At 41.7% G+C, this 57,671-nt stretch carries 46 protein-coding genes, 1 tRNA gene and 1 other RNA gene (1 of these 48 only partly in view); 32 read left to right on the top strand and 16 right to left on the bottom strand.

What is annotated here, in order from left to right:
* The 4 genes from KPY62_RS06535 to KPY62_RS06520 form a co-directional block, all read left to right on the top strand.
* A protein-coding gene (locus KPY62_RS06535) for an amino acid ABC transporter permease (RefSeq protein ID WP_216581296.1) crosses the window boundary here: on the top strand, positions 1-310 show its end. The gene continues 437 nt to the left of window position 1, outside the view; only the last 310 of its 747 coding nucleotides appear in the window; the start codon falls outside the window, past its left edge; it ends in the stop codon at positions 308-310.
* The gene (locus KPY62_RS06530) at positions 307-978 is read left to right on the top strand and encodes an ABC transporter permease subunit (protein WP_216581295.1); all 672 of its coding nucleotides are present in this window, start codon (positions 307-309) and stop codon (positions 976-978) included. The genes KPY62_RS06535 and KPY62_RS06530 overlap by 4 nt, the downstream gene beginning before the upstream one ends.
* Before the next feature lie 208 nt (positions 979-1,186).
* Positions 1,187-1,918, top strand: coding sequence for an amino acid ABC transporter ATP-binding protein (locus tag KPY62_RS06525; protein WP_216583192.1), 732 nt, complete (start codon positions 1,187-1,189; stop codon positions 1,916-1,918).
* A gap of 215 nt (positions 1,919-2,133) precedes the next feature.
* A complete protein-coding gene (locus KPY62_RS06520) occupies positions 2,134-3,345 on the top strand; it encodes an FAD-dependent oxidoreductase (protein WP_216581294.1) in 1,212 nt (403 codons plus the stop codon).
* A 113-nt stretch (positions 3,346-3,458) separates the two neighbouring features.
* Here KPY62_RS06520 and KPY62_RS06515 read toward each other — a convergent pair whose 3' ends face one another.
* Both KPY62_RS06515 and KPY62_RS06510 read right to left on the bottom strand, forming a co-directional pair.
* The gene (locus KPY62_RS06515) at positions 3,459-4,199 is read right to left on the bottom strand and encodes a pantothenate kinase (RefSeq protein WP_216581293.1); all 741 of its coding nucleotides are present in this window, start codon (positions 4,197-4,199) and stop codon (positions 3,459-3,461) included.
* 176 nt (positions 4,200-4,375) lie between these two features.
* The gene (locus tag KPY62_RS06510; RefSeq protein ID WP_216581292.1) at positions 4,376-5,380 is read right to left on the bottom strand and encodes a biotin--[acetyl-CoA-carboxylase] ligase; all 1,005 of its coding nucleotides are present in this window, start codon (positions 5,378-5,380) and stop codon (positions 4,376-4,378) included.
* Positions 5,381-5,575: 195 nt separating this feature from the next.
* Between KPY62_RS06510 and KPY62_RS06505 the strand changes: the two genes are divergently transcribed.
* From KPY62_RS06505 to KPY62_RS06480, 6 genes are all read left to right on the top strand, one after another.
* Positions 5,576-6,379 carry a sulfite exporter TauE/SafE family protein gene (locus tag KPY62_RS06505; RefSeq protein WP_201621955.1) on the top strand — a complete coding sequence of 268 codons (804 nt, stop codon included), beginning with the start codon at positions 5,576-5,578 and terminating at the stop codon, positions 6,377-6,379.
* A gap of 91 nt (positions 6,380-6,470) precedes the next feature.
* Positions 6,471-6,719 (top strand): hypothetical protein, encoded by a 249-nt coding sequence (locus KPY62_RS06500; protein ID WP_216581291.1) that lies wholly within the window; start codon positions 6,471-6,473, stop codon positions 6,717-6,719.
* A 227-nt stretch (positions 6,720-6,946) separates the two neighbouring features.
* Positions 6,947-10,825 carry an AAA family ATPase gene (locus KPY62_RS06495; RefSeq protein ID WP_216581290.1) on the top strand — a complete coding sequence of 1,293 codons (3,879 nt, stop codon included), beginning with the start codon at positions 6,947-6,949 and terminating at the stop codon, positions 10,823-10,825.
* 374 nt (positions 10,826-11,199) lie between these two features.
* Positions 11,200-12,228: a cell division protein ZipA C-terminal FtsZ-binding domain-containing protein gene (locus tag KPY62_RS06490; protein ID WP_216581289.1), complete on the top strand. Its 1,029-nt coding sequence runs from the start codon at positions 11,200-11,202 to the stop codon at positions 12,226-12,228.
* Positions 12,229-12,591: 363 nt separating this feature from the next.
* On the top strand, positions 12,592-14,583 hold the full coding sequence (gene ligA, locus KPY62_RS06485; protein ID WP_228730742.1) for an NAD-dependent DNA ligase LigA: 1,992 nt from the start codon (positions 12,592-12,594) through the stop codon (positions 14,581-14,583).
* Between the two features lie 7 nt (positions 14,584-14,590).
* Entirely contained in the window at positions 14,591-16,174 is a 1,584-nt protein-coding gene (locus tag KPY62_RS06480) for a DUF2971 domain-containing protein (protein WP_216581287.1), read from the top strand.
* A gap of 92 nt (positions 16,175-16,266) precedes the next feature.
* Here KPY62_RS06480 and KPY62_RS06475 read toward each other — a convergent pair whose 3' ends face one another.
* From KPY62_RS06475 to KPY62_RS06455, 5 genes are all read right to left on the bottom strand, one after another.
* Positions 16,267-16,533 (bottom strand): antibiotic biosynthesis monooxygenase family protein, encoded by a 267-nt coding sequence (locus KPY62_RS06475; protein ID WP_228730597.1) that lies wholly within the window; start codon positions 16,531-16,533, stop codon positions 16,267-16,269.
* 266 nt (positions 16,534-16,799) lie between these two features.
* A complete protein-coding gene (locus KPY62_RS06470; RefSeq protein WP_216581286.1) occupies positions 16,800-17,921 on the bottom strand; it encodes a Fic family protein in 1,122 nt (373 codons plus the stop codon).
* A 232-nt stretch (positions 17,922-18,153) separates the two neighbouring features.
* Positions 18,154-18,705: a hypothetical protein gene (locus KPY62_RS06465; RefSeq protein WP_216581285.1), complete on the bottom strand. Its 552-nt coding sequence runs from the start codon at positions 18,703-18,705 to the stop codon at positions 18,154-18,156.
* A 180-nt stretch (positions 18,706-18,885) separates the two neighbouring features.
* On the bottom strand, positions 18,886-19,296 hold the full coding sequence (locus KPY62_RS06460) for a hypothetical protein (protein ID WP_216581284.1): 411 nt from the start codon (positions 19,294-19,296) through the stop codon (positions 18,886-18,888).
* Between the two features lie 279 nt (positions 19,297-19,575).
* On the bottom strand, positions 19,576-22,035 hold the full coding sequence (locus KPY62_RS06455; RefSeq protein ID WP_216581283.1) for a YgiQ family radical SAM protein: 2,460 nt from the start codon (positions 22,033-22,035) through the stop codon (positions 19,576-19,578).
* 275 nt (positions 22,036-22,310) lie between these two features.
* On the opposite strand from KPY62_RS06455, the gene KPY62_RS06450 reads away from it, so the two are divergent.
* Positions 22,311-22,616: a hypothetical protein gene (locus tag KPY62_RS06450; protein ID WP_216581282.1), complete on the top strand. Its 306-nt coding sequence runs from the start codon at positions 22,311-22,313 to the stop codon at positions 22,614-22,616.
* Positions 22,617-22,662: 46 nt separating this feature from the next.
* Here the strand turns inward: KPY62_RS06450 and KPY62_RS06445 are convergent, their stop codons facing one another.
* Positions 22,663-23,130, bottom strand: a complete 468-nt coding sequence (locus KPY62_RS06445; protein ID WP_201621824.1) for an Lrp/AsnC family transcriptional regulator — start codon at positions 23,128-23,130, stop codon at positions 22,663-22,665.
* Positions 23,131-23,423: 293 nt separating this feature from the next.
* Between KPY62_RS06445 and KPY62_RS06440 the strand changes: the two genes are divergently transcribed.
* Positions 23,424-24,434, top strand: coding sequence for an EamA family transporter (locus KPY62_RS06440; protein WP_216581281.1), 1,011 nt, complete (start codon positions 23,424-23,426; stop codon positions 24,432-24,434).
* 161 nt (positions 24,435-24,595) lie between these two features.
* Here the strand turns inward: KPY62_RS06440 and smpB are convergent, their stop codons facing one another.
* Positions 24,596-25,072, bottom strand: a complete 477-nt coding sequence (gene smpB, locus KPY62_RS06435) for an SsrA-binding protein SmpB (protein ID WP_216581280.1) — start codon at positions 25,070-25,072, stop codon at positions 24,596-24,598.
* Positions 25,073-25,396: 324 nt separating this feature from the next.
* Between smpB and coaD the strand changes: the two genes are divergently transcribed.
* The 14 genes from coaD (at position 25,397) to pdxJ (ending at position 36,933) form a co-directional block, all read left to right on the top strand.
* Positions 25,397-25,906 carry a pantetheine-phosphate adenylyltransferase gene (coaD, locus tag KPY62_RS06430; RefSeq protein ID WP_216581279.1) on the top strand — a complete coding sequence of 170 codons (510 nt, stop codon included), beginning with the start codon at positions 25,397-25,399 and terminating at the stop codon, positions 25,904-25,906.
* 46 nt (positions 25,907-25,952) lie between these two features.
* Positions 25,953-26,201, top strand: a complete 249-nt coding sequence (locus KPY62_RS06425; RefSeq protein WP_201621828.1) for a YfhL family 4Fe-4S dicluster ferredoxin — start codon at positions 25,953-25,955, stop codon at positions 26,199-26,201.
* Between the two features lie 211 nt (positions 26,202-26,412).
* Positions 26,413-27,780 (top strand): adenosylmethionine--8-amino-7-oxononanoate transaminase, encoded by a 1,368-nt coding sequence (gene bioA / locus KPY62_RS06420; RefSeq protein WP_216581278.1) that lies wholly within the window; start codon positions 26,413-26,415, stop codon positions 27,778-27,780.
* Positions 27,777-28,499 (top strand): dethiobiotin synthase, encoded by a 723-nt coding sequence (gene bioD / locus KPY62_RS06415; RefSeq protein WP_216581277.1) that lies wholly within the window; start codon positions 27,777-27,779, stop codon positions 28,497-28,499. Before bioA ends, bioD begins: the two co-directional genes overlap by 4 nt.
* Positions 28,500-28,637: 138 nt before the next feature.
* An RNA gene (rnpB, locus tag KPY62_RS06410) (RNase P RNA component class A) lies at positions 28,638-29,002 on the top strand.
* 151 nt (positions 29,003-29,153) lie between these two features.
* Positions 29,154-29,230, top strand: a tRNA-Met gene (locus tag KPY62_RS06405).
* A gap of 485 nt (positions 29,231-29,715) precedes the next feature.
* Positions 29,716-31,512, top strand: a complete 1,797-nt coding sequence (gene lepA / locus KPY62_RS06400) for a translation elongation factor 4 (protein WP_216581276.1) — start codon at positions 29,716-29,718, stop codon at positions 31,510-31,512.
* A gap of 80 nt (positions 31,513-31,592) precedes the next feature.
* Positions 31,593-32,495, top strand: coding sequence for a signal peptidase I (lepB, locus tag KPY62_RS06395; RefSeq protein ID WP_216581275.1), 903 nt, complete (start codon positions 31,593-31,595; stop codon positions 32,493-32,495).
* A 98-nt stretch (positions 32,496-32,593) separates the two neighbouring features.
* Positions 32,594-32,719, top strand: coding sequence for a hypothetical protein (locus KPY62_RS13890; protein WP_267459607.1), 126 nt, complete (start codon positions 32,594-32,596; stop codon positions 32,717-32,719).
* 117 nt (positions 32,720-32,836) lie between these two features.
* The gene (locus KPY62_RS13735) at positions 32,837-32,980 is read left to right on the top strand and encodes a hypothetical protein (RefSeq protein WP_228730596.1); all 144 of its coding nucleotides are present in this window, start codon (positions 32,837-32,839) and stop codon (positions 32,978-32,980) included.
* A gap of 77 nt (positions 32,981-33,057) precedes the next feature.
* Positions 33,058-33,855 (top strand): ribonuclease III, encoded by a 798-nt coding sequence (gene rnc, locus KPY62_RS06385; protein ID WP_216581274.1) that lies wholly within the window; start codon positions 33,058-33,060, stop codon positions 33,853-33,855.
* Between the two features lie 293 nt (positions 33,856-34,148).
* Positions 34,149-35,198 carry a GTPase Era gene (gene era / locus KPY62_RS06380; protein ID WP_416384059.1) on the top strand — a complete coding sequence of 350 codons (1,050 nt, stop codon included), beginning with the start codon at positions 34,149-34,151 and terminating at the stop codon, positions 35,196-35,198.
* A 76-nt stretch (positions 35,199-35,274) separates the two neighbouring features.
* Positions 35,275-36,087 (top strand): DNA repair protein RecO, encoded by an 813-nt coding sequence (gene recO / locus KPY62_RS06375; protein ID WP_216581273.1) that lies wholly within the window; start codon positions 35,275-35,277, stop codon positions 36,085-36,087.
* An 84-nt stretch (positions 36,088-36,171) separates the two neighbouring features.
* Positions 36,172-36,933 (top strand): pyridoxine 5'-phosphate synthase, encoded by a 762-nt coding sequence (pdxJ, locus tag KPY62_RS06370; protein WP_216581272.1) that lies wholly within the window; start codon positions 36,172-36,174, stop codon positions 36,931-36,933.
* Positions 36,934-37,003: 70 nt separating this feature from the next.
* On the opposite strand, the gene KPY62_RS06365 is transcribed toward pdxJ, so the two are convergent.
* Positions 37,004-37,672 (bottom strand): prepilin-type N-terminal cleavage/methylation domain-containing protein, encoded by a 669-nt coding sequence (locus KPY62_RS06365; protein ID WP_228730594.1) that lies wholly within the window; start codon positions 37,670-37,672, stop codon positions 37,004-37,006.
* A 663-nt stretch (positions 37,673-38,335) separates the two neighbouring features.
* Here KPY62_RS06365 and KPY62_RS06360 point away from each other — a divergent pair.
* The 3 genes from KPY62_RS06360 to mscL all read left to right on the top strand — a co-directional run bounded on the left by KPY62_RS06360 (position 38,336) and on the right by mscL (position 42,452).
* Positions 38,336-39,502 (top strand): OmpA family protein, encoded by a 1,167-nt coding sequence (locus KPY62_RS06360; RefSeq protein WP_216581271.1) that lies wholly within the window; start codon positions 38,336-38,338, stop codon positions 39,500-39,502.
* A 383-nt stretch (positions 39,503-39,885) separates the two neighbouring features.
* Complete coding sequence (gene typA, locus KPY62_RS06355; protein ID WP_216581270.1) at positions 39,886-41,733, top strand: translational GTPase TypA; 1,848 nt, start codon at positions 39,886-39,888, stop codon at positions 41,731-41,733.
* Between the two features lie 275 nt (positions 41,734-42,008).
* Positions 42,009-42,452 carry a large conductance mechanosensitive channel protein MscL gene (gene mscL, locus KPY62_RS06350; RefSeq protein ID WP_216581269.1) on the top strand — a complete coding sequence of 148 codons (444 nt, stop codon included), beginning with the start codon at positions 42,009-42,011 and terminating at the stop codon, positions 42,450-42,452.
* Between the two features lie 131 nt (positions 42,453-42,583).
* Here mscL and KPY62_RS06345 read toward each other — a convergent pair whose 3' ends face one another.
* The 6 genes from KPY62_RS06345 to cysM all read right to left on the bottom strand — a co-directional run bounded on the left by KPY62_RS06345 (position 42,584) and on the right by cysM (position 51,068).
* The gene (locus tag KPY62_RS06345; protein ID WP_216581268.1) at positions 42,584-43,027 is read right to left on the bottom strand and encodes a hypothetical protein; all 444 of its coding nucleotides are present in this window, start codon (positions 43,025-43,027) and stop codon (positions 42,584-42,586) included.
* Between the two features lie 178 nt (positions 43,028-43,205).
* Entirely contained in the window at positions 43,206-44,189 is a 984-nt protein-coding gene (gene mutM / locus KPY62_RS06340) for a bifunctional DNA-formamidopyrimidine glycosylase/DNA-(apurinic or apyrimidinic site) lyase (RefSeq protein WP_216581267.1), read from the bottom strand.
* Between the two features lie 62 nt (positions 44,190-44,251).
* Positions 44,252-46,807 (bottom strand): RelA/SpoT family protein, encoded by a 2,556-nt coding sequence (locus tag KPY62_RS06335; protein ID WP_216581266.1) that lies wholly within the window; start codon positions 46,805-46,807, stop codon positions 44,252-44,254.
* 624 nt (positions 46,808-47,431) lie between these two features.
* Positions 47,432-48,979 carry a 23S rRNA (uracil(1939)-C(5))-methyltransferase RlmD gene (rlmD, locus tag KPY62_RS06330; protein ID WP_216581265.1) on the bottom strand — a complete coding sequence of 516 codons (1,548 nt, stop codon included), beginning with the start codon at positions 48,977-48,979 and terminating at the stop codon, positions 47,432-47,434.
* Positions 48,980-49,172: 193 nt separating this feature from the next.
* Positions 49,173-49,997, bottom strand: coding sequence for a 3'-5' exonuclease (locus tag KPY62_RS06325; RefSeq protein WP_216581264.1), 825 nt, complete (start codon positions 49,995-49,997; stop codon positions 49,173-49,175).
* Between the two features lie 117 nt (positions 49,998-50,114).
* Positions 50,115-51,068 (bottom strand): cysteine synthase CysM, encoded by a 954-nt coding sequence (cysM, locus tag KPY62_RS06320; RefSeq protein ID WP_216581263.1) that lies wholly within the window; start codon positions 51,066-51,068, stop codon positions 50,115-50,117.
* Positions 51,069-51,352: 284 nt separating this feature from the next.
* Here cysM and KPY62_RS06315 point away from each other — a divergent pair, with 284 nt between their 5' ends.
* From KPY62_RS06315 to KPY62_RS06305, 3 genes are all read left to right on the top strand, one after another.
* The gene (locus KPY62_RS06315) at positions 51,353-54,832 is read left to right on the top strand and encodes an ATP-binding protein (RefSeq protein ID WP_216581262.1); all 3,480 of its coding nucleotides are present in this window, start codon (positions 51,353-51,355) and stop codon (positions 54,830-54,832) included.
* Positions 54,833-54,954: 122 nt separating this feature from the next.
* Positions 54,955-55,767 (top strand): crotonase/enoyl-CoA hydratase family protein, encoded by an 813-nt coding sequence (locus tag KPY62_RS06310; RefSeq protein ID WP_216581261.1) that lies wholly within the window; start codon positions 54,955-54,957, stop codon positions 55,765-55,767.
* A 176-nt stretch (positions 55,768-55,943) separates the two neighbouring features.
* Positions 55,944-57,203: a multidrug effflux MFS transporter gene (locus tag KPY62_RS06305; RefSeq protein WP_416384029.1), complete on the top strand. Its 1,260-nt coding sequence runs from the start codon at positions 55,944-55,946 to the stop codon at positions 57,201-57,203.
* The last annotated feature ends 468 nt before the right edge of the window (positions 57,204-57,671 follow it).

Genomic DNA, 57,671 nt, shown 5'->3' with positions numbered 1-57,671 from the left:
CGCCCTAGGTTTTACTATTCCGCAAGCTTATAAAGAAGTGTTACTACCGCAAGCTTTTCGCGTCATCCTTCCACCGCTAAGCTCTGAGCTTACCAACTGCTTTAAAAATGCTTCAGTGGCCTCACTAGTGGGGGTAATGGAGCTGATTAGCCAAACTAAAACCATCAGTGAATATACCCAAAACAGCCTCGAGATCTATACTTACGCTACTATTATCTACTTAGTATTTAACTTATCGCTAATTGCTATCATGGGCTTAATTGAGCGCAAACTGCGTGTACCTGGGCTTATCGCAGGAGGTCAAAAATGAGTATGATGACCGAACTTGCCACAGCTTATCCCGGTTTAATGGGCGGTATGATTACCACGATGAAAGTGCTGTTTCTAGCCATTATCGGCGGTATCAGTTTAGGGACATTATTAGCTCTAATGCGTTTGTCAGGCATTAAAGCGCTGGAGATTCCTGCTAAGTTATATGTTAACTATTTTCGATCGGTACCATTACTACTAGTTCTATTATGGTTCTATTTTGCAGTACCAATGATTTATTTTTGGATAGCGGGTAAGTATTTACAACTAGACGCCGCCTTCGCTTCTTGTGTCGTCGCCTTTATGATGTTTGAGGCCGCTTACTTCTCTGAAGTAGTACGTGCCGGTATTCAGTCTATTGGTAGTGGACAAGTTAATGCGGCCAAAGCCTTAGGTATGACTTATAGTCAAACTATGCGCTTAGTCATTCTGCCGCAAGCCTTTCGTAAGATGCTACCATTAATTTTGCAGCAATGTATTATTCTATTCCAAGATACGACTTTAGTATTCGCTATTGGTCTAACAGACTTCTTCCGAGCAGCTTATGTACGCGGTGAGTTAATGGGCTTATTAACTCCTTATATTTTGGGAGCAGGGGCCATCTACTTTATTATCAGTTTGGGAGCTTCTATTGGCGTCCAGCAAGTACAAAAACGTTTGAGGTTTTAGGAATAGATTTCAAATATAGGCTTTAAAGATAAGTTTTAGTAATGGACTGTAAGTTTTTAAGCCTAAATATCAATGTTAATGAGCGCTTATTAAGCTCAAGACCATTATCTATGAATGTATAAGTTGGGAGACAGTAATGAATGATGCTAAGACCTTCATAAATGAATTTGGCGGGCTAGTCACCGATAGTGGTCATGCTAGTAGCGAGATGGTCATTGAGATGGACAGTGTTAGCAAATGGTATGGTGATTTCCAAGTGCTAACGGACTGCACTGCTCACGTTCATAAAGGCGATGTAGTAGTAGTCTGTGGCCCGTCAGGCAGTGGTAAATCAACGCTTATTAAGACAGTCAATGGCTTAGAGCCTTTTCAAAAAGGCGAGATTATAGTCAACGATATCTCAGTCGGCGCTTCTAAAACCAACTTGCCTAAGCTACGTAGTCGAGTGGGTATGGTGTTCCAGCATTTTGAATTGTTTCCGCATTTAACTATTATTGATAACCTGACTGTAGCGCAAGTCAAAGTGCTAGGCCGTAAAGAAGCGGAAGCCAAAAAGAAAGCCATGGCTTATTTAGATCGAGTAGGCTTGACAGTGCAAGCCGCAAAATACCCAGCGGAACTGTCCGGTGGCCAGCAGCAACGAGTAGCGATTGCTCGAGCTTTAGCGATGGATCCTATCGCTATGTTATTCGATGAGCCAACCTCAGCGCTAGATCCGGAAATGATTCAAGAAGTGCTCGATGTGATGGTGGAGTTGACTCGTGAGGGTATGACGATGATGTGTGTTACTCACGAAATGGGCTTTGCTAGCCAAGTCGCTAACCGTATCATCTTTATGGATGAAGGACACATCGTTGAGAATTGCAGTAAAGATGAGTTCTTTGAAGGCGCAAAAAGTGAGCGTGCGCAAATGTTCTTATCTAAAATTCTCAACCATTAATTAAGTAACGACTAAGCCTAATAGTCCGCTCATTGTTTATAACAAGCGTCTTTAATCAAGGCGCTTTTTTATGGACGCTGGTTTTTTTCGTAGGCTCTGCGTTTACTGCTACAATAGCTAGCATCTTTTATAACCTATATTCAGAACTCACATTCAGAAATCACATTCAAAGCTAACACTCGTAACGTACAATATATAATTTATTCGGAGCTAATATGAGCGTAGAAAATTCTAATAAACCGGCAGGTATTGTCATTATTGGTGCTGGTCTAGCTGGCTGGCATGTGATCGATGCAATCCGTAGTAAGGATAAACAGATTCCTATTACCCTTATCACTAGTGACAATGGCGATCGCTATCATAAGCCAATGCTGACTATGGCTATTAGTCAAAAAAAGAGTGCAGCTGACTTAGTACGAGCAACAGGAGCTGATGCGGCAACAGCAGCAGAGGTCACTTTAATGGCCAATACTGATGTCAGCGACATTGACGCAGTGAGCCAACAATTACAGCTAGTATCTACTAATCGCTCAGATCCAGCCAATACAGCGTATGCTACTATCAGCTATGACAAGTTAGTATTAGCTATGGGTGCGCATCCGATTTTCCCGAAAAGCTTACCGCAAGATTTGGTATGGCACGTCAATCATATTGAGCGCTTTGGGCAGCTGCAACAAAAGCTAGCAACGGGCAGTCAGCATGTCGCAATCGTTGGTGCGGGTATGGTCGGTACTGAAATTGCTGAGGACTTGCTAAAAGCGGGTCATAAGATAACTTTGATTGACTTGAATGATGCGCCATTAGCACAGATGCTGCCAGCAAAAGCGACAGCACGTATTGCTAAAGCCGTTGAATCACAAGGTATTCAATTCTTAGGGGGTTATCTAGTGACGAGTGTAACTCGCCACAATCAGCAGCTTGAAATTAGCTATAAGCCGTTAGCCTCAGAGGGTGATATTGAATCACCGCAATCGTCTACGCTTATCGTCGATCATGTGATCGCTAGTACTGGTTTAGTGGTAGACGATACTTTACCTGCTGCTGCTGGTATTGAATTCAACCCACGTACTGGTATCGTGGTTGATGCGCCGACCCTGCGTACTAATCAGGCTAATATTTATGCGATTGGTGACTGTATGTCTATCGATGGGGTGCCTTGTCGTTATGTCGCTCCGCTACGCGCGCAAGCGACGACTATCGCTGATGATATCTTGGGGATCAGTCATGATGGTTATGATCATAAACCACCGATGATCCGCCTAAAAAACAAAGCTATTTCAGTGATGGTGACAGGTGTACCTCGTAGCGATGGCAATTGGCAGATAAAAACCGAGACCGATGATGAGCTAGTGATGGAACTGCTTAATGATAATAATGAGGTCAGCGCAGTGGCGACTATCAAAGCGCCTATTCCTGTTAAGGTATAGTTGTCAATAGGCTAACTATAAAGTGATTAGCCAATCCTATTTTATTAGCCAACCCTATCTTTTATAAAATTTTATAAAATTTTATAAAAGATAGGGTTGGCTTTTTTAATAGCTTAGTTGCTGTTGCTTAGTGGCTTACTGTTGTCAAAGTATCTAGCCAAACCGTTTAATAATAAATCATCACGCATACGTACCGAACGGCTGAGGTGTTGGGCGATCATCCGAGCATCACCGCCAGTCATAATTAGCTCAAAGTTCGGATGACGACGACTGATTTCATTGATAGCGCCAACGATGGATAATAGAATACCGCGATGTACGGCATCTTGAGTATTTACACCTTGAGTAATGCTATCAAAAGTACCGTTAGAGATAGTAATCTGCTTAGTCCCTGAAAACAGTGACTCACGTTGCAAGTAGATACTAGGGAAGATATAGCCGCCTAAGTGCTCTGCATGGTCAATCAAATCAATAGTTACTGCAGTACCGCACCCTATCACACATTGGCGTTTCTTTTTATCTACTGCGCCCAACATCTGTAACCAACGGTCGCAACCCAGTTGATGAGGATCATAGACACTGTGCATTAGTGGGTGCGCAGCATCGACATTGACAAAGGCAAAGGGGATGTTTAATCGACCCAAAGTTTCTGATACTTTGCCATTTAACTCGTCACCTAATACCGATGAGATACCGATAAAGTCAGGAGCATAATGCGCAAAACGGTCGGTCAGACCCATAAGCAATTCGGCTGGTGCTTGCAAGTGTTGCTTGGCATCATGTGAGACGATTTGTCCGATATCATCGGTCAGCCAATATTTAAGTCGGGTATTGCCTAGGTCAAGCCAGAGCATAAGTATCCTTTTATACGCTAAATCAATTTATGAGCAACTGCAGTAAAGCAATTTATAAGCATCGGCGAACAAGCAACTACTAAGCGCTTGCAGAGCTAGATTAACTTTGTATTTATATCAATAATCATGCCACTTTCGACACTTTTAGCAAATTAAATCTGATGGTCATATAGCGTTTAATACTTGTCAATAACGTCAATACGACCAGTAAAAAGCGCGGCAAGCTTACCGTTATCTTGACGCAATTGCAAACACCCTTGGGCATCAATGCCACAAGCAGTGCCGGTTATGATCTGAGATTCGCCATTATGGTTTTGAGTGACTTGTAAGCGTAGCCCTGCCAATGCATCCAGCGTATTAAATTGTCGCATAAAATTATTGGCAGCAGTGACTTCTGTCGATGATTTTTCAATCATCAATGAGTGAAAACAGCTGATCGATGCTATTAGAGCATTACTGACTTGTTGATAAAGGCTTGATAACTTAGGTAGAGGAGCTGCGTCTGTTGCCTCAAGCTGCTGATAAATATCTTGCAAGCTTAAGGCCTGATAGCTCATACCTTCACAAGTTTGGGCAGTCAGCTTTGGCGTGGCTTGTACGTTCAGACCAACACCCATGACTACTCCAACTAGTTTGCTTGCGCACCATACTGGTTCGATTAAAATACCTGCTAGCTTATTAAAATAGATAATCTGCTGGTCAGCATTTTCGCTTCTACCAGAGCTAATATGGTCATTCAGATCTGTTTGCTGGTTTATTTGATAGCCTGTATGTCCCCCTGCTAGTTTATCTGACAAAGGCGAGGTCTTATAAAAGCCTAAATCATTAGCCCATTTTACCCCAATAGGGTTCAGTCCTTGGGCATTTAGTTGCTCATTTAGCTCATCGATAACGGGCATTTTTGCTAACTCAACACCGATGATCAAGGACAATAAGCCACTGATGGGCATAGTCACCGGATGATACAGCGACAGATAAACATTACCTAGTGGCGACTGCCAAGAGCGACCACGTTGCCCACGCCCAGCACTCTGGGTTTCAGCAGTGAGTAAGTGCAGCTCATCGGCAGCGAGACTAGTGTTCTTGATAGCGTCTATTAGTTCGCTATTGGTTGAAACACTACTGATAACATGGCGATGATTGAAGCTTAATAGGCTATTAGGACTATTGGTTAATGACATAAGTTTAGTCGATGTGGTTATTAAAATCTTTGTTATACTTAGGCGTGTTATCCGTTAATTCCTCAGCTTACAAATAAGGTAAGTGATGAGAAATCCTAGCTGATGATTGCTAGTGTTGATACTAATAGGCATATTGCCACTAACATGCTAACTATTATGATATAAAAATAAGCTCGATAAAAGGTCAATTTGATGATGTTATACGTATGGTTTGTCATTGCAGGTGCGTTCGCAGGAGTTTGCGCTGGATTGTTTGGGGTGGGTGGCGGCATGATTATTGTACCAGCTTTAGTATGGATTTTTACGGCTTACCATTTTCCTGCTGAAGTCGTTACTCATTTGGCGATTGGTACTTCATTAGCGACTATTGTCATTACCTCAATCAGCTCTATGACGGCTCATAATAAACGTGGCGGCGTGCGCTGGGATATTTGGCGCAAGATGGGACTAGGTTTGGTAATTGGTAGCTTAATAGGAGCAGCAGTGGCAGAGTCGATTGATGGGCAAGCCTTAAAAGCCATCATTGGTGGTGGGGCCTTATTAGTAGCTATAAAAATGCTGTTCTTCTCTAATAAAGAACAATTGGGCAAACCTTTACCTTCGACTGGAGTGCAATTCGGTGCTGGTACGGGTATTGGCTTAGCCTCTTCTATTTTTGGTATTGGTGGTGGTAGTTTGACGGTGCCGTTCTTAAACTGGGCAGGGCTGACCATGAAGCAGTCCGTAGGCACAGCTGCTGCTTGCGGTTTGCCGATCGCAATTGCTGGAGCATTAGGCTTTGCTTGGTTCGGTCAGAACGTAGAAAACTTACCAGAGGGTACTATCGGCTTCGTGCATATCAGCGGCTTCTTATGTATTTCAGTCATCAGTTTTATTATGGCCAAAGTAGGCGCAAAACTGGCTTATAAACTACCAGCGTTAATGCTAAAACGTGCTTTTGGTGTGTTGTTAGTGTTTGCAGGTGGCCAGTTATTGTTGAGTGGTCTTGGGATGATTTAGACTGGGATACTGTAAGCATGTTATAAGCATGCTATAAGCTGAAATCTGAGTAGCAACGTGCTATTAAGTAATTCTTACAAGGATAAAAAGTATGCATAGAAATGACAAAAGATTTGTTATAGCATTAATTTTAACGACTTTTATTGCAGCTGCTCTCTATTTCTTCTTAGGCCTTGTCGCCCAAAGCTATGCAAAAAATATATCGGCAACTGATTTAAGCGAAATATCAAAATCCCCGTTTATAGTTATCGACTTATTAAAAGGTGGTGTTTGGCTGCTTTATGCTGTTGCCATACTGGTACTTATATTGAAATGGTGGGCTAAGCGAGTAAAGAGTTAATAAAGACTCTCTTACAAAGTAAAAATTTTATTACAGCTTTGATGGCGTCGGGTTTTATATTGCTTGATGTTCTGTTGAGCCAAGGGATTAGTTTGTAGAAATTGAAGTCTGCACACAAAAGATTAATCTGCCTATATCAGATTATACTTAACACCCTAAAACTCTAAAACCTCCCGAGAATTTAAGGTAGAATAGCCGCCTGTTTTTGCTAAGTTTACTGGCTCTTCATGCGTTTAAAATCTCTAAAACTAGCAGGGTTTAAATCCTTTGCTAACTCAACTACTTTTACTTTCCCCCGCGGCATCACTGCCATTGTCGGGCCAAACGGCTGTGGCAAATCGAATGTCATTGATGCTATTCGTTGGGTATTAGGGGAGACGTCTGCTAAGCAGCTACGTGGCGGTGCAATGAGCGATGTTATCTTTGCCGGTACGCAAGATAAAGCTGCCAAAAGCATGGCTAGTGTTGAGCTTACCTTTGAGCATACCCAAGATGAGCACACTGGTATTCGCCATGAGTTTAACTTGTATCATGAGCTGTCTGTACGTCGGCAAGTGAACTTAGAAGGTCGTTCAGATTACTTTATAAACGGTACCCGTTGCCGTCGCCGTGATGTGGTCGATGTGTTTTTGGGCACCGGTCTTGGCGCTCGTAGTTATGCGGTGATCGAACAAGGTATGATTGGCCGGATTGTAGAGTCCAGCCCACTACAATTGCGTGAATTCATTGAAGAGGCAGCAGGGGTCTCGCGCTATCAAGTACGACGTGCAGAAACTCAAAAAAAGCTTTCAATGACTCAAGACAATCTAGCCCGCCTGTATGATATGCAAAGCGAATTAGTACGCCAACAAAAATCGCTAGCAAAACAAGCAACTAGTGCTCAGCGTTATGAAGAGCTTGCCATAGCCCTAGCTGATGTAAAGCAGCAACTGGCTATCCAACAGTTATACCAAGCCAAACACACTCAGCAGCAGCATAAGCTAGCTCATGAAAATAGTGCTGCTAGCGTAGCGACACTTCAAGCTGATTATGAGCGTATCAAAGCCAAGCAAGATAAGCTTAGCACTTGTATTAATCAAGAACAATGGCTCAAAGATGAGGCGCAAAGCGCCCATTATCAGCAGCAGTTGAGCTATCAGCAAGCCGAGCAGCAGCTTAATAACGCTCAAGCACAACTACAGCAAATAGAGCAGCAGCTACTTAGTTTAGATAGCCAGCGCCAGCAAGCAATCGCTGAGAGTGAAACGTTACAGAGCCAACGGGATCAGCAGCAAGAAGCGTTAGCAGAGCTACGTCCGCAGCTGAGTAAGCTGACGGCTAAACGTGAGCGCTATAATCGTGATGAGCAGCCCTTAAAATGTGCTTTGTATGAGGCGCAAGATCAACAGTCACGGCTACAAGAGAGTGAGCGCAAGCTTGAGCAACAGCAAGCACTGAATGCTCAGTCTCAGCAGCGCCAGCAGCTAAGCCAAGATAAATGGAGCCGCCGTCAGCAAAATTGGCAGCTATTGTGGCAGCAGTTACAGCAGCCTGATACTGATAAAGGGTCAATGCTATCAATAGCCACGCTTAAAGAGCAGCTGCAACAAAACGCGCGGCAACAAGATAGCGTGGCAGAGCGTCTGTCGGAGCTACAACCACAAGCTCGAACCTTACAGCAGCAGTTAGCGGCACAGCAGGTAGAACTAATCAAGCAAGAAAAATCTCAAGCATCATTGGCTGGCGAGTACGATACCCTGCATCAGATATTGCATCCTAAACCAGTCAAAAATCAGCAAAATTTGCTTAGCCAAAGTAGTGATGCAAAAGATAAAGCAGCAAGTGCACTGCACCAGCCCTCGAAGCTAGCTATAGCTACTTTACGTGAGCAAATTGAGCTAACTGCTGAAGGTCAGCAATACGCACAGCTACTCGATAGCTTGTTGGCGATGTGGCTAGATAGCCATGTGCTAGTGACCGCTCAAGCAGATCAGTCGCACCTAACAGCGCCTAATGACAGTACAGCATCCAAAGCCAATTTAGGACAAACGCTTGAGCCTTACTTAGCAGAACTACTTAGCTATCAGCAGCACAATAGCCGCCAGCAGCTAAGTCATAGCTTGTGGCTGCCTACTAAGCAAACCCCTAAGCAAACGAATAAGCAGCAAAGCATATTTGATGAGCTAGCAACCGATCTCAGCGCCAAGATTTTACCTTTAGCCCAGTTGATAGCGCAGCCAGCTTTGGCGCTATGGCAGCAGTGTTATCTGTATCTCGCTGATGAAAATGTTAACAGCGATAAAGCGAGTGCAGAGCTGGCGACTATTACTAAAGTATTACCGCCAACAGCACTAGTATTAACTACAGACGGTTGGATAATTAGTAGGTTAGGTAGTGTCAACCTCACTAAGGTTACAGCAGCACAACACCCTAATGGCAGTGACCAAAACAATGAGCACAGTAACAGCCAGTTTTTGAGTCAACGTTTGCAGCAGCGTCAACGCTTACAGCAATTAGAGACGCTACTCGATGAATCTGACAGTCAAATTCTAACCCAGCAGCAGACGATCAAGCGCACCCAAGCTAATTACGATGCTTTGACGGTCAGTTTAGAAGAAACCCAGGCACAGGCTCAGCGCTTAACGCAAGATAACTATCGCCAACAGCAACAGTTGACTACGCAGCAAGCTGCCAATGAGCGCCAACAGGCGGAGGAGCAGCGCTTACAAGCTGACCAAGCATTACTGTTAGCCGAGCAGCAAGAATTAGCTCAAGAGCAAAAGGTATTAGATAGCGAAAAGCAGCAAATTGAGCACAGCTTGGTGGCACTAAGACCTAAATTAGAGGCAGCCCGAGCTAATAGTCAGCACTTACAGAATGAGCGTAACGAGTTAAACCGTAATCGCCAATTGGACGACAACGCTTGGCAGTCATTGCAGCTGACCGTACAAAAAGGTGAGATGCGTCTTGAGCATAGTACTGATAGTTTAGCGCGCGTCAATGCCGTATATGAGCAAGCCGTACAAAGCGAGCTGACCTTGCAAAAGCGCTTGCAAACTCATAAGCAGCAACTACCTAACATACAAGCAAAACTGCAAGCGGCGCAAACCACCCGTGATGAGCAGCAAGCATTATTGGCAGAACGTGAGACGGCATTAACGGCACTGAAACAAGACTATAGCCAACAGCAAATCGAATTAGATAAGTCGCAAACTCAATTGCAGACTCAGCAAAGCAAATTAGCTAGCCAAGCAACTGAACTGGCGCTTAGCGAGGCCCATTTGCAAGATAGTATTCAGCAGACTCAGGATGCTTTAGATAGTTACTATCAAATTATTAATAAAAACAATCCACATAATTCGCCATCGACTGTCAGTGTCTCCAGTTTATTGACTGACTTTATTACCCACGAGCGCCGAGTTCGCCCAGATAAAATTACTGAATTACAAGCTGAGTCCACTAAGCTTACCCAGCAATTGAGTAGGATTGGCCCTGTTAATTTAGCAGCTATTGCTGAATTGGCACAAGTGAATGAGCGCTTAGCACCCTTGAACCAGCAGACCGAAGATATTGCCGCTAGCATGCAGACTTTGACGGAGGCAATTGCCTCTATTGATGAGACTACTAAGACCCTGTTTATGCAGACTCTCGATAGTGTTAATAGTGAATTGGCTAAGCTATTTGCCAAAGTATTCGGCGGTGGTCAAGCCAGTTTGACGTTGAATTTGGAAGATATGCCAGCGGATACGGCTAAGTCGGAACAATGGCGAGCGGGGCTGACTTTAATGGCGCAGCCTAAAGGCAAGCGCAACAGTCGCTTGGCGGTATTATCCGGTGGCGAAAAGACCTTAACGGCTCTGAGTTTAATTTTTGCTATATTTAAGCAGCATCCAGCACCGTTTTGTGTGCTTGATGAAGTCGATGCTCCGCTTGATGATGCTAATGTAGGTCGATTCACTAGTCTAATTCATGAGCTAGCGGATGACTTACAGTTTATATTTATTAGCCATAACAAGCTGACTATGCAAATCGCCGATGAGCTCAAAGGGGTCACTATGCCCAGCGCTGGAATCTCGACACTAGTAAGCGTTTCATTGGATGAAGCTGAGCACTATGTTGATCTTTAGTCTGGCTTAGCTCAATATTTAACACTAGTAAAAAACATTAATAGTTAGGTTTTGGCGCTTAATTTTTCAACCAAAGCTACCAGATGATGCTCTAACTTTAAGGGTTACAAGCTCTGGATAACTGAATGCTAGTTATTAAGTTAGTAACTGAGTTAGGAGCTAAGTTAGTAAGTAGGGTAGTATTAACCAGTTTTAAATTAGCGAAAATAAGTCTATTGCTTAGCAAGTAGTAAACTCTACTACCTAGAGTCAGCAAGCAGCGCAAGCTAAGGGCTGTACAAAGTGGTGACGGCATGGGATAGCCATGCTAAACTATTCCAATTTATACTTTGCAATTTATTTTCATTTGTTATTGTTATTAGGATGTGTCTCTCATGACCGCTATTCAGTTTGTATTAATTGCCATTGCTGCATTTATCGTCTTTGCAGGGCTGTTTATGGTCATTCGTAGCTTTAAGCGTCGTCAAAACGCTGAAACTGCTGTCGTCGAGTACGATAAAAATGGCATTCCGATCATTCCTCGTCATGAGCGTAATGTAATCGATCAGCCAGACCTAGAAGATACCTTCGCTGGTGAAACCATTATTGGCCCCAACCGTGACTATCTAAATGCTGTCATTGTAGATGAGCCTTCGTCACCTGTGCATTCTACGCCATATGACACTGTTAAAGACAATACTCATAACGAAGACAGTATTGATGCTGCTGACTATGCCCGCTGGCAGGCTGAACAGCAACTTGTTGATGATGCTGAGTTTGCACATTTCTCTAATGAGCTAAGTAATGAGGAGAGTGAGTATCAGTCAACTTACAGTGCGCAAGAGCCTGATGCCTTCTCTAGCTTAATGTCAGCGACGGATAGTTTAATGCCTACTATTGATACAGCAGAAGAGCCAAATTTCACTGATAATAGTCCTATTCTTGATCAGCATTTGCTGTCGCCAGTCGATCAAGCACAGAACGGTCCGCTTATTAATGCTAAAGATAATATTAATATTACTATCTTGCCGCACCAATATCGTGATCGCACGCCTTCGATAGTTCGTGGCCGTGACTTGTTAACCCTTATTGATAAGTATGGCTTACGTTTTGGAGCGATGAATATGTTCCATCGCTATGAGCAAAAAGACGGTACTGGTATGCTGTGGTTTAGTATGATGGGTATTACTGATGATGGTATTGCGCCTTTTGATCCGCACAGTGTCGCAACTAATACTTATAACGGCGTAGTAGTGTTCTTATCGCTACCGCATCCGCAAGCCTTGCGCAGCTTTGATAGTATGATGAGCATTGCCTATATGATGGCCAATGATCTAGATGCTATGATTCTTGATGAGAATAATCAGCAAATCACTACTGAATATAAGCAACAACTGCGTAATCAAGTACGTGATTATGTGTAACCGCTGCTTATCTCTAAAAGTAGGTCATTAAAAGTTAGTTATTAAAAGCCAGCTCAGTTAAATCTTGAAATAGTCAATAAAGGTCAAATAGCCTAACTTTTCATAGCAAGCTCTATGATAAAAGTTAGGTTATTTGCCCTTATCAATGCTTAATCAATGCTCACAAAAACAGCCAAACTTGTTATTATATCGGTATCTTGAACAGCGAAGACACCGACTATGACTGACTCTATCCGACCGACTTCTTCTCCAGCAATTCCTGCGCAAATCACTACTTCACAAAACAGCCAGAATACTGTTAATAGTGACCTTGCTACTCATCCTGCAAATCGTCCTGCAAATGATGATGTGATTATCGCTAAGATGCGCACACTTATTAAGGCGCTACAAACCCATAATAATGCTTACTACGTACTCGATAATCCTGTTTTAGAGGATAGCGAGTATGATCAGTTACGCCTGTCTTTAATTGAGCTTGAAGAAGAGTTTCCTGATTTAGTACAGCCGGATAGTCCCATAAATCAAGTGGGCGATATACCGCTATCAGCCTTTACCCAAGTGACTCATGATATCCCGATGTTATCGCTAGGTAATGTCTTTGAGTACGATGATTTGCGCGACTTTATGCGCCGAGTCAATGACCGTCTGAGTGACGCGCAACAAAATCCTGAATACGAGGTTGAGCTAAAGCTAGATGGGCTAGCGGTGTCGTTAAAGTATGCCTATGGACAGTTTATTCAAGCAGTCACGCGTGGTGATGGCCAAACTGGCGAGGACATTACTCAAAATACTAAAACTATTCGCAATCTGCCGTTATGGCTAGCTGACGCGGCTGATATTGAGCTATTAGAAGTGCGTGGTGAAGTACTGATGCCCAAAGCGGGATTTGAGCGTCTTAATCGTTTAGCAGAAGAGAACGACGAAAAAGTCTTTGCTAATCCTCGTAATGCTGCTGCTGGTAGCTTACGTCAGCTCGATCCTGCCATAGCAGCGAGTCGCCCCTTAGCTTTTTATGGATATTCAATCAATCAAGGCTTGCCTGCTAAGCTAGATACCCAATCAGCAGCGCTTGCTTGGCTAGGTGACATTGGCTTTAGCGTTAGCGCCGTGAGAGTGGTACAGAACCCCCGCGAGGCGCAAGAATATTATGAGTCCGTGATTGAAAAGCGCGCAAAATTACCATTCGAGATTGATGGTACGGTGATCAAAGTAAATAACTTAGCGCTACAACAGCAGCTGGGCTTTCTATCCCGAGAGCCACGTTGGGCAACTGCTTATAAGTTCCCAGCAGAAACGGTTATGACTCGCCTGCAGTCTATTGACTGGCAAGTTGGGCGTACCGGTCAAATTACGCCAGTCGGCAAGTTAGAGCCTGTCAAAGTAGGTGGCGTCACAGTAAGTAATGTCACTCTTCATAACTTTGGTGAGATTCAACGCTTAGATGTGCGAGCTGGTGATATGGTCAGCGTTCATCGTGCTGGTGACGTTATCCCTAAAGTTACTCGGGTTTGGCATGATCAGCGTCCAGCCGATAGCGAGCCAGTGGTGCTGCCGTCCACTTGTCCGGTATGCGACTCGCCAGTAGTCTTACCCGAAGATGAAGCATTAGCACGCTGTACAGGTGGTCTCTTCTGTCCGGCGCAACAGCAAGAAGCCTTGATTCATTTCGTCTCACGTCGGGCGATGGATATCGATGGTTTAGGCGAGCGTTGGTTGATCAGTTTCTTTGAGCATGCACTAGTCAAGACTGTCGCTGATATTTATCAGTTGCATCAGCATCAAGAGCAGATGATTACTTTTGAAAAAATGGGTGAAAAGTCAGTACAAAATATCATTGCCGCCATTGAGGCCAGCAAACATACGACGCTAGCTCGCTTTATCTATGCGCTCGGTATTCGTGGGGTAGGCGAAGGCACTGCCCAGAGCTTCGCCCAGCAATTTGGCGATCTCGATAGCTTGATGGCTGCTGATATCGAGACCCTTATCCAAACCCCTGATGTTGGTACTATAACTGCTGAGCTGGCGTATAAATTCTTCCGTGCCCCACACAATATCGAGGTCATTAATGCCTTGCTGGCAGCTGGTATATATTGGGATAAAGTGGAACACAAAGCATCTAGCGATTTACCACTTGATGGTCAGACGTGGGTAATCACTGGGGCACTGGCAAGCATGGCTCGTGATGAAGCAAAGGCGAAACTACAAGCCTTAGGCGCAAAAGTATCGGGCAGCATCTCTGCTAAAACCACTGCGCTACTAGCAGGTGAGAAAGCGGGTTCGAAGATGGCAAAGGCAGAGAAGTTAGGGGTAAAGGTGGTGGGTGAGGATGAGTTTTTGGGTTTGGTTGAGGAGTAAAGTGATTATGAATATTGATGATTTGAAAGATTTGGATGATGAGACTCGGAAAGAAATTGAGGAGTTGCAGAAGGTAACTCGTGAGAAGGATGGAGGAGAAGCTTTTACAGATGCGAGATTAAAAATATTTAATCTTTCCTATTACAGTAAGCAAAGACCTTTAGGGTATAAAGCCTTAGTTGACATTGAGAAAAGGGATAACAAAGTAAGTTATTATTTAGCTCAAATTAATCTAGGACTTAGTGAAAAGGATGATATTAACAAATCCTTTGATAGACTTGTAGAGCTATATAGAGATAAAGAGTTTGAACCTATAAGTATAATGATATCTGAAAGAGGTCTGCTCTCCGCAGAAGATATTATATTCAAATTTGGAAAGGATTCTATCTTAAAAGAAAACTATAAAAATGCCTTTAAATTTTTTGAAGCATTAGGCGTCTCTTACTCTTATGAAAATTATTGTTTAATAAAAATATCTATGATGCTTCTCAAAGAAGAAACTAGAGAAATTGCTCAATATTTTTTAAGTTCTTTAACGGAAGTGTTAAAAATACAGTCCAGTTTAATCGTAGAGTGCAATCACGAAAATCAGTACGAAAGAAAGCTTGCTCACTATACAAGTACTACGGTTGCAAACATTTTACTAAGCGACTCTAAAAAGGAGGAAAATTTATTTAGATTAAATACCATACAAAATGTCAACGATCCCAGTGAAGGTAGCTTGTTAATGAACTATCTCACGGGGAAAAAGGGTAGTAATATAGATGGTGTTAATTTAGATTTAGACTATCATGCTTTTCTAAGTTGCTTTACTTTTAATCACGATAGTCTTAACCAATTTAGACTATACGGTAAAGAAAATAACAAGGAAGCTTCAGGAGTTAGCTTAGTTTTTAATAAACATTTTTTTCTAAACAACACTATACAGAAAAAATACAATAAAGCAGTTAATGATCCAATAGAGATTATTTCTCAAAAAGAAGTTGATGATATTAGAAATGTAGACGTATCATCGAACACAATAGATATCAGTATACGTAAACAAAACGTCTTTAGATGTATGTATTTAGACGTTAGTAATGGTTATGTACATTTGGCTCAAAGAAACGAAGTTACATTCTATAACGAGTTTGAGAACAAAGAAGAGGCTCAAAATCACTGGCGAAAGTACACTGAGTATGTAAATAGTAAAAGAGACATAGTATTAAAAAGTCTAGAAAAATTAAAAGATAACTACGATTCGTTTAAAGTTGAGTATTTAAAATTAAAAGATAACTACACAGGATTTGTAAATGAATTATATATTTTAGAGAACGAAATTTTGTTACCTTTGAAGTACCTTGTTAAGCATTCAGCATTTCAAGAAGAACAAGAATGTCGTATAGTTTATATTACTGCACTTAAAGATACCAAAGTTCAAATGGAGTTTGGAAGATTTTTATACGTTGAGTACCAAGCTGAGGTAAAAGAGAATCTTAATAAAGTATATATAGCTCCTGCTGCTAACGAATATCAAATATACTTATCTTGGTTGCTTCGCAATACAGAAGTCAAAATAGAGCTATCAAACAATCCTTATCGGCAGACTTAAAACGTAGCATGGGTGATAACCCACGTTCTATAATATTTTCATATTCCGTGGGTTATCGCCCACGCTACATACTGCATCATCAACACTAAAAATTAAATCCCATAATCGCGCTCAACCTTTGCTACTAGAACTTTAAATTTAGCATACCAATTTTTATGACCTAAGTGCTGCGCTTCGAGATGTTTAGCGTTTTGCTTCCATTGCTTGATAGCTTCTTCGCTAGCCCAATATGACACAGTAATACCTATATCTTCTCGGGCTGATTCAATACCAAGAAACCCTTCTTGTTCGGATGCAAGCTCAGTCATTCTATCAGCTATAGCAGCGTAACCATCGAGCAGCGTAACCATCGTCGCCATTAGTGCGCGTAGAGCTAAAAATCACGGCGTAATTAGGAGGGCTTAGCGTCTTAGCGATCTCTGATATAAGTGTCTCTTAATGATTAGTACTATATAATCCACTAAGTCCCCTCATGCGGATTAATATTGATCTCCCTTTGACGCCATTTGGCTTAATCTCAATCGGTATCGTCAATCCTTTAGCAAAAGGCTCTGCAAACACATACTCGTATTCGCTAGCAGTGACCTAATCTAAGGAATCAACATCAGTTCTTAGATGACAATATTTAAACCCTCACCAACTCCATCAATGGCTCAAACGAGTAAAGTGCAGGTCGTCTACCAGAGGATTCTTCAATTTGACTGATAATGCCTTCATCCAATAAGAGTCTCGTAAACCTTGAAGCGGTTGCCGCAGGAATACCGCTCTGGTTAGTAAACTTATTGTTACGAAATACAGGGTTAGTAAACACAAAGTCTAGAGCAATAACACTCCATTTTGAGGATAATATATCAGCGAAACGTTGTTCCATATCTTCATACAAAGCCTGAATATCTTCAGCGATTTTCAGATTTCTAATCGATTGCTTCTCCACGGCTTCTAGGAAGAAAGCACACCAATTATCCCAGTTATTATATTGTGAGACTTCCCTCATCATATCTATGTATCTGTTTTTGTTCTCTTCAAAGTAACCACTGATATAAAAATACGGAGCAGAAATAGTACCCGCTTGCCATAACATTAAAGTAATTAGCATACGACCTATGCGTCCATTACCGTCTTTAAAAGGATGTAAAGCTTCAAACTCTACATGAGTAAACGCAGCCTTTATTAAAGAAGGGTCCTGACTAGATTCTATATATTCAAAAAGGTTTTCCAGACCGTCGGTTAACCTCTCAGGCGTAATCGGCACAAATAATATGGTTCGCTTATAACGATCCGCTAAATAGTTCTGCTCAGTTTTAAACTCGCCTGGAGATTTAGTTGCGCCACGTCCAAAAGACAATAAACGTTGATGAATAGTTTTAAGCATAGATTGGGACATAGGATAGCCATCTATCAGCGCTTCTTGTGCATCTTTCAAAGCTCTTTGATAAAGAATAGTCTCTACAACTTCAGACCTTACGCTAGAGGTGATAGTGCTATCATTCTCATAGTCTGCTTCAAACTTTAAAATCTCATCCATTGTACTAACGGTTCCCTCCATTCTAGAAGAGATAACCGCTTCTTGATTCCGTAGGGGTGCCAGCAGTATTTCACTATTATGCATGTTCTTGAGCATTTGATCATAGCGGGCAATAGCATCAGTAGCTTTGATTAGTTCATTGACAAACCCGCCATAATTAAGGTTTGTAGGCGGAAACTTGTCATAATGATAGGTAACAGCTTCAGTCAAATCTAAAGGCATAATAGTGGCCAATTTAAGTAATAGATTGTTTGGTTACTTTAAGTTTCAAAACTTTATCAATGTGAGCGTCTACATCACTTGCTATAAATATAGTTATAACAAAATATTTTGACTCTCACATTCTATCTAATCTGATAGACAAGCTGTATAGGGGTTAATATATATACCTTAAATGTTTTTGTCTATCAAATTTTGTAAAAAGTGAGCGACAAGTTATCGTATTTTTTAAATCCTAAGACCCTGCATGCGGATCACTCTCAATTTTGATACCATCAGGTTTAATCTCAATAGGTAAGACTAGCCCTTTAGCGAAGTCTTCTTCAAACACATAATCATAGCTACTGGCATCGATATCAGCAGTAGTATGAATGACTAGTTTAGTTTTCTCGCCATCAGTGACTTCATGAGAAGTATAGCTAGTATCCAATTGATCAAGCACCTTAGATAAGGCCTCATTACTAGCCATGCCTACAGTGAGATTATACTGAGCAGTGGGTTTATCTACTTTGAAATAATCAGCGTAATTTTTAACGTTTTGACTATCCAGGGCAAAAGGGAATTTATAGCTAGCAAGATCAGCAGGTTTTTCTTTAGTCGCTACCTTCGACCAGTCAACGGCAGTCGCCGGCGTGTTGATATCTACTGTGCTAGAGGCCGCTTGTTCAGTTGCTACCGCTTTGGTATCGGGGACAGTCTCGGTAGTTTCAGAGCGCTTATCACAGCCTAATAGCGTTGCAGTACTGGCTATCGTTATTATCATCATAGTTGCTAAACGCTTGGCCATCGATTGATCCTTTTAATAATATTATAGTTGCCATTATTGTCGCATAATTAACGCTGACTAAGGCTAATTTGATAGCCATTACACTCTTTAATTATTCAGATAGCCATAAAAAAACAGCCACCGTTAGATGACTGTTTTATCTATCTACTATCATTCACTGATAGTATTATAAATGCTGACTTAGATTTTACAATTTACTTGATATTCTTTACCATCTGCCCATTTCATGGCCAAAATACCTTTATCATCCTGCATGTGCCAAGCGTAGATCACTTCTGGATTTGATTCATTAACGTAGCTTGCAGTATTGCCTTGAACTTCACCGTTTAATAGGATTGGCTGTTGTGACCAACCAACTTTTGGTAAAGTTGCAGTGACCATAACTTGCTGTTTATTGATAGATTGTTTAGCCATTACTTGACTGTTATCAGTACAAGTATAACGGGCTGGAGCCATGCGGTCATAAGCGAGAGTAGTAACACTTTCAGATGGTACTGTTGTTGGGGTGCTAGGAGCAGGGGTCATAGTCGAACAAGCACCCAATAGAGCGATAGCTGGTACGGCAGTAGCCAATTTAATTAAAGTATTCATGCGTTTCTCCGAAAGTATGGTCATTTAAATCTTAGTCTTTTATATCTAAGTCTTGTAGCATTAATGCGTTAAATGCATCGCAGCCATAATAACTAAAACTAGCCCGACTAAATGTTAGAAATTGTTCCGAGTTGTTAGCTTGGTTACTCAAATGCTGACTAATGTAATTGTTAATTTGAGCTAATAAATGGCAATAAAAAACACATAACACTGGTAAGATATTATGCGTTTTTTATACCGTTAAATGATCTAACTAGGTAGCTATATCAACTAACTGCCTTATTTTGTCTTACGTGGTGGCAAACCAGTATGCTGCGTCTGGAAGTTACCCTTACTGACACGCTTTTTGACGTTCTTAACGGCAGCGTTATTGTTTGCTGAGTCATTAGTATCTGCACCAGTAGCAGTATTATTGCCACGGCGTTTAACAGAATCATTACCTATGCGACTGTTCTTCTTACGCGCTGATTGATAGCTGTCTTGTGCGGCATCACGGCCTTCTAAGCTGGCGTTGAATGGCGGTATTAAGCAGCCTCTATTCTTACCAATTAAATCGCTACGGCCCATATCTTGTAGCGCTTTACGTAATAGTACCCAGTTCTTAGGATCATGATAACGTAGGAAGGCTTTATGCAGTTTACGCTGCTTGCCAGACTTGACGATATCCATATCCCCTTCATCACGACTGATCTTACGTAGCGGGTCTTTATGGGTATGATACATCGTCGTTGCTGTCGCCATCGGACTAGGATAAAAAGCTTGTACTTGGTCAGCACGATAGCCGTAACTCTTAAGCCATAACGCCAAGTTCATCATGTCTTCATCTTTAGTGCCTGGATGTGCGGCGATGAAATAAGGGATAAGGTACTGCTCTTTACCAGCCTCCGCGCTAAACTGCTCAAACATCGCTTTAAATTTATCGTATGAGCCCATGCCAGGCTTCATCATCTTCGATAGCACTGCTTCTTCTGAATGTTCAGGAGCGATTTTGAGATAACCACCGACGTGGTGAGTCACTAGCTCTTTGACGTATTCAGGGTCTTTTACCGCTAAGTCATAACGTAAACCCGAGGCGATAAGAATCTTTTTCACCCCTTTAATATCACGAGCTTTGCGATAGAGTTTAGTCAGATTGCTATGGTCAGTGATTAGGTTTTCGCAGACATCAGGATAGACACAAGAGGGCTTCCGACAGTTCTTCTCGATAGTCTCATCTTTACAGCTTAGACGATACATATTCGCTGTTGGGCCGCCTAAATCAGAGATAACCCCTGTAAAGTTAGGCGCTGTATCACGAATAGCTTCCACTTCACGTAGGATAGACTCTTCAGAACGGTTCTGAATAATACGACCTTCGTGCTCAGTAATAGAACAAAAAGTGCAACCGCCAAAACAGCCACGCATGATGTTGACTGAGAATTTGATCATGTCATAAGCAGGGATGCGTGCATTGCCATAACTTGGATGCGGCAGACGTGCATAAGGCAAGTCAAACACATAATCCATTTCTTCGGTCGATAGCGGAATCGGCGGCGGGTTAAGCCAGACATCGATTGACGTATGGGAGTTACCAGCACCACTACTGTGGCGTTGCACTAAAGCGCGAGCATTACCCGGATTGGTTTCCAAATGCAAGATACGGTTAGCGTGAGCATAAAGTACTGGATCTGACTTCACATGCTCATAATCAGGGAGACGAATAACCGTTTGCTCGCGAGCTGGCATTTTAATTTTATGTTTACGCGCAGTTTGAGGCTTATCGAAGCCACGCATTTGTACTACTTGCGTTTCTTCATCTACTTGATCAGCATTGATAACTTTATCAGTCACAGGCTCAGACACAAATCCTGGATACTGCCCTGACATTCCTGACATGGATTGTCCAACAGGGGAGTCGCTAGGCTTATTCTGTTCAATTGAGCACTGGTCTAAGTCTTCAGTCATAACATAAGGGTTGATAATCGGATCAACGCGACCGACAGTATCAACATCGTTACTGATCACTTCGATCATATCAGCTTGCCAGTGACGGCGACTAGGGGTCAATAAGTAGCAAGTGCCACGTAGCTTACTCATCTGCTCAAGGGTATAGCCTTTTGACAGGCCATGCACCACGTCGACGATAGCGCGTTCAGCGTTACCATACAATAAGACGTCGGCACGGGCATCGAGCAAGATACTACGGCGTACTTTGTCTGACCAGTAGTCATAATGAGCGATACGGCGCAAGCTACCTTCGATACCCCCTAAGATAATAGGCACATCTGGATAGGCTTCACGGCAGCGCTGGCTATAAACGATAGCAGCACGGTCAGGACGTTTGTCAGCGACATTACCTGGTGAGTAAGCATCATCACTACGAATCTTACGGTCAGCGGTGTAGCGATTGATCATACTATCCATGTTGCCCGCCGTCACACCGTAAGCATAGACTGGCTTACCGAGTTCCATAAAGGCATCCTTGCTCTTCCAATCTGGCTGAGCAATGATACCGACTCGGAAGCCTTGCGCCTCTAATAAACGGCCAATAATCGCCATGCCAAAGCTAGGGTGGTCAACATAAGCATCGCCGGATATGATAATCACGTCGCATGCATCCCATCCCAGAGCATCCATCTCAGCACGATTCATCGGCAAAAAGGGCGCAGGCTCATAACAGCTCGCCCAATGTTTATCATAGTCGTAAAGGGGCTTAGTGCCTTGTTTAAAGGCGGTGCGGGCGATGGTATCGGCAGACATGGGCAGACCTATTTATTAATGCTAATTTAAAGGCGCTCATTTTAACATGAATTGTATTCATGATGCGACTTATTGAGCGTTATGATTTATGATAAGTTGTTGATAGCGTGGAGTAATCCAATTACAGTCTGTGAATAAAACGCGGGTGTTTTGATTGCTTTATGTCATAAAAAATGCTCCTATAAAAAACACTATTATAAAAATAAAACCATTTAGCCTATGGTTTTAGAATAAATGATGTAGCGACTGCTTTGCATCAGATTAAGGGGAGTAATATGCTTGCCATGATTTTATTAGTTTTTTTTATGCCGTTAGTCACAGTTATTCATTTGATAGCGACAATCAGTTTTCAAAGAAATGGCTTATATAAAAGTAAATCATTCACTATCAAGCATCTAGCAGTCGCGCTTTTGTTTCCGATAGCAGGCATGGCATTAATCACTTTTGAATACATAATCAATCTGCGGCTAGGCGGTATTGATGTGGAGTCGTATTTACTCATTTTATCGCCTTATGCACTGCTAACCTTAATTTTTGCCACTCCTTATTTTCTTCATTTACGGGCAGTTAAAAAATCCTAATATTATCCATCACCTAGTAGCTGTCAGCAGTTATTAACAATGGTTATTAATCTAAATAAATCTTCGTACCACTCTTGGTAAAGTTCATCACAAACTGACTTTTAAAATTGCGTACATTATTTTCGTAAGTGAGTAGACTGCGGGTAAATTGATGATAGTCGCTCATATTCTTCGCACTGACCATAAGCATAAAGTCAGCATCGCCAGATACTTCATAACAGCTCATCACTTGCGCTTGGGCGTTCATTAAGCGCTCGAATCGATGCTGCATAGAGTTATTGGAGCGCTCCATTTCTACCATCACTACGGCCGTCAAGCTATAGCCAACTTTATTAGGGTCGACGATAGCCACTTGCTTAGTAATCACCCCGTTATCTATTAGAGCTTGCACCCGACGTTGCGCAGTAGCGATAGAAACATTGACGTGTTCTGCAACAGTTTTTAACGGTAGGGTGGCGTCATCTTGCAGCAAATTCAAAATGGCTTTATCAGTATTGTCTAATGGCTGGAGCATAAGGTTGATCTCTAAGAGTATAAATAATGAATAATGAATGGGGTTCAACGAATCAAACTGCGAACATATTTGGCTTAATTATAGAAGTGTTATCACTATAAGTTATAAAATAAGAATTTATTGATATTTTACTCAATATTAAGATAAATATGTTCATATCTAATTGAATATAGAAATATTTTCTCATCTGCTAACTATAAACTATTCCTTATCAACCCTACTTCTCGCTCAAAAATAATAATAATAGTGATCATGAAGTATTTTTTAACTGCTAATGCCACTCAAGGTGCCTTATGTCTACTTCAACCTTAGCTAACACTGTAGCCTCAACGCTGGCACGCTTACCGATGCCAGCGATGTGGACCACGGGTAGCGCACAGCAGCGCACTTTAATGATGGGCGTAGCGCTAGCGGTATTGTCCAATCTGCTATTCGGAGTACTCTATGCTTACAGTAGCTTTTTGGCACCGCTATCAGGGACACAAGTTTTTATCTGGCGTATGCTGGCGATGTGGGCGGCGCTGATAGGTTACTTAGTGATTAGTGGGGGTTTGAGTACTCATATTGCTAAATTGAGGAGCTTAGGCTCAGTTAAGCAGTGGGCATGGTTACTGTTACCAACACCGATATTTTTGAGTCAGTTTTGGTTGTTTATGTGGGCACCAGTGAACGGCCAAGGCGTACAAACCGCTATGGGGTATTTCTTATTTCCGTTAATGATGGTGGTGTTCGGCTGTGTGCTATTCGGTGAGAAATTAAGCCGCTTGCAGTGGTTAGCCGTTGCTTTTGCCGCTTTAGGTGTAGGTAGTGAAATTATACGTACGCAAAGCGTCTCTTGGGCAACTCTGTGGGTATGTGGTACTTATCCTATGTATTATATTCTGCGTCGCTTGCAAGGCATTGGGGCGGTGACCGGCTTACTGATTGATTTGACTATCTTTGTACCCTTTGCACTCGGTTATTTAGTGTTCTTTGAACCAAGTAGTTTAGGCCTAGTATCTGGATCTTGGTTCTTTATAGCTATGCTGACAGGGCTTGGTATTTTGAGCGTCTTAGCAATGAAAACTAACGTCGATGCCAGTCAAATGTTGCCAGTAAACGTCTATGGCATGATGAGTTATTTGGAGCCGGCATTGTTATTTATCTTGGCGATAACTGTACTGGGAAATCCATTTGAATCTGCGATGATATATAGCTATGGTTTGATCTGGCTAGGTATTGTGTTTTTGATTATCCACGGTATTCGCCAACTGCGTCGCGCGCGTAAACCGCAGCAACAGCTTACAGTCTCGCAAGCGGTCTAGGTTTAGCGGCTATTTATTGAATAATATTAGTGAAAACGTATTAATGACAGCCCTATTAGCCAGGCCATAAATGTTAAGATTTAACCCAAAAAAAGGACGACTCAGTGATTACTAAGTCGTCCTTTTTTTCTGCATATTAGCTGTGTTTTTTATCAAAACACTTAGTCTAAATGCTGTTTAAAGCCACGCTGTTTGTCACGTTCCCAGTCGCGATCTTTTAAGGTCTTGCGTTTATCATGTTGTTTTTTACCTAATGCTAACCCAATCTGACATTTGACTAAGGAGTTTTTCCAGTAGCAAGATAAGGGCACGCAGGAATAACCCTTTTGATTGACCGCACCAAACAGCTTCTCAATCTCTCGGCGATTAAGCAGCAACTTACGAGTACGAATACCATCAGGGCTAACATGAGTCGAGCTACTTAGCAGCGGTTGAATATGCGAGCCAAAAAGAAAAGCTTCTCCATTACGGAAGATGACATAAGCTTCGGTAATTGTCATTTTACCAGCGCGAATGGCTTTCACTTCCCACCCTTGTAAGACTACTCCTGCCTCAAAGGTTTCTTCAATAAAATACTCATGCCGCGCTTTTTTGTTGGCACAAATTTGGTTCTCGGGTTTTCTTGATTTTTTTGACATAGGATCCTCCTCTATAATTCCTCATCGTATAAGCAAGCTGTGTATATAATTTTGACTATTAATATTGCCGCTAGTTGCTAATAGGTGCTGATGAGTCGAGCCGCTATTGTAGCAAAGCATTAAGCGCAAATGTAGCTCTGCTGCTATAACAAATGTAGTGACTGCGTTGCGACAACTACTCATAAAGTTAGCTTAAGTGGTCCCTAGTGATAGCGATATCTCCCTAAAAGCTAATAGGGACTCTTTTTACTGACAGATAAGTGTTAACTTGAGCTAAAATTTGCTAGCATACGCAGTATTATTAATGATTAGAGTAGCTCCATTATGAGTCTCCCTGCTACCGCTTCACGTTTGCATACTAGAATTCTATACCCAGGCACTTTTGATCCTATTACTAATGGCCATGTGGATTTAGTAACCCGAGCGGTCAAGCTGTTTGATCAGGTCATTATTGCGGTAGCCTCAGGACACCATAAAAAGCCTTTATTCAACTTTGAAGAGCGCGTAGAGTTAGTAGAGACCGTATTTGCTGATTTACCACAAGTTTCGGTAATAGGCTTTGAAGGTTTGCTTGTCGATTTTATGCGTGAAAAAAATGCTACTGCAGTGCTGCGTGGCCTGCGAGCAATGTCAGATTTTGAATATGAGTTTCAGCTGGCCAATATGAATCGTGAGTTGGATGAGAATTTTGAAGCGGTGTTTTTGACGCCCTCACAGAACTATTCCTTCATCTCATCGACGATGATTCGCGAGATTGCTAAACTAGGCGGTGATGTGAATAAGTTTGTACCTAGCTGTGTTGCTGAAGCTTTTGCACAAAAGTTAAAACTTTAAAAGTTCGAGTCCTAATGACCGTTAGTCTACACCTAAGGAGCAGCGCATGGCGCTATTAATCACTGATGAATGCATCAATTGTGATGTTTGCGAGCCTGCTTGCCCGAACGATGCTATCTCTGAGGGCGATGATATCTATGTTATTGACCCTGATCTTTGTACTGAGTGTGTCGGGCATTTTGATGAGCCACAATGCGTAGTTATTTGTCCTATCGACTGTATTCCTCATGATCCTGATTATGTAGAGACTCAAAGTGATCTAATGTCCAAATACAAGCGTATCACTGGCAAATAAGTCCTAGTAAAACGCTCCAGTTAAATGCAAGTATTAACCATCACTAGCAACTACTACCTGCCTCTAATCCGCTATCTATGATAATAAGTTTGGCAAAAATCTAAGCTAACTAGCAAAGGGCGTGCCAGCACTAACTTACCGCGCTTATTAGGCCGGTGAGTTTAGTAGATTGTTGGACTTAGTATAAAACCAACATCTTAGGGACAGAATAATGACTGCTAATAACTATCTGCGGACTAGTGATCAACCAACTAGTGATTTTGACCAGCAACATCTCTGGCATCCTTATGCCAGCTTGCCGCCGAGCTATCCCAACATAGTCATTGATTATGCTGATGGTATTTATATTGTCACTAAAGATGGTACGCGCCTGATTGACGGCATGTCGTCATGGTGGGCGAGCGTTCATGGTTATAATCATCCAAAGCTGAATGCTGCTGTTATTGAACAGTTGGGCAAAATGGCCCATGTGATGTTCGGTGGCTTGACCCATCAACCAGCGATAGATCTAGGCAAAAAACTACTGGCTATTGTGCCCGCTGGACTCGATGCGATATTTTATACTGACAGTGGCAGCATCGCCGTAGAAGTGGCGCTAAAGATGGCCCTGCAATATCAAATTGCTCGCAAGTGTCCCACTAAGCAGCAGTTTGCCTCTACCCATTCTGGCTATTATGGCGATACTTGGCATGCCATGAGCATCTGTGACCCGGTAGCTGGCATGCACAGCTTGTATGGCAATCAATTGCCGATGCAGCATTTCGTACCTGCACCACCATTAGGTTTTGATCGCCTTTTGACAGAAGATGAGCGTAGCGCATTAACGGCATTTTTTGTCAAGTACGCAGAGCAGCTAGCAGGCTTTGTTATTGAGCCAATTATCCAAGGCGCGGGGGGTATGCGCTTTTATAGCCCTGAGTATTTGCAACTGTTGCGTAAGCTATGCGATGAACATGATGTGGTGCTGATTGCTGATGAAATTGCGACCGGTTTTGGCCGCAGTGGTAAATTATTCGCCTGTGAGCATGCTAATATCAGTCCCGATATTATGACGGTCGGTAAGGCGCTGACCGGCGGTTATATGACTTTTGCTGCGACCTTGTGCACACGTCACATTGCTGACACTATCAGCCAAAGTGACTATCCATCCCTAATGCATGGTCCTACTTTTATGGGCAATCCGCTGGCTTGTGCGCTAGCCTGTGTCTCTATTGACCTGATTATGTCTTATGATATAGAGTCAAAAACTGCAAATATGCAAGCCATTATGCAGCAACAGCTTGCCGCAGCAGCGACTTTATCAGGTGTTGCTGAGGTACGCTGTTTAGGGGCAGTCGCTGTAATTGAGCTAGAAGATGCCGTCGATATGCCAGTGTTTCAGTCTTTGTTGATCGCTAACGGTATTTGGGTAAGACCCTTTGGTAAATTAGTCTATATCATGCCGCCTTATATCATTACTAATGATGAGCTTGCGCTGCTATGCCAAGCCTTATTAAAAGTCGTCAGTAGTTATTTAACCCAAATTGCTCAAGCTTTATCGAGAAAAAATATCCCCTTGACTGAAAAAGGTTCACTATGAGCGTGCTATTCATCTCTGGTATCGATACTGATATTGGTAAAACTTATGCTACTGGCATCATTGCTAAAGCGCTTATGCAGCAAGGCAAAAATGTTATTACCCAAAAGCTAGTACAGACTGGCGTAGCGATAGATGCAGATAGTAATGAGGTAGGTATTGCTGATGATATTATTACTCATCGTCAGTTGATGGGTATGGCGCTACAGCCCTGTGATTTAGACTACACTACTTGCCCTCATCGCTATCAAAAACCTGCTTCACCGCATTTATCCGCTAAGCTGGCTGGCCAAATGCTCGATCCTAAGAGGATTACTGACGCCACCCAAAGCTTGCAAGCCGGTTACGAAGTAGTGCTATTAGAAGGGGCAGGCGGCTTACTGGTGCCAATAACAGAAGACTTACTAACCTTAGATTATATTGCTAGTCAGAACTATCCTATTATCTTAGTCACTTCTGGGCGCTTGGGGAGTATCAATCACACTTTGCTTAGCTTGGAGGCGATAAAATCGCGCGGCTTAACGATTCATAGTATGGTTTATAACCATATTCATGACAATGCTGCTCAGACAGATGAACAGATAGCAGCTAGTACGATTGATTTTTTGCAAAACTATTTAGCTAAGCATTATCCAACGGCGCATTGGTTGTCATTAGCTATGCAACAAGAAACTAAATCGAGCAACTTAGACTTTATGTTGCCTAAGAATTTTTTGCTGTAGAAGTTTTTTAAATCTTTTGCTTTAAGATTTCGTTGGAATGAATGGTTTTATGTCAGTTAAATTGATAGTTTTGACAACCTGTTAAAATAAGCTAAAAAACTTTCCGATATTAGGATTAATTTTGCTATACTAGCGCGCTTGGTAGACTAGGCAATCGCCGCTGCACACTGGCAACAGACATGCGGGGGAGGAAAGTCCGGGCTACATAGGGCAGCGTGCCAGCTAACGGCTGGGCAGGGTAACCTGACGACAAGTGCAGCAGAGAGGAGACCGCCTTATTGCTTTCGGGCGATTCGGTAAGGGTGAAAGGGTGCGGTAAGAGCGCACCGCGTGGCTGGCAACAGTTCACGGCAAGGTAAACTCCACGCGTAGCAAGACCAAATAGGCATCGGCATGGCGCGGCCCGCGTTCGATGCGGGTAGGTTGCTTGAGCGTATTAGCAATGATACGCCTAGAGGAATGATTGTCCACGACAGAACCCGGCTTATCGGTTTACCAACTTTATATAGTTTTTAAGTAGTAAGGTCTTTAGTTTTTAGAGACTTGTTTGTTGCAAACAGGCTGTATTTTCAATTAAATTAAATTTTTTTGAAAAAAATGCCGCTTAAGGGTTGACGTCAGTCATCCATATCGGCATAATACCGAGCCTTAAATGGCGATGTAGCTCAGCTGGTTAGAGCGCATGACTCATAATCGTGAGGTCAAGAGTTCAAGTCTCTTCATCGCCACCATTTATTGCTAGTTGTTAAAAATTTAGTTGCTCAAATTTAAAATGCCAATCCTTAGCGATTGGTTTTTTTTTGCCTAAAATTCTTAGCTTAACGATTTAAGCATAAGAATCAGCAGTGCTAATACTTGTTGCAAATTACTCGTACTGCCGCCTAGTGATGAATCAACTGGCCTTAATATAAAGACAAGCCAAATGTTTTTGATTTATCAACTAAGTTTGCAGCTTCGGTTAAGGTGAGTATGCAAATACTTGCTGACAAAATCGTCTTACTTTACAGCAGAAAACTGCTAGAATACCTGTAGATATCTGTCAGCTGTTTGAGAATCGTAGCGAGCAGCGTTACCGCTATTTTATAATGATTTGATGACTGACTTTATTTTTGACGACCGACCGTACTAATGGTAGCTTTTCAAATTACTAGTAGTCGCAAATTTTTTAGATTATATATTAGTATTATCCCACCTCCCTTTATTTAGTAGGCGCTTTGTGACTGCATTAGCCAATATTCGTAATTTCTCTATTATTGCCCACATTGATCATGGCAAATCGACCCTTGCCGATCGTTTTATTCAGATGTGCGGTGCGCTACAAGATCGTGAGATGCAGGCACAAGTGCTTGACTCCATGGACATTGAGCGCGAGCGCGGTATCACTATCAAAGCGCAATCCGTAACGCTGTTTTATGATCATCCTAATGGCGAGCGTTATCAACTTAATTTTATTGATACGCCAGGTCACGTCGATTTTTCTTATGAAGTTTCGCGCTCACTAGCGGCTTGTGAAGGTGCGCTATTGGTAGTGGATGCCGCGCAAGGGGTAGAAGCCCAGTCGGTTGCCAACTGCTATACTGCAGTGGATCAAGGCCTAGAAGTCATGGCCGTGCTTAACAAAATTGACTTACCACAAGTTGAGCCTGAGCGTGTGATTCAAGAGATTGAAGACATTATAGGTATCGATGCTGTTGATGCCCCGAGGGTGTCGGCTAAGTCGGGCTTAGGTGTTGATAAGCTGTTGGAGGCGTTAGTAGCGTTTATCCCTGCGCCAACGGGTGATCGTGAGGCGCCATTACAAGCACTAATCATCGACTCATGGTTTGATAACTATTTGGGTGTAGTCTCACTAGTGCGTGTGCGCGAAGGCACTATCAAAAAAGGCGATAAGCTTTATATTAAGTCAACCCAAGAGGCGCATCTAGTAGGCTCAATCGGGGTGTTTACCCCAAAACCACTAGATACCGGTATTCTAGAAGCTGGCGAAGTTGGTTTTATTATTGCTGGTATTAAAGATATTGCTGGTGCTCCCGTCGGCGATACTATTACTCACGCCAAAACTCCTGATGTTGAACGTATTCCTGGCTTTAAGCAAATTACCCCGCAAGTTTATGCTGGTATGTTCCCAGTCGAATCCACTGATTTTGAAAAATTCCGTGAAGCTTTACAGAAACTACAGATCAATGATGCTTCGCTGTTTTTTGAGCCGGATACTTCTGATGCGCTTGGCTTTGGTTTTCGTTGTGGCTTCTTAGGTATGCTGCATATGGAGATCATCCAAGAGCGTTTAGAGCGTGAATACGACTTAGATTTGATCACTACTGCGCCTTCTGTTATTTATGAGATTATGAAAAAAGACGGTGAAGTTATCTATGTTGATAATCCCTCACGTTTGCCTGAACCAAATAATATTGAAGAATTCCGTGAACCGATTGCCCGTTGTCAGATTTTAGTGCCGCAAGAGTATTTGGGTAACGTCATGACTTTGTGTATTGAGCGTCGCGGTGTACAAGTCGACATGCGCTTTATGGGTCGACAAGTACAGCTAATATTTGATATTCCAATGGGTGAGGTGGTGATGGACTTCTTTGATCGCCTAAAGTCAGTCTCTCGGGGTTTTGCCTCACTCGATTATAATTTTGAGCGCTATCAAGTTGATAAGTTGGTCAAAGTTGATGTATTAATTAACGGTGACAAAGTTGATGCTTTAGCGATGATTGTCCATGAAACTCAGTCGCGTTATCGTGGTAATGCCTTAGTTGGTAAGATGAAAGAGCTGATCCCGCGTCAAATGTTTGATGTGGCTATTCAAGCCGCTATTGGTAGCCAAATCATTGGCCGTAGTACGGTGAAAGCCATGCGCAAAGATGTCTTGGCTAAATGTTATGGCGGTGATGTGTCGCGTAAGAAAAAGCTACTCTCTAAGCAAAAAGCGGGTAAAAAACGCATGAAGCAAGTGGGTAATGTGGAGATTCCGCAAGAAGCTTTCTTAGCGGTCTTGCAGGTAGATTAAGTTGCCAGTAAACTAAATAGCGCACCGCTATCGGTAGTTATCACTTACAAAATAAGCAGCTCGCTAATAGGCAGTTAAGTATGGATTTTGATTTTAATTTAGTTTTAGTGCCATTAACTTTGGGCTTAGGGCTGCTTTGGTTATTAGACAAGCTAGTATTTAAGCAACGTAAAACTCAGGGCCGTGGTAAAGAAAGCTGGCCGGTACGCTGGGCTTACGACTTTTTCCCAGTGTTAGCAGTGGTGTTAATTGTCCGCTCGTTTTTAATTGAGCCGTTCAATATCCCCTCGTCTTCGATGGTGCCCACTTTATATACTGGTGACTTTATTGCCGTCAATAAATATGCTTATGGTGTGCGTTTACCGTTAACTTATAACAAAGTATTAGAGACAGGCAGTCCTGAACACGGTGATGTTATGGTGTTTCGTTATCCAGAAAACCCAAGCATTTATTATATTAAGCGCTTGATTGGCTTGCCGGGTGATAGTGTCAGCTATAGTAATGGTCAACTATCGATTAACGATGTCCCTGTTGAAACTAAATCAGTAGCTTTCGAGGCCGATCCTCAGCTAACTTCGCAATTATATAATCCAGGGCCCATAGCTCCAGGACAAGTATTGACTGAAAACGAAGCGATAGAACTGGGGCAACAAGAAGAACAACAAGTACAGTATTTTCAAGAAACCCAAGGTCAGCATCAGCACTTAGTGCGCTATCTACCGGGCATGAATAGCTCGCAGTATGCCCCTTTTTTGCAACAAAAATCACCAGAAGTGGTGAGCTCATTAGGGACTCAATGGCGTATTACTGTTCCTGAAGGCCAGTATTTCGTTATGGGTGATAACCGTGATCGCAGTGCCGATGGACGTTTTTGGGGCTTTGTTCCAGATGATAACTTAGCAGGTAAAGCGGTATATATATGGATGCATAAGCCGCCAGGTCTTAACTTACCTACTTTTGCACGTAACGACTCTATAGATTAAGCCTTATCAACCTACTAATTATTACCGAATAACTGCGCTTAACTAACTAGTCTTATACAGTAGGGAGAGTGTTTTTTTGTAATTTATTAGGGGTTGATATGTTGCAGCACTTGACTGGTATACCTTTACAGCGTGGCGCTAGTATCATTTTGCTAACGCTGATTATCTTAGTCGCAGGTAAGCTTCTTATCGCTATTGTACCGGCACAAATAGGCGATTATTAGTTTACAAAAATTTTGACTGATCAATTACAGCAAGCTAATCTTAATAATGAAACAGCCAAGCAATTCATTACTTGAGTTGATAGGCAGCTTACTATCAGTGGCGATTATGATAGTAAGGTGGAAGAGAGAATTACCTTTACTAATAAAAAAATCGGCCAATTGGCCGTCTATAAAAAATACGTTGAGACCCATAAATTTTTTGCTAACATTGACATTGTAAGCCGTTTCGAAGGCGGTATTGAGTTTACTCTAGTTGAGTAAGGGTTAAATATTTTTACTCATTTATACAATGTCAGTAATCTGATTAGTAATACCAATAGGATAGTCAAAAATCACGCATGAAATCAAACTTAATACCGCATCAGGCGCTGAACTTGGCCACTAATACTAGTATAGATACTAAAGCTGTCTCCATCAACGCTGACTTTATAAAGCGTTTAGCCGTATTGACACGTAAGCTAGGTTACGTGTTCAAAGATCCTAGTCTACCCAAGCTGGCTTTGACTCATCGTTCTTTCGACAGCAAAAAAAACTATGAGCGCTTAGAGTTTTTGGGAGATGCATTATTAGGTATGATCGTGGGCGAAGCGTTATATCACCGTTATCCCAGCCAAAACGAAGGTCGGCTGACGCGTATGCGGGCCACTTTAGTACGTCAAGAAACCCTAGTTATTATTGCCCAAGATTTAGACTTGTCTAATCACTTGATCTTAGGTACTGGTGAGCGTAAAGGCGGTGGCCGTAACCGTGCTTCGATCTTGGCTGATGCCGTGGAGTCATTATTGGGGGCTATTTATTTAGACAGTCAAGACCTCGTGGTTACCCGTAATTGTGTTCTAGGGTGGTATGGTGATTTGATTAATGATGTCAATGAGCAAAAAGTTCTGAAAGACGCCAAGAGTCGATTGCAAGAATGGTTACAAGCAAAACAGTTTGATTTACCATTTTATGAGCTGCTAGAAATTCAAGGTAATGCTCCCCATCAGATATTTGTAGTGCGTTGTCAAGTTAATATCATAGGTTGTCCTAATATTACTGAGTCAGGAGAGAGTCGCCGTATAGCTGAACAAAAAGCAGCTGAACTGATGATCAATCAATTACATAAACTGCCGAACTCAGTTAAGAAGCCCTCGTAACTTATGGCCACCATTATTTGATTAAATAGTCTGTGATAGTTAAACACTAGCCACTAAAGGCTAAAACAATATTTTAAGACAACCTCTTAAAACTCCTTTCTTAAATAAATAGTAGTCTACTGGTTGAGGGTGTAATCAAACCATCAACCAGTAGAATAACTGACTATAACACCCTATAGGAACTATCTATGAGCAATCGTACCGACTTGCCATTAAACGCTAAAAATGACGCTGACGAGAGCATTGACAATTCTACTGTTAACCATGATTCTATTAGCAAAATGAAAAAAAGCATCGCTCTTAACGATACTACTAATAGTACTGAAGAGGCAGTGAATAGCGAAGACGATGATAACAATGATAATGCTATTGAAGCGTTTTTTGCCCCTAGCAATAAAAAAGAAAATCACAACGGTGTTAGTACCAGTGATTTTAAGACTGGCTATGTAGCGATTGTGGGACGTCCAAACGTTGGTAAATCGACTTTGATGAATCATATGCTAGGTCAAAAGCTATCCATTACCTCGCGTAAGCCGCAAACCACTCGCCATCGTATACACGGCATTTTGTCCAATGACGAAATGCAAGCCGTATTTGTGGATACCCCAGGTATTCATCGTAATGAAGTACGTGCTATCAATGAGCGTATGAATAAAGCCGCAGTATCCGCTTTAGTTGATGTGGATCTAGTACTATTTGTAGTAGATTCAGACCAATGGCGTGACGATGATTTGTTAGTTCTACAAAAGCTTGGCGACACTAACTTAACCGTAGTATTAGTCATTAACAAAGCTGATACTCTAAAAGATAAAGGCACATTGCTGCCATTAATTGAAACTTTTAGTGACAGTTTTGACTTTGCTGATATCGTACCTGTTTCAGCGCTGAAGAATCAGAACCTTAATCGTTTGCAAGAAGTTATCGCTTCGCATCTGCCGGTGGCTGAGCCTATTTATGATACAGAACAAATAACGGATCGCTCAGAACGCTTTTTGGCTAGTGAAATAATTCGCGAAAAAATTATGCGTAGCGCTGGCGATGAAGTACCTTACGATTTGACAGTACAGATTGATGAATTCAAAGATGAACCTGCGCATACTGATCCAAAAACTGGTCGTCCACGTAAAGCTTGTACTTTTATCGATGCCACCATCTATGTTGAACGCGGTGGACAAAAAGCCATTATAATCGGTGATAAAGGCCAGCGTATTAAGCAAGTAGGCATGGACTCACGTAAAGATATGGAACAGCTGTTTGACAAAAAAATAATGCTAACCTTGTGGGTAAAAGTTAAACGTGGCTGGTCTGATGATGAACGTGCTCTAACTAGCTTAGGGTATTAACTATAGCGGTAAGGTTGCTGATAATTAGTATGGTAATAATTAATAACTATTATTACCATAGCTGAGGGAGTAGGCTATGCGTAATCAAGCGTTGACTGGGTATTTATTGCATCAACGTCCCTATCAAGAAAAGCGTGCCTTGTACTATTTATTCTCTGAACAGTTCGGGGTAATACATGGAGTGGGCAAAAAGGGCGCTCCACTGTTTGAGCTATTACAGTTATTCGCAACTGGTAAACGTGATCTAAAAACCTTTAGCCAGATAGACCTCAGCCTTATTAGCATCAATCAAATTAATAGTCTTACAACGAGTAGCAGTCAAACAGACAAGGTTCAGCCAGACGAGGGTAGTACTGCCGTCGAGCCGCTGTCATACCAGCCCAAAAGCTACCAAAAAATTAGTGGTCAGCAGCAGTATGCCGCACTATATCTAAACGAAATCCTGCTAAAGCTATTGCCTATTGAAGATCCAATGGCGGTACTATGGCACCATTATCAAGATAGTTTATTAGCGCTTAAACAACCGTTGAGCGCAGATGAGCTACGTCTATGCTTACGCCAATTTGAACAATATTTATTTCAAGAGTTAGGCTTTGCTTTGAATCTAACTCACGATAATATGCTGACCAGCATTGAGTCTGAAACGATTTATCGCTTTTTACCTGATGTCGGCTTAGTGCCGATTATATCAACCACTGACAACATTGAAAACACTAGTTCGCAAGCTGTGTTTAAAGGTAGTGATATACTAGCAATGCAGCAAGTTGGCATCGCTACGTCTACTATCCATTCATGGTCGCGGCTGCATCGACACCTTATCGATCATCTGCTTGATTATCAGCCGTTACAAAGCCGTTTGTTATGGCAACAGCAGCAGCGCTATCAATAATAGCTCGATTATAATAAGCTTAGCATTTAATCCTATTCTCCCAATAAGTATAACGGTCGTAAAACCTATTAAAAAGGATTTGATATGAATAACTCTCTAGAAAACCTTGCAGAAAAAACACCTTTATTAGGAGTCAATATTGACCACGTAGCAACCCTACGTCAAGCGCGTGGTGTTGACTATCCTAGTCCTTTAGCCGCTATGCTAGTCTCTGAGCAAGCCGGTGCCGATGGCATTACTATTCATTTGCGTGAAGACCGTCGTCACATCCAAGATGCCGATGTTTATGAGATTGCTAAGCAAGTAACTACCCGTCTGAATTTAGAAATGGCAGCTACCGATGAGATGCTAGCTATTGCCTGTGAAGTGCAGCCTTTTTGGGTATGTCTAGTTCCTGAAAAACGTGCTGAGTTAACTACTGAAGGTGGCTTAGACGTGGCTGGGCAAGTAAAGTGGTTAGCTGATTACATCAATAAGTTACAGGCGGCAGGTATTAAAGTATCTCTGTTTATTGATCCTACTGAGACCCAAATTAATGCTGCTGTAGCTTGTAAGGCCGATGCTATCGAACTACATACCGGTGCTTATGCAGAAAAGGGGCTGGCTGATGATAGTAATGGGCAAAACGCTGAGCTTAGTCGTATCAAACATGCGGTAAGCTATGCTCAGCAAGCCGATAGTCAGTTACTGATCAATGCCGGTCATGGCCTGACTCGAGATAATGTCAAAGCTATCGCCCAAATTGCAGGCATTTATGAGCTTAATATTGGCCATGCATTAATTGCAGATGCGGTTTTTGTAGGCTTGGCACAAGCGATAGCAGACATGAAAGCAGCTATGCAATAAATGATTTAGGATTTTGACAAAGTGTAAGTCTATAAAGGCTTATGCTTGCAAGATGACTACAGAGTCCTTCCTAATCGCAGTTAGTACGGTGGCTACTATTGGGTTTGTATTTGATGATACCGGCTTGGTTAAATGATATTTGATATTTGACGTTATTGTGTACTGAGGTAGGACAGTATTTGATATGGCCAAAGTGTCCACGTGGTTTGCCGCTATCACCCCAAAACTTAGTGTAATGGCGTCTAGAGCCTACTCGCAAATGTATAGTGGCGTACTTAGGGCTCAAGTGGTGTTGTTCTAATAGTTGGTCAGTACCTGGATCGAAATGATTATTGCGGTTATTATCTATAAACAATAACAGAACCTCATTACTGTTTCGGTTACAGCGGCTATTGTCGTCAGAAAGACACAGTATCAGGTTCTTTCTTCTAATGAGGCTCTCAGCCTTAGCCACTTTTAAAGTGTTAGATAAGGCATACCTAATACGTTTGGCCTCCATCGTTGCCAATTGTCTTAACATAAAAGGCGTCGCTATAGTTACAATTATAGCGATGATGGCTAAGGTTACTATTAATTCTACTAAGGTAAAGCCTTTATATCGACTATCCTTTTCACTATAATTTTCATTATAAGCAAGCTGCTGTTTAACGTAACTGGAGTGATTAGTTGCCAACGGTGTATGGCAACCTGAAGTAAATAGGTATAGAGGATAAATATAAACCTTACGTGACATAACCATTAGTAGGGATCACCTATAAAAGACTTGGTTTAACTCATTGTCACTTGTGGTATATACCATTCCATGAAGTCATGTTATTAGACATTGGTCTTAATTTGATTAGATCTGTACTAGCAATCACAATAATTATAATGTTCTTCTGAGGTACAAATTCATCAATATTGATAAACGATAACCAATAAATAATAATAAAAACTAAGATACAAATATCTTATAAGATAAAGTATATTCTATTAAAAGGATATTGTTAGCTAGCTAAATATACACATAATATAACGCTAATGTCAAAAATTGTTTCAATTAGTGAATGGCTGGTTTTTGTAATAGAGAAAATTTGTTTATTGGATTAGAATGCACTTAGAAATAGTCGATATTGTAACTACATATGTCATTTTTCAAGAATTGGCATAATGACGGTAGTTTAGGTGTTTGTTTTCAGTAACTTGAAACGATTATTGTGTTCTGCTTACAACACTATAGTGTAATAATGTGTAGCTCAGTAGCGAAAAAAGTTGTAAATTGAATTGATTGTCGCTAAGCTACTCCGTAATTAGTTTCGTTATATATCGTATAGTAATGTGTTTGGAAAGATGTCTATTCTTAGATCATCTAGGAAGCGATCTTGTTTAATGCCTTACTTAAATTATCCTTTGGAGGAAGTCCATGAAATTGAATAAAATTGCTCTAGCTCTGTTTGCTGTAACAGCTGCTCCACTAGCGGCTAACGCTGGTGTTACTATCAGTCCATTATTACTAGGTTATCATTACAGCGAAGGCGCTGATGATGAGCAAAGTGATCAGCTTGGTTACTATAAAGAAAACGGTCTTTATACTGGTGCGGCTCTAGGTATTGAATTGACTCCTTCTACTCAGTTCCAAGTAGAATACGGCGTATCAAATACTGATGGTGTTGGTAGAGATGGCAACGATAACTTTGATGCTGAACAAGAAATGATCAGTGGTAACTTCTTGATTGGTACTGAGCAGTTCACTGGTTACACTGATAGCGCATTTAAACCATATGTTCTAGTTGGTGCTGGTCGTTCGAAACTTGAGTTTAAAGATAACAGCGGTAATGAAGTAGCAGATTCAATAGATACTATTGGTAACTTAGGTTTAGGTGCTATGTATCGCATCAACGACGCTCTAAGCCTACGTGGTGAAGCACGTGCTATCCATAACTTTGATGAAAACTGGTGGGAAGGCATGGCCTTAGCTGGTCTAGAAGTGGTACTTGGTGGCCATTTAGCTCCTACAGTAGCGGTTCCACCACAGTTAGAGCCTACTTATGTAGCTCCACCAGTAGTAATCGTTACTCCAGTTGACGACATCGATTCTGATGGCGATGGCGTATATGATAGCGTTGATCAGTGCCCAGGCACGCCAATGAATGTAGTTGTTGATGCACGTGGTTGCCCACAAGTAGTAGATATCGAAGATACATTAAAAATGGAACTTCGTGTATTCTTTGATAACGATAAATCAGCTATCAAAAACCAATACAAATCAGAAATCGCTAAAGTAGCTGAGAAGATGCGTGAGTATCCAAACTCTGGCGCACGCGTCGAAGGTCATGCTTCTAAAACTGGTCCATCAGCACGTTATAACCAACGTTTGTCTGAAGCCCGTGCTGTAGCCGTTAAATCAATGTTGACTAACGAGTTCGGTATCGCACCAAACCGTGTATCAACAGTTGGTTACGGTTATGATCAACCGATCGCTTCAAACGATACTGAAGAAGGTCGTGCTATGAACCGTCGTGTTTATGCCATCATCACTGGTGACAAAACTATGACTGTAGAACAAACTAAAGATATGGTAATCAACTAAGCTTAAGCTTATTGAGTAATAACCAGTTTATAGTTAAGTTAAATAAGATAAAAAAAGCCACCTTATAGGTGGCTTTTTTTATGGCTAATTTTATATCTATAATAAAACACACAGATAAACAAGTAATTGCATAAATTTATAATGCAATAATGTTATACTAGCCGCCCAAACACTTTGTAAATTGACAAGGTGTCTACTAGCATAGCTGGTGATAAAATAGATTCATTGATATAGATATTTGTTAGTACTGCTCAACATATGCTTTTACCCTCATTGCGTAGGTATATAAGCGTACCATAAAGTATCTAATTAATTTATCCTAATATTTTATTCAACAGTGTTTACTGCTACTACATTTTATTAAGACAAAACGAGCATTTTATATGGCGAACGATATCAAACACTTGCGTAATATTGCAATCATTGCCCACGTTGATCACGGTAAAACTACTTTGGTCGATAAACTATTACATCAGTCAGGTACTTTTGGTGACCGTGCAAACATTGCAGAACGTGCAATGGATTCTGGTGATATTGAGCAAGAACGTGGTATTACCATTTTGGCTAAGAATACAGCTATCAGATGGACAGATAAGTCTGATGACACTGAGTATCGTATCAACATCGTCGATACTCCAGGTCACGCCGACTTCGGTGGTGAAGTTGAGCGCGTTATGTCGATGGTTGATTGCGTACTTTTAGTAGTTGATGCTGTTGATGGCCCGATGCCGCAAACACGTTTCGTAACTCAAAAAGCATTTGAGCAAGGCTTGAAGCCTATCGTCGTTATTAATAAAATTGATCGTCCTGGTGCACGTCCTGATTGGGTAATGGATCAAATTTTCGATTTGTTTGATAATCTTGGTGCTTCTGATGAGCAGTTAGATTTTCCAGTGGTTTATGCTTCAGCGCTAAACGGTATTGCCGGTTTAGAAGCAGATAATCTTGCTGATGATATGACGCCGTTGTTCAAAACTATTGTTGATGTGGTTCAACCACCACAAGTTGATGCAGATGCTCCATTCCGCATGCAAATTTCAAGTCTTGATTATAATAGCTTTGTAGGTGTTATCGGTATTGGCCGTATTCAGCGTGGTCGTATTTCTACCAACACGCAAGTCACTGTAATCGATAAAGAAGGCGAAACCCGTAACGGTCGTATCTTAAAAATCATGGGCTATCATGGTCTTGATCGTATTGAAGTAGATGATGCACAAGCCGGTGACATCATTTGTATTACTGGTATTGATGCTCTAAACATCTCTGATACTATCTGTGATCCTAATCATGTTGAAGCATTGCCACCATTGACTGTTGATGAACCAACCGTATCTATGACTTTCCAAGTGAATAACTCACCGTTTGCTGGTCGTGAAGGCAAGTTTGTGACTTCACGCAACATTCGTGAACGTCTGCAGCGCGAATTGATTCATAACGTAGCTTTGCGTGTAGAAGACACCGATTCTCCTGATAAATTCAAAGTGTCAGGTCGTGGTGAGTTGCATCTGTCAGTATTAATCGAAAACATGCGTCGTGAAGGTTTTGAGCTTGCTGTATCGCGTCCAGAAGTTATCGTTAAAGAAGTAGATGGTAAACTACAAGAGCCGTATGAAAATGTTGTCTTCGATATTGAAGATCAGCATCAAGGCAGCATCATGGAACAGGTTGGTCTACGTAAAGGCGAGATGACTGATATGCAGCTTGACGACAAAGGTCGTATGCGTATTGCAGCCACTATGCCAGCTCGTGGTCTTATTGGCTTCCGTTCTGAGTTCTTAACCCTTACTTCTGGAACCGGGATCTTAACCTCCAGTTTCTCACATTATGGCCCACAAAAAATTGGTGAGGTCGGCGCACGCTCTAACGGTGTACTAGTTTCTATGGCCAAAGGGGTTTGTTTAGGCTTTGCTCTATTCAACCTACAAAAACGCGGTAAAATGTTTGCCGAGCCACAGCTTGAAGTTTACGAAGGTATGATCGTTGGTCTGAACTCACGTAATGATGATATGGCCGTCAATCCGACAACAGCTAAGCAGCTTACTAACGTTCGTGCTAGTGGTACTGATGAGGCGTTGACGCTAACCCCAGCAATCAAGTTTACGCTTGAGCAAGCACTTGAGTTTATCCAAGATGATGAGTTAGTTGAAGTAACACCAAAAGCGATTCGCCTACGTAAGCGTTATCTCACTGAGAGTGAGCGTAAGCGTTATGGCCGTAAGAAAGGTGCTTAAAACTTACTCTTATCAATAATTTTTGTCAGTATCATCAGTAATAATGATTGCTAGTAAAAACTAGGTAAAATAAAAAGGCTAACTTTGAGTTAGCCTTTTTTTGTGGGCATAAATAAGGTCAATATCTTCTATGCACAGAGTAAAAATACTGGTTTCTAATAATCAACATAAGTTCCCATCCTTATATCAGTCAAAAAATACCTGCTATCGGTTTTATACTGTAGTGTAACTTAAATAGCAATATACTCGCAGTTTTGTAATTGGGAGGAATGTTTATGAGTATGGTATCGGAATTTAAAGAGTTTGCCCTGAAAGGTAATGTGATGGACTTAGCCGTTGGGGTTATCATTGGTGGTGCTTTTGCTACTATTACTACCTCTCTGGTAGAAGATATTATCATGCCTATCGTAGCGATGATTGTCGGTGGTGAACTTAACTTTACCAACATGTTCTTTGTGTTAGGTGATATTCCTGAAGGGGTAGCTAGAAACTACGTTAGTTTGAAAGCGGCAGGTATTCCAGTATTAGCTTATGGTAGCTTCATTACGGTGCTAATCAACTTCCTTATCTTAGCTTTCATTATCTTTATGATGGTAAAGTTTGTTAATAGATTGCGTCGTCAAGAAGAAGTTGCTCCTACAGTAGAAGCAACAGCAGAAGATATCCTCTTGTTGCGTGAAATCAGCGCAAAGCTTGGTAACAACAATTTAACTAAATGAGATTAGACTTAATAGTATAAATTTAGCAAAGTTTCTTGTTAAAACAAAAAAGGGCTAACTTATGAATTTAGCCCTTTTTTGTTGGTATCTATTAGGTAAAACGTCTTAAGAGGAAGCTAAAAAATGAGTTATTACTGTGGATTGACCATGACGTAGTCGTTAGTATTGATAATGATCTCTGATGGTTGGTTAACGACTATGCGAACCACATTGTTGCTAATCGCCGAAGATTTATAATAGTTGTCTTCAGCAACTGTACAGCCTAAACAGCGTGCCATAGCATCCCAAGGCTCTACAAATAGCTTTTGCTGAGCTTGCTCAGCATTACCGCTGATTAGCGAAAAGGGTAGGCTGACTAGGTAAGTAGCAGTACCGGCGATAGCGGTTGCAAGTTGCAGTGGCTTGCCAACAATAGTATCCACAGCCATAGTGCCGTATGAGGGACCAAAATCTGTCTCATCAATTTCTATAGCTGCGCTAGCAGGCTGCATAACAGTAACAATGCAACTAGTGCTAATAATAGCAGTAATGAGTTTATGCTTAACAGAGTGCTGAAAATTAGCGTTAACAGTCATAATGGTTTCCTAAAGAGAATAGTAGCCAGTTATTATAAATAGCACTATAAAAAACTGAAATTTTGTCAGTAATTACTATTAAAACAAGACTAGAACAGATAAGCAATACAAATATAGCTATGAATACCACAGTGATGATTATCTATTCAGCTTGTCTAAGCCATTGACGGTTAATTAGCTACTGCAACGGTTGGCAATTAGGGCAATAAACACTAGCACGACCATTGATTTTGATATTATCGAGTTCCGTAGCGCAATGTGGACAGCTTTCTCCTTGCTTACCGTAAACATTCAGCGTTTGTTGAAAGTAGCCCGTTTGCCCGCTGGCGACTGTGAAGTCGCGTAAAGTCGAGCCACCAAGGGCTATCGCTTTTTTCAGAATAGCTTTGATATGAGCGACTAATACTTCTATTTGTTGATAAGTGAGGTGATGGGCAGGCGTTGCTGGATTTATAGCGGACAAATATAAGCTTTCAGTGGCGTAAATATTCCCCACACCAACCACTATCTGCTGTTCCATAATCACAGATTTTATTGCCCGAGCTATAGGACGTTTGGCAGATTTTTTGCTAGGCGATTGAATAGCTGAAGCTGAGTGGGAAGTTAGTGGTTGCTGGGCTAGTGAGCTGCCAACAGATTTTAGCAATGTGCTATCAGGCACTTTAGCAGGCGTATCACTAACCTCGGTACGTTGAATAAGATGATATAGATAGTCGGCACTAAATTCTGTTGCTAGCGGTTCAGGGCCTAAATGCTCTAAGAGCTTAGGAGCATATTCTTTGTACCACAGTATCGCACCAAAACGTCTTGGATCATGATAGTGTAATTGAGTTTGCTTATCGGCTTCGTCAAACAGCATGATCAAGTGGTCATGCTTACGTTTTTCTGTTCCTACCGGATGCTGCTGTAAACTGCCTGACATACCTAAATGGATAATTAAGGTATGCTCAGCTGGGCTTATAGCTTGAGTAGATTTAAAAGTTACTAATAAATACTTAGCACGACGCTCGACTCGATCTAAGGAATAGCCAACTAAAGCTGTCAAATCATTAGGCATTGGCCAGCGCAGTTTAGGCTGGAATACTTCGACTTTGCTGACTCGCTGCCCTAATAAGGGGCTTAGGCTGGTTTTAGTGGTTTCGACTTCGGGCAGTTCAGGCATAGTGGTTTTATCTAAACTCTATTATCGTAAGATTAATGATGGTACTGGATAGCAAGGCGCTTTTAAACAACGGCACGCCGAGCATGCAATATTCCAGGCTGCTGTTCAAGTTTAGCTAATAGTTTGGATAAATGCGCCAGACCTGAGACTTCGATATGAAATTTTAAAAAAGCAATATTTTCATCTGTACTAATAGTCTGAACTTGTCTAATATTGACATTTTCTTTATCAATAACTTGAGTCAAATCTCGCAGTAAGCCACGCCTATCGTAGGCTTCTATATGGATATCAACGGGTTGATAGCGACCAGATTTTGATTTCCAAGCAGCGCTGATTTCACGTTCAGGATCACGTTCAATCATACGAATATACTCAGCGCAGCCACGATTATGAATACTGACACCACGCGATAAAGTGATATAGCCAGAAATAGGTTCACCGTGTACCGGGTGACAGCAGCCTGCTAAGTTAATCTCAATATTATCTAAACCATCAATACAGATTTTATAGGCATCCAATTTACCGGTGGTTTTGGGATCAACACTAGGAGTAAACTCCTCTTCTGCTTTTTCAGGCTCTAAATGTAGCTGGCGTGAAACATGTCCCATCAGCTGATGAATACCAATTTCACCAGTGACTAAACCAACAACGATATCATCAGTGTTATTAACATTAAAAAATTTCAAATAATCGTTTAAGTCGATACTATTAGGATGCAAAGATAAGCGCTCGAGCTCTTTACTAAGCATCTGTCGACCAATCTCAATATTCTTATCACGATCCTGTTTATTGAACCATTGGCGTAGCTTTGAGCGTGCTCTGTTGGTATGTATATAACCCAAAGACGCCACTAACCAATCGCGATTTGGCTCGCGTGAGGACTTAGTAATAATCTCTACTTGCTCTCCGGTTTTAAGCTGGTAGGTGAGAGGTACATAGCGCTGATTCACTCGAGCGGCTTGAGCACGGTTACCAACTTGAGTGTGTACGTAGTAAGCAAAGTCGAGGACAGTAGCACCTTTAGGGAGTTCAGTAATATCGCCGTCACGACTGAATATATAAATACGTTCAAGCTCGTCAAAATCAACCGTTTGCTCTTCTTCATCTAGCTCAAATAGATCGCTATTATCAATACCTTCAGCGTTAGCTACAGCAGTACGTGCCTGATTACGAGTCTCATTGTTTATAGATAGTAGCTGTCTTAAAGAGCTAATTCTTTGATTAAGATAATTGTCTTTTTTATTCTTTAGCCCCTCTTTATAGTTGACGTGCGCACACATACCAAGCTCAGCTTCAAAGTGCATAGTATGAGTACGTATTTGCACTTCAAGAGACTTATTTTCAGCAATAACGGCGGTATGGAGCGAGCGATAACCATTAGCTTTTGGATTAGTAATATAGTCATCAAACTGCTCAGGGATATAGCGCCATAAGCCATGAACTAGCCCTAAAGCATGATAACAATCTGAGGGATTTTCGACTAATACTCGTAATGCGCGAATGTCATAAAGCTGATCAAAAGATAAGCCTTTAAGTTTCATTTTTCGATAAATAGAGTAGATGTGTTTGACGCGTCCTGAAACTTCACCGACGATATCAGCCGCTACTAAAGCGTCGCTTAGTTTATCCTCTACTCGTTGAATATAGTCTTCGCGCTCACTGCGCTTCTCAGATAGTAACTTAGCGATTTCTTTATAGCGTTCAGGGGCCAAGTAGCGAAAAGCTAAGTCCTCAAGCTCCCATTTAAGTTGGGCAATACCTAAACGATGGGCTAATGGGGCATAAATAGTCATAACCTCAAGAGCAACACGCTGCTGACGCTCTTCATTAGAGAATGACAGTTCACGCATAGCAAAAGTACGCTCAGCCAGCTTGATGAGTACGACACGCACATCATTAGTCACTGAAATAAGCATGCTATAGATGTTAGACAGCTGATCACGTTGATTATTGGCGAAATGATCTTCTAAGCGCTTGTTACTCTCAATGATAGCCGATAGCTTGCCCATCGCCAAAGCATCTTTCACCAAACTGCTTATATCAGTACCGAAGCTCTTCTGAATGTCAGCTAAACTGATAAGCGATTCACGGGCGCTACGATAAAGCATTGCCGCGACTAGTGCATCTTCATCTTGATAGAGGTAAGTCAATATATCCGTCATACCAATGCCTGTCACATAAGCACCGGACCGTTCAGATTCAGTAGTGTTCATACGGTTGCGAATAAATTCACAAGCCATTATTAAATTCGGAACCGACTCTTGACCGATACGCTTGGCCACATTATCCAGCCACATTGGCACATCGATATTGGCTTGATCTAGATCAATATTTTTAGAAACGTCTGTGATCAATGAGAGACTTTGTAAATTACTATTGAGATACTCTTCATTCAGTTTTGGGTCATGACTATGATAGGAGTGCTGTGCGGAACGATCAAAAGTTGTGTGCAGCTTATGAGTGCTGAGCTGTCTCTTGATATCTAGTGGAATTTGAGCATAGCTATTGGCAGATTGGTGAGAACGTTGACTGGCCACTAGCTGCGCAGCTAATGACGCACTATCAGTCTCTGCTGTTTGCCCATCCATTAATGGCAATCCTTCACGAATTTTTACCATAGCTGACTCCTTTTAACCGAGTTACTGCTGTGTATGTCGATTATTATTTTATATCGACTGTCCTTCAAACTATTACCTAAAGTCAGCAATCACATAAAACAGCGCAGTTGCTAAAGAAAAAATCTTTTGGCAACTGCGATAAACTTACTTTTATATAATGACGGTTGATAAAGTGATAGCAGTTAATACAAAAGCGTTGATTTTTAGCTTTATTTTTCTCTTTCTCTTTCTCTTTAAGCTAAGCATTGGTTCACCATTGAACACAGAAGTGTCTACTTGTGAATGTACAACACAGCCTGTTCTTTATGAACTTCCTTAAAAAGTATTTCGCAAAAACATATATAAATCAGTCAATCGCTCAATATATTTTTATTGGTATAGTAATAAGTGATAATAAGTTATTTTGTTACCATTTTTCAAGCAAGGGTCTGTAATTATTATACGTTAAAAGGTAATTTGACTAAGTTCTAATTGCCAATAATAATCACTTAAAACATAAGTTAGTATAAATTTTATAATATTACTATGTATTTTTACTAAATAATAGGAGTTATTGCTTGAGCAGTAGCGGGTATCAACCAGTGCCCAAGCCTTATCATTGAAGCTACACTCAAGCGACTTGGATTATACCTTTTCAAAGCGGGCAATTGATTCAACATGACCAGTATGACAGAACATGTCCATCACTCCTGCATGAGTGAGTCGATAGCCTTGCTCTAACAGCGCCTTAGTATCACGAGCAAGAGTTGCCGGATTACAAGAAACATAGACTATGCGCTCAGCATTGAATTTTGGTAAATACTGCATGATCTCCCAAGCGCCAGAGCGTGGTGGATCAATGAGTAGCGCATCAAAACCTTGGTTAGCCCACGGCTTATCAGTGCAATCTTGAGTTAAATCTTGGCTATAAAACTCAGTGTTATTGATATTGTTACGACGCGCATTATCAGCAGCTCGTAAAGTCATAGCTTCGCTGCCTTCGATTCCCACTACTGAGCCTGATTCGCCAACTAAGCGAGCTAATGGCAAACTAAAGTTACCTAAGCCGCTGAATAAGTCTAGTACTCTCTCACCGGGTTTTAGGTCTAATAAGTCACAAGCCAGTTTAGTCATCTGCCGATTAACAGATAGGTTCACTTGAGTAAAGTCAGTCGGAATAAACTCAAAAGTAAGATCATATTCAGGTAACTGATAATAGAGACGACCGAACTGTTGACTCATATCATCGTTAGCCGTTAATGCAATGCGCTGGATACTGTCGACACCTTTAGACTGTAAATACAGTTGCCAGTTACGCGCCGCAAAAAAGGTTTTGAGCTTATCTATATCCCCGTCAGATAAAGGTTCTAAGTTGCGTACAATTAATGCCACTGGCTGATCACCATCTGGCAGTTCAGGGAGGTATTCGCCCATAGCTAGCTCTAACTGAGCAATTTTGTTACGACTCTCAAGAGTGCTGATTAGGGCTTTTAAATTTTCAATTTCAAAACCAATACGCGGATCTAGAATATGGCATTCATTGAGCTCGGCTAAGAAATTACTCGAACGCTCACGAAAACCTACTAACGCTGTTTCCTTTTTGACTACATAACGTACACCCAATCTAGCTTTAGTTCGATAGCCTAAACGATCCCCAACTACTGGTGGTAGCCAAGTATCTGGCTGTACATTGGCTTGATGCAGTAACATCTCTGCTAGAACCGATTGCTTAAAGTTAATTTGGGCCTCAGGTTGCCAATGTTGCAGATTACAACCACCACAAACCCCAAAGTGAGGGCAAGGTGGTACAGCACGTTCAGGGTTTGGATTGGCAGTAACCTTAGTAGCATCCCCTTCCTCAAAACTGGCGCGGCTATTGGTTATCTTTACTTCAACGCTCTCGCCCGGTAGAGCAAAACTGACAAATATTTTTTTGCCATGTTTGTCTTCAATGTGACCTGCTTGTGCATCGAAACCATTGCCGTACACAGCAACTCCGCGACCATCATGCGATAATCCATCAATGATGAATGGCAGGGGTTCAGCATCTTTTAGACGACGGCGTACCTTTGATGAAGGCTTAGACTTTTTCTTGTTAGGCGGGGTAATAATTGCCTGACTGTCATCAGCAAGCGTATTAGATTTAGTAGTCAAGCTATCTGCTACAGCAGTTTTTGAGTCGGTGGGTTGCATAAACCTGCCTATAAAATAAAGGGATGAAAAATGACCGCAATTTTAACATACAAAAGCGCTAAGATAATGATTGGCTGCTATAAAGTAAAAAACGGTGGGCCGATATAAATACAGTATATAAAAACTGTCACCGTACAAAATTTTAGAGCTAGTTTTATTTGAGGCGTGTCGAATACTCACAACTAGACACTGCTTATAGCTTTGGTAACGACGACCAGTTAGCCATAAAGTCTTGATGACGGGCGCTACCATCAGCTTGAGCAAAGGCCTTTAAGTAAGCAACGCTTTGCTGCTGCCAGTAATCAAAAGCTGGTGAAGATAGTTTGCCAGTTAGGCGCAACCAACGTAAGTAAATCAACCAAGTGTTGAGTACATCGGACTCACAATATATCGATAAAGTTTGCCAATCCTCAGCTGCGACTAAAGCCCCAACCATACTGCCATCTACAGCCGTTTTACCAGGTAAACCGTACAAACTAGCTACTACGTCCATAGCTTCACGACGACTAGCGCCGTATTGGCTAAATCTATCCATCAGATCAAGGTGGCGGGTTTGGAAACGATTGACGTAATTATCAAAGCGCATGTTTTTGATACGCTCACCTTCTTCAAACAGCCAAGGCGCTGATAAATTATACTGCATAGCACGGTAGATAAGCACTGGGATATCAAATCCAGAACCGTTCCAGCTGATTAGCTGCGGCAGTTTTTCAACTTCATTAAAAGCTCGGAAAAACTTAGTTAGAATCTCTTCTTCACTGAACCTATCAGCCGTTAGAGAAAATAGGGATAACTGACCGCCTTTAATATAGAGCGCAGAGATACAGACAATACGCTGCAATGGCAAACGCATAAAATCGTGGCCAGCTTCTTGCAGACGAATAGCGGTTAGCGCTGATAAAGTGTCGGCATCATTGAGATCGCTCAGCTGCGGATAAATGCGATGTGCGGCAGCAGTATCAGCGACGGTTTCAATATCAAAGACCAATACTGGATTAGCGGGTAGGGCATATGTCATAGATAGCTCTCTTACTAGTCACTATTTTCATTATTGTTAGCGGGCTTATTTATTAGCTGATCATTCACTAGTTTTAGCCAACTGACTGTCATAATAAGCAACAAATCAGTTAACTAGCTAGCCATTATCCAAGTCGTCGTTAATATTATAAAGACCCGTTGAAAGGTAACGATCGCCACGGTCACAGACAATAAAAGCTATGACAGCATTTGGGTTATCCTTAGCAATCTGTAACGCTGCCCAAGCCCCTGCACCAGAAGATACTCCAGCAAAAATACCTTCAGTTTTAGCCATCTTGCGCATATAAACTTCAGCGGTGTACTGGTCGATATCCATAATTTTATCAACGATATCAGCGTCATAAATACCGGGCATATAAGCAGCGGGCCAGCGACGAATACCAGCAATAGAAGCTTCTTCATCAGGTTGTAAACCGATAATTTGTACTGCTGGGTTTTGCTCTTTTAAATACTGTCCTACGCCAGTAATAGTACCAGTAGTACCCATAGAGCTAATAAAGTGAGTAATTTTACCGTCTGTTTGTTGCCATAATTCTGGGCCAGTAGTCAAATAATGCGCCTGTTTATTATCGGGATTATTGAACTGATCTAATACTATCCCTAAGCCATCGTTTTGCATCTGTAGCGCTAAATCACGCGCCGCCTCCATACCTTCATCAACTTCAATCAAAGTAGCACCATAAGCGATCATCGCATCTTTGCGCTCTTGGGTTGAATTAGTCGGCATTAGCAAAGTTATAGGATAGCCACGCATGGCGGCAACCATAGCCAAAGCAATGCCAGTATTGCCACTAGTAGCTTCTATTAAAGTATCACCAGGCTTGATATCGCCACGCTGCTCCGCTTGATAGATCATGTTAAAGGCAGGACGATCTTTCACTGAGCCTGCAGGATTGTTACCTTCAAGCTTAGCCAACAGCTGCGCACCGTTATCGATGTTTTCTAGTTTAGGTAAACGGTACAGCTTGACCAAAGGCGTCTGACCTACGCAATCAGCAAGGGCAGTTGTTTGGGTGATAAAGTTGGTATTCGCTATGGTCGTAGACGACATAAGGCATCCTAGAGTATCGTTTAATGGGTATTATCAATGAATAACTAACCGGTCAATTTTGTTTTTGCTCTATCATTTTGAAGACCAAAAAGTGCTGTGTCAGTATATCAGGTTGTTTTTCGCTGCGCTCAAGGCAAGTACTATTATTGGTAACTGGCTTTTATTAAGTGCATTTATCGAACCGCATCCAATGATAGGTTACTGGTTAGATAACTGATAAAATAATCGCTATAGTCAGCTTGTTAGTGATAACTATACAACGGTAAATGAGGTTTAAACATAGCATGGCATACAAAAAACGCTTTAATACTAGTAGTGCTTATGGTCAACTTATTATATTGGTTTTTTTGCCGATATGCTTGTTAGCAGCAGTAGGTGGTATTTTGGTGTTTTACGAAACCATGCGTGCCAGCAACTCAGAACAAGAAGCATTAGCCGAAGCGGTATTGATCCGTTATAAGCCTATGGTGACAGAGCTTATTCCCGATCTACAGTTTGGGGTGTCATCGTCTGATACTGACCTGACTAACCCTGATATCAAGTCGCAAGAAGCAATGGCGACCCTAGCTGCCATTCGCGATAAGCTTAGTCGTATGCAGTCTGAGCAACATGTGCAGCGTATTGCTATTATCGATGAGGACAATAAAGTACTGGCTAGCGTCGGCTATGGGGTTAACGAAACTTGGCCAGCTGTAGACAGTAATCAACGTGCTTTGTCTAAACAAGCGACGTCAGTGGGAACGGCTTACGGTAGTATGTTGGGCGAGTTTAAAGGCCAAAAGTTATGGCTGCTCATTGATATGGATAACGAGCCTTTATATATTGCGCGTTACCGTATTGCAATGGCCTTGGTGATTACCGGTTTATTCACCATATTGATATTACTACTCAGCCTTAATATCTATGCTAAGCGTTGGATTGCTCCCATCTATGAGCTACGCTTGCGCTTGCAACGTACCCATGTCGATAATCTATATAAGCCTATTCTGGTCGAATCTGACGGTGAATTGAACTTATTACAACAAGATTTAGTCAAAGCCTTACGCCGTCTGCATAGTAGCTTTCAAGAGCTCAAAGATCATGCTGAACAAACCGAAGATGACTTGCGTTTGGCCTTTGATGAGATGGAGATGCAAAACATCTCTATCCGTAATGCACGCGATGTCGCTATTTCAGCTAGCGAGTCAAAGTCGGCTTTTTTGGCTAATATCAGTCATGAGCTACGTACGCCACTCAACAGCATTGATGGGTTTATTAACTTGCTGGCGCGTCACGGTGAGCTAAATTCTGAGCAAGATTTATATGTACAAACTATTCGTAAATCCTCAGCGCATCTGCTAGCTTTAGTCAATGATGTGTTGGATTTTTCTAAAATTGAAGCGGGTAAATTGCTCCTTGATAGCCACGAGTTTGATCTGTATGACACTATCTATGATGTCGTAGATATGCTGTCACCAGTCTCTGCAGAAAAGGGCCTACGTACCGCCGTATTGTTTTATAACGATGTGCCAATGCGTATCAATGGCGATGCCATGCGCCTCAAACAAATACTGACTAATATCGTTGGTAATGCCATTAAATTCACAGACAGTGGAGGAGTGGTAGTGCGAGTGAGCTTGGACGACTATCAAGAAAACTACCTTATGATTAGCGTGCAAGATAGTGGCAAAGGTATCTCAGAATCGGATCAAAAAATGCTGTTCCAGAGCTTTAGTCAAGGTGATCCTTCTATTACTCGTCAGTATGGTGGCACAGGATTAGGCCTAGTTATTTCCAAGCAATTAACGCGATTGATGGGTGGTGATATAGGCTTTTATGACAATGCGCGAGAGAATATTGACAATCAAGGGGCGACATTTTGGTTTCGGATGCCTGCTCATGTTGACGTATTAAAAGCGGCGACTGGTCAGACTATTGCCTTACCAGTGTTAGCACCTTTGGCTAGCGCTGCCGATGAGTTTCATGTGTTAGTTTGGATCAATCATACAGCCTCTAGACAAGTACTAAAAGCTAGCTTGCAAAACCTGCCGATTAAATTGACCCAAGCCAACTCTTTACCAGGGGTACTCGAGTCACTAAAGGAGCAAGGAAATTATTGGGATTGGGTTATCGTCGATAATGATACTCAAGATGACATGATGGCATTGCTAAAACAAATTCGCTTACATTATCAAGGTAAGCTGGCGGTATTTGGTTATCAAGTTGCCGCTGATCAGGCGTTATTGAATCGCTATCATGCCAATATATTATATGAGCCATTAGACAAGCGTCAGCTATACGCTATGCTAGATACTCAAAAGAGCAATACCCCTATAAAAGCCCAGCTGCCAACTTGGCAAGGGGTTACAGTGCTGGCAGTTGACGATCACTTACCGAACTTACTAGTATTGGACGCACTATTGAGTGAGCTTGGTATCAAGGTAGTGACTGCTAGCAGCGGCTTTGAAGCTATTGAAATTATTAGTAAGCAACAGTCAACAAGCACCCAAACACTTAAGCCTAAACCTGATAGCTTATCGAAAAAAACTCAAATATCAAAAGCGGAAACTCGTGAGCAAGTCAGTAGTATGCCCATGTCACAAAGCACTAGTGAAGACAACCTACGTATTGACGATAAAGACCGTATTAAGCTTATCTTTATGGATATCCAGATGCCACGTATGTCAGGGCGTGAAGCCGCAGCACAAATACGAAAAATAGAGCATCCTGATAGTCATATTCCTATCATTGCCTTGACTGCGCATGGTCTGGCTGATGAGCGCGATAAGCTGATTGCCAGTGGCATTGACGACTATGTAGGCAAACCTATTAGCCAACCACAGCTACTACAAATGCTGCAAAAATGGCTGGGACGTACTACTAATACCAAAGCCGATGGTTTAGCAGCGCCTAATAATGAAACGGCAGTGACTAGTGTCAATATGCTTAAGCATAGCTTAGCTATAGATGAAGAACTAAGCGATGGTTATAGCGCTGAAGCCAATATGATTGGTAGTGAGAGTCGCATAGGGGCTAGCAGCATCAATAGTGATGTCAGTATGGCCACTAGTGCCAAAGATACAGTACTGCAAGCTGATAAAAGAATAGCTAGACCCTTAGCCCTAAAAAAAATTAGAGACGACTACTTACGTGATAGCCAGCCAAATGATGGGTATTGGCATAAGACTACGCAAGCTCTACAACCACGTAATCAAAGTCTGTCTAATGAACAGTGGCTATTAGAAATAACTACTGATGTAGAGCAAGGTTCGCAGTTGCATAGCCATCTCAGTCCTATGCTAGTCAATCAGTATCCCTCGCAGCAACCATTAATGGTTACTAATGACAGTACTATATTGAAAGATAATTCAGATGCTTTAAGTATTCTGGATTGGGAAGATGCTCTGACTCGTGCAGCAAACAAGCCAGATCTAGCTGCCAAATTGATACTTATGATGCTGGAAACTATCGCCGATGAAAAAGAGGCACTATCGCAAGCGTGGCAGGCACGTGATCGCTATGAGCTATCACAGATTGCCCACCGTATTTTAGGTGGCAGTCGCTATACTGGCGTACCTCAACTGCGCCAAACTAGCCAAAACCTAGAAGACAAGTGCCTACTAAACTTGCAACATACTACACCGGCACAATTTGCGATGCTCAAACCTTATTATGAAGCGCTTTTATTGGCATTGACTCGGCTACAAACGCTTGATTTATCTTCCTATACTCAGCTGAACTACCATCGCCTTAATGAAAATGATATGAACTGGAAAATGATTTAACGCTTTTCTTGAATGTAGGGTCAGTTATTGCTAAGGCTGTTTAGAGACAACCCTGCTATGATTTATAGCTTAATCAACTCAATTTATCGTTTATTGTTACTTATTCATCGTAAAGGATTGCCATGCACGCTGTTGCCTCCTATCAGTATCAAACTCTACAAGTCACGGTCAATCAAGCTATCTTGACGGTGACTTTGAATCGGCCCCAAAAAAAGAACGCTATGAGCTTTGCGATGATGGCTGAGTTAATCGCTGTTGCTGCTAAGATTAGTAAAGATAAGGCTCTGCGCGCGGTCATCATTAAGGGTGCTGAAGGCACTTTTTGTGCTGGTATTGATTTGAGTGATCTTAATCAGCCTAAAAACCAAGCTTATGCGTTGTGGCAACTTATTAAACCGCGACAAAGCTTATTCCAACGAGTTTGTTTGGTCTGGCGTGAGCTGCCTATTCCAGTCATTGCAGTACTAGAAGGTCACTGTATTGGCGCCGGGCTACAACTAGCGCTGGCTTGTGACATTCGTATCAGTCATCCTGAGTGTCAACTGTCAATCATGGAAGCAAAATGGGGACTAGTGCCAGATATGGGACTTACTCAATCAGCATTAGGCATCATCCCTGCTGATATATTAAAGGAGCTAGCAATGACGGCTCGTGTTATCAGTGCTGAGCAAGCGCACGCATTAAGTTTAGTTAGCCATTGTAGCGATGAGCCGTTAAAGCAAGCACATACTTTAGCTGCCGAGTTAGCACTGCGCTCACCTGACGCTGTATTAGCCAGCAAACGTATTGTCAATGCGATGTATCAACAGTCAGCCCTAACGCTGTATAAAGAAAAAGCTTGGCAAGTCAAATTAATGCTGGGAAGAAATCGCAAATTGGCTCTCAAAAAAGCTAAGGTAGCTGCTACTGAATTTAGCAAACGTCAATTTAGCTAGCCTCTGAGCTTTTATCTTGCTCATTATTAGCGTTAATTAAGTATAGCCATTTACTCAGACTATACTTGATAAGCGCTTGCCACCTATTGAAATAAAACCAGACAGTACGATATAACACTGTCCGGCTGCATTTTTGTGCGCCCTGATAACTCCTTTACTGTCAAATGGTCTCCGCTATGTCCGCTCCAAAACCTACTCTATCCTCTAACACTGCTACTCCTACTAGAGTGCGCTCGGCGGAGCTGCCTGTCGCCTGGATTATGATGTTAGGACTTATTGTGTCAGTCGGGCCGTTATCTATCGATATGTACTTACCAGCGCTACCGGCTATGGCTGATAGCTTTGGGGTATCAACCGCATTTATGGCCAACTCAGTACCAGCCTACTTTATAGGTTTGGTATTTGGTCAGCTGTTTTATGGCCCCTTTAGTGATCGAGTCGGCCGCGTCAAACCCTTATACTTCGGTATGACGCTATATATAATTGCCTCTATAATCTGTGCTACTACTAATAATGAATACGTTTTGTTCGCTGGTCGTACGGTACAAGCACTGGGAGCTTGCGTAGGAGCAGTAGTGACTCGTGCAGCTATTCGTGATCGTCTCACTGCTAGGCAAACGGCGAAAGCCTTTTCTATCATGATATTGGTAATGGGTTTGGCACCGATATTAGCACCCTCCCTTGGGGCCTTATTTTTACGGTTTTTTAACTGGCACTCTATCTTTTGGTTTTTAGCGGCTTTTGGTGCTCTGAATTTATTATTGACTAAGTTTTTCTTCTTTGAAACCTTGACTGAAGAGAATCGTAATGTGCAACCTGCTAAAGAAGTATTGAGTCAGTACTGGGACTTGTTAAAGGATCCTACCTTTAGTTATCCGGCGATTGGCGGTGGCTTGCTAATGGGCGCAATGTTCGTATACATTAGTGCCGCTTCTGAGTTAATCATGGATACTTATGGTATTTCAGCTACTCATTTTGGTTGGATATTTGGTCTCAATGCTGCTGGATTTGTAGCTCTAACCCAGTTGAATCAGTGGCTGACTAATCGCTTCCGCATTCTGAGTATTTTGCGTTTTGGGGCTATGATGCAGGTTATTTCTGCTGCAGCCCTGTTCGTCATTGGTTTAGTCCTTGGGACCGATGCTTGGTTACCCTTAGTGTTGGCGTGTATCTTTTTCTGTATTGCCGGTTTAGGTCTTACCCAACCGAATGCCTCTGCTATAGCCTTGGCCTTTCAGAAACGTCGCGCCGGTATGGCCAGCGCTTTACAAGGTTCATTGATGTTTTCAGTAGGTATTTTTGGGGGGTTATTACTGAATTTATTCCCCGTTAATCCGGTACTAAAGATTGGTACTGCCATGTTCGTACTCATGAGCTTAGGCTGCTATTTGATTTGGCAAATAGATCGCAATCTCAATCTTGATGATGCTGAGTAATAGGATTAAACCAATAGTTTCTTGATTACAATCAGTCAAAAAGCATTCAGAAAGTAGTTAATAGCATCCATAAATCAGCTAGATTTTGGATGCTTTTTTAGTACTCGAGTTTCTGTTTTTATCCTAATGCCCTGCAATTAATGGTCAAATCTATAGACAATAAAACTTTTTTTTCTACTATCCGTTTTTATTTATATAGCCTTTACTCCCTATTATATAGGCTTGCATAATTAAAAAATAGTCAACTTAATTCTATTTTTTATAAGACTGATCTAACAAGTTAATAGTTAACTATTAGTTATTTTCTTACTAAAATAGTGAATATTATCTAAATTACTTAGTTAGATAATTATCTACATCATAAGATATTTCATAAAAATTATCCTTGAAAATGTCATAGAATAAAAATTATCTGGAAGTCGTTTTTAGTCGGGCTTTTTTGATCTAGATTTATAGTTCTAAATGAGT

It is taken from the genome of Psychrobacter sp. TAE2020, from assembly GCF_018919485.1.
Classification (GTDB): Bacteria; Pseudomonadota; Gammaproteobacteria; order Pseudomonadales; family Moraxellaceae; genus Psychrobacter.
Note: the sequence above shows the minus strand (reverse complement) of the source record. Positions and strands in the feature narration are given on the sequence as shown.

Coding starts and splice junctions, on each gene's coding strand:
- coaD (WP_216581279.1), top strand. CDS start 25,397: ATGAGTCTCCCTGCTACCGCTTCACGTTTGCATACTAGAATTCTATAC.
- KPY62_RS06310 (WP_216581261.1), top strand. CDS start 54,955: ATGCACGCTGTTGCCTCCTATCAGTATCAAACTCTACAAGTCACGGTC.
- recO (WP_216581273.1), top strand. CDS start 35,275: ATGCGTAATCAAGCGTTGACTGGGTATTTATTGCATCAACGTCCCTAT.
- KPY62_RS06480 (WP_216581287.1), top strand. CDS start 14,591: ATGAATATTGATGATTTGAAAGATTTGGATGATGAGACTCGGAAAGAA.
- KPY62_RS06495 (WP_216581290.1), top strand. CDS start 6,947: ATGCGTTTAAAATCTCTAAAACTAGCAGGGTTTAAATCCTTTGCTAAC.
- KPY62_RS13890 (WP_267459607.1), top strand. CDS start 32,594: ATGTTGCAGCACTTGACTGGTATACCTTTACAGCGTGGCGCTAGTATC.
- KPY62_RS06305 (WP_416384029.1), top strand. CDS start 55,944: ATGTCCGCTCCAAAACCTACTCTATCCTCTAACACTGCTACTCCTACT.
- KPY62_RS06460 (WP_216581284.1), bottom strand. CDS start 19,296: ATGAATACTTTAATTAAATTGGCTACTGCCGTACCAGCTATCGCTCTA.
- KPY62_RS06470 (WP_216581286.1), bottom strand. CDS start 17,921: ATGCCTTTAGATTTGACTGAAGCTGTTACCTATCATTATGACAAGTTT.
- KPY62_RS06510 (WP_216581292.1), bottom strand. CDS start 5,380: ATGTCATTAACCAATAGTCCTAATAGCCTATTAAGCTTCAATCATCGC.
- KPY62_RS06520 (WP_216581294.1), top strand. CDS start 2,134: ATGAGCGTAGAAAATTCTAATAAACCGGCAGGTATTGTCATTATTGGT.
- KPY62_RS06500 (WP_216581291.1), top strand. CDS start 6,471: ATGCATAGAAATGACAAAAGATTTGTTATAGCATTAATTTTAACGACT.
- KPY62_RS06455 (WP_216581283.1), bottom strand. CDS start 22,035: ATGTCTGCCGATACCATCGCCCGCACCGCCTTTAAACAAGGCACTAAG.
- lepB (WP_216581275.1), top strand. CDS start 31,593: ATGGATTTTGATTTTAATTTAGTTTTAGTGCCATTAACTTTGGGCTTA.
- pdxJ (WP_216581272.1), top strand. CDS start 36,172: ATGAATAACTCTCTAGAAAACCTTGCAGAAAAAACACCTTTATTAGGA.
- KPY62_RS06465 (WP_216581285.1), bottom strand. CDS start 18,705: ATGGCCAAGCGTTTAGCAACTATGATGATAATAACGATAGCCAGTACT.
- rlmD (WP_216581265.1), bottom strand. CDS start 48,979: ATGCAACCCACCGACTCAAAAACTGCTGTAGCAGATAGCTTGACTACT.
- KPY62_RS06450 (WP_216581282.1), top strand. CDS start 22,311: ATGCTTGCCATGATTTTATTAGTTTTTTTTATGCCGTTAGTCACAGTT.
- ligA (WP_228730742.1), top strand. CDS start 12,592: ATGCGCACACTTATTAAGGCGCTACAAACCCATAATAATGCTTACTAC.
- mscL (WP_216581269.1), top strand. CDS start 42,009: ATGAGTATGGTATCGGAATTTAAAGAGTTTGCCCTGAAAGGTAATGTG.
- KPY62_RS06530 (WP_216581295.1), top strand. CDS start 307: ATGAGTATGATGACCGAACTTGCCACAGCTTATCCCGGTTTAATGGGC.
- KPY62_RS06490 (WP_216581289.1), top strand. CDS start 11,200: ATGACCGCTATTCAGTTTGTATTAATTGCCATTGCTGCATTTATCGTC.
- KPY62_RS06345 (WP_216581268.1), bottom strand. CDS start 43,027: ATGACTGTTAACGCTAATTTTCAGCACTCTGTTAAGCATAAACTCATT.
- bioA (WP_216581278.1), top strand. CDS start 26,413: ATGACTGCTAATAACTATCTGCGGACTAGTGATCAACCAACTAGTGAT.
- cysM (WP_216581263.1), bottom strand. CDS start 51,068: ATGTCGTCTACGACCATAGCGAATACCAACTTTATCACCCAAACAACT.
- rnc (WP_216581274.1), top strand. CDS start 33,058: ATGAAATCAAACTTAATACCGCATCAGGCGCTGAACTTGGCCACTAAT.
- mutM (WP_216581267.1), bottom strand. CDS start 44,189: ATGCCTGAACTGCCCGAAGTCGAAACCACTAAAACCAGCCTAAGCCCC.
- KPY62_RS06505 (WP_201621955.1), top strand. CDS start 5,576: ATGTTATACGTATGGTTTGTCATTGCAGGTGCGTTCGCAGGAGTTTGC.
- KPY62_RS06325 (WP_216581264.1), bottom strand. CDS start 49,997: ATGACATATGCCCTACCCGCTAATCCAGTATTGGTCTTTGATATTGAA.
- KPY62_RS06515 (WP_216581293.1), bottom strand. CDS start 4,199: ATGCTCTGGCTTGACCTAGGCAATACCCGACTTAAATATTGGCTGACC.
- typA (WP_216581270.1), top strand. CDS start 39,886: ATGGCGAACGATATCAAACACTTGCGTAATATTGCAATCATTGCCCAC.
- smpB (WP_216581280.1), bottom strand. CDS start 25,072: ATGTCAAAAAAATCAAGAAAACCCGAGAACCAAATTTGTGCCAACAAA.
- KPY62_RS06445 (WP_201621824.1), bottom strand. CDS start 23,130: ATGCTCCAGCCATTAGACAATACTGATAAAGCCATTTTGAATTTGCTG.
- KPY62_RS06425 (WP_201621828.1), top strand. CDS start 25,953: ATGGCGCTATTAATCACTGATGAATGCATCAATTGTGATGTTTGCGAG.
- KPY62_RS06335 (WP_216581266.1), bottom strand. CDS start 46,807: ATGGTAAAAATTCGTGAAGGATTGCCATTAATGGATGGGCAAACAGCA.
- KPY62_RS06360 (WP_216581271.1), top strand. CDS start 38,336: ATGAAATTGAATAAAATTGCTCTAGCTCTGTTTGCTGTAACAGCTGCT.
- KPY62_RS06440 (WP_216581281.1), top strand. CDS start 23,424: ATGTCTACTTCAACCTTAGCTAACACTGTAGCCTCAACGCTGGCACGC.
- bioD (WP_216581277.1), top strand. CDS start 27,777: ATGAGCGTGCTATTCATCTCTGGTATCGATACTGATATTGGTAAAACT.
- KPY62_RS06475 (WP_228730597.1), bottom strand. CDS start 16,533: ATGGCGACGATGGTTACGCTGCTCGATGGTTACGCTGCTATAGCTGAT.
- KPY62_RS06525 (WP_216583192.1), top strand. CDS start 1,187: ATGGTCATTGAGATGGACAGTGTTAGCAAATGGTATGGTGATTTCCAA.
- KPY62_RS06365 (WP_228730594.1), bottom strand. CDS start 37,672: ATGGTTATGTCACGTAAGGTTTATATTTATCCTCTATACCTATTTACT.
- KPY62_RS06315 (WP_216581262.1), top strand. CDS start 51,353: ATGGCATACAAAAAACGCTTTAATACTAGTAGTGCTTATGGTCAACTT.